37 protein-coding genes and 1 tRNA gene are annotated in these 43,779 nt (G+C 58.3%); 11 read left to right on the forward strand and 27 right to left on the reverse strand.

The annotated features are described in order from the left end of the window. Positions 1–7: 7 nt before the first annotated feature. From AB8E48_RS06245 to AB8E48_RS06295, 11 genes are all read right to left on the reverse strand, one after another. The gene (locus AB8E48_RS06245) at positions 8–1,255 is read right to left on the reverse strand and encodes a glycosyltransferase (RefSeq protein WP_368886125.1); all 1,248 of its coding nucleotides are present in this window, start codon (positions 1,253–1,255) and stop codon (positions 8–10) included. 12 nt (positions 1,256–1,267) lie between these two features. Next, entirely contained in the window at positions 1,268–2,215 is a 948-nt protein-coding gene (locus AB8E48_RS06250) for a glycosyltransferase family 2 protein (protein WP_368886126.1), read from the reverse strand. Positions 2,216–2,280: 65 nt separating this feature from the next. Beyond that, positions 2,281–3,330 (reverse strand): glycosyltransferase family 4 protein, encoded by a 1,050-nt coding sequence (locus AB8E48_RS06255; protein WP_368886127.1) that lies wholly within the window; start codon positions 3,328–3,330, stop codon positions 2,281–2,283. 182 nt (positions 3,331–3,512) lie between these two features. Then, positions 3,513–4,844 carry a hypothetical protein gene (locus AB8E48_RS06260; RefSeq protein WP_368886128.1) on the reverse strand — a complete coding sequence of 444 codons (1,332 nt, stop codon included), beginning with the start codon at positions 4,842–4,844 and terminating at the stop codon, positions 3,513–3,515. Beyond that, positions 4,841–5,965, reverse strand: coding sequence for a glycosyltransferase (locus tag AB8E48_RS06265; protein ID WP_368886129.1), 1,125 nt, complete (start codon positions 5,963–5,965; stop codon positions 4,841–4,843). Before AB8E48_RS06265 ends, AB8E48_RS06260 begins: the two co-directional genes overlap by 4 nt. A 17-nt stretch (positions 5,966–5,982) precedes the next feature. Beyond that, positions 5,983–8,226, reverse strand: a complete 2,244-nt coding sequence (locus AB8E48_RS06270) for an N-acetylneuraminate synthase family protein (RefSeq protein ID WP_070600621.1) — start codon at positions 8,224–8,226, stop codon at positions 5,983–5,985. Positions 8,227–8,316: 90 nt separating this feature from the next. Further along, a complete protein-coding gene (locus tag AB8E48_RS06275; RefSeq protein WP_070600619.1) occupies positions 8,317–9,045 on the reverse strand; it encodes an acylneuraminate cytidylyltransferase family protein in 729 nt (242 codons plus the stop codon). Further along, positions 9,045–10,145: an RNA-binding protein gene (locus AB8E48_RS06280; protein ID WP_368886130.1), complete on the reverse strand. Its 1,101-nt coding sequence runs from the start codon at positions 10,143–10,145 to the stop codon at positions 9,045–9,047. The genes AB8E48_RS06275 and AB8E48_RS06280 overlap by 1 nt, the downstream gene beginning before the upstream one ends. After that, entirely contained in the window at positions 10,136–11,134 is a 999-nt protein-coding gene (locus tag AB8E48_RS06285) for a CgeB family protein (RefSeq protein WP_314658085.1), read from the reverse strand. The genes AB8E48_RS06280 and AB8E48_RS06285 overlap by 10 nt, the downstream gene beginning before the upstream one ends. Positions 11,135–11,392: 258 nt before the next feature. Continuing rightward, positions 11,393–12,313 carry a glycosyltransferase family 2 protein gene (locus tag AB8E48_RS06290; RefSeq protein WP_368886131.1) on the reverse strand — a complete coding sequence of 307 codons (921 nt, stop codon included), beginning with the start codon at positions 12,311–12,313 and terminating at the stop codon, positions 11,393–11,395. 103 nt (positions 12,314–12,416) lie between these two features. Next, on the reverse strand, positions 12,417–14,234 hold the full coding sequence (locus tag AB8E48_RS06295; protein WP_368886132.1) for an ABC transporter ATP-binding protein: 1,818 nt from the start codon (positions 14,232–14,234) through the stop codon (positions 12,417–12,419). Positions 14,235–14,543: 309 nt separating this feature from the next. Between AB8E48_RS06295 and AB8E48_RS06300 the strand changes: the two genes are divergently transcribed. Beyond that, positions 14,544–15,674, forward strand: coding sequence for an arsenate reductase/protein-tyrosine-phosphatase family protein (locus AB8E48_RS06300; protein WP_368886133.1), 1,131 nt, complete (start codon positions 14,544–14,546; stop codon positions 15,672–15,674). A gap of 161 nt (positions 15,675–15,835) precedes the next feature. Here AB8E48_RS06300 and AB8E48_RS06305 read toward each other — a convergent pair whose 3' ends face one another. From AB8E48_RS06305 to AB8E48_RS06315, 3 genes are all read right to left on the reverse strand, one after another. Continuing rightward, a complete protein-coding gene (locus tag AB8E48_RS06305; RefSeq protein ID WP_368886134.1) occupies positions 15,836–16,816 on the reverse strand; it encodes a ribose-phosphate diphosphokinase in 981 nt (326 codons plus the stop codon). A 20-nt stretch (positions 16,817–16,836) separates the two neighbouring features. After that, positions 16,837–18,291 carry a bifunctional UDP-N-acetylglucosamine diphosphorylase/glucosamine-1-phosphate N-acetyltransferase GlmU gene (gene glmU, locus AB8E48_RS06310; protein WP_368886135.1) on the reverse strand — a complete coding sequence of 485 codons (1,455 nt, stop codon included), beginning with the start codon at positions 18,289–18,291 and terminating at the stop codon, positions 16,837–16,839. Between the two features lie 88 nt (positions 18,292–18,379). Next, a tRNA-Gln gene (locus AB8E48_RS06315) sits at positions 18,380–18,450 on the reverse strand. A 231-nt stretch (positions 18,451–18,681) separates the two neighbouring features. Between AB8E48_RS06315 and AB8E48_RS06320 the strand changes: the two genes are divergently transcribed. The 3 genes from AB8E48_RS06320 (at position 18,682) to AB8E48_RS06330 (ending at position 22,098) form a co-directional block, all read left to right on the forward strand. Continuing rightward, positions 18,682–20,526, forward strand: a complete 1,845-nt coding sequence (locus AB8E48_RS06320; RefSeq protein WP_368886136.1) for an ABC-F family ATP-binding cassette domain-containing protein — start codon at positions 18,682–18,684, stop codon at positions 20,524–20,526. A gap of 152 nt (positions 20,527–20,678) precedes the next feature. Further along, a complete protein-coding gene (locus AB8E48_RS06325; protein WP_368886137.1) occupies positions 20,679–21,161 on the forward strand; it encodes an acyltransferase in 483 nt (160 codons plus the stop codon). Position 21,162: 1 nt separating this feature from the next. After that, the gene (locus tag AB8E48_RS06330; RefSeq protein WP_368886138.1) at positions 21,163–22,098 is read left to right on the forward strand and encodes a glycosyltransferase family 2 protein; all 936 of its coding nucleotides are present in this window, start codon (positions 21,163–21,165) and stop codon (positions 22,096–22,098) included. A gap of 118 nt (positions 22,099–22,216) precedes the next feature. On the opposite strand, the gene AB8E48_RS06335 is transcribed toward AB8E48_RS06330, so the two are convergent. The 8 genes from AB8E48_RS06335 to rsmI form a co-directional block, all read right to left on the reverse strand. Continuing rightward, positions 22,217–23,371 (reverse strand): glycosyltransferase, encoded by a 1,155-nt coding sequence (locus AB8E48_RS06335; protein WP_368886139.1) that lies wholly within the window; start codon positions 23,369–23,371, stop codon positions 22,217–22,219. A 123-nt stretch (positions 23,372–23,494) separates the two neighbouring features. Beyond that, complete coding sequence (locus AB8E48_RS06340; protein WP_368886140.1) at positions 23,495–24,496, reverse strand: GHMP family kinase ATP-binding protein; 1,002 nt, start codon at positions 24,494–24,496, stop codon at positions 23,495–23,497. A gap of 69 nt (positions 24,497–24,565) precedes the next feature. Next, positions 24,566–25,438, reverse strand: coding sequence for a 16S rRNA (adenine(1518)-N(6)/adenine(1519)-N(6))-dimethyltransferase RsmA (gene rsmA / locus AB8E48_RS06345; RefSeq protein ID WP_368886141.1), 873 nt, complete (start codon positions 25,436–25,438; stop codon positions 24,566–24,568). A 45-nt stretch (positions 25,439–25,483) separates the two neighbouring features. Continuing rightward, positions 25,484–26,305: a glycosyltransferase family 25 protein gene (locus AB8E48_RS06350; RefSeq protein ID WP_368886142.1), complete on the reverse strand. Its 822-nt coding sequence runs from the start codon at positions 26,303–26,305 to the stop codon at positions 25,484–25,486. 388 nt (positions 26,306–26,693) lie between these two features. Then, positions 26,694–27,515: a glycosyltransferase family 25 protein gene (locus tag AB8E48_RS06355; protein WP_368886143.1), complete on the reverse strand. Its 822-nt coding sequence runs from the start codon at positions 27,513–27,515 to the stop codon at positions 26,694–26,696. A gap of 334 nt (positions 27,516–27,849) precedes the next feature. After that, positions 27,850–28,191, reverse strand: a complete 342-nt coding sequence (locus AB8E48_RS06360) for a glycosyltransferase family 25 protein (protein WP_368886144.1) — start codon at positions 28,189–28,191, stop codon at positions 27,850–27,852. Continuing rightward, complete coding sequence (locus tag AB8E48_RS06365; RefSeq protein WP_368886145.1) at positions 28,124–29,197, reverse strand: TatD family hydrolase; 1,074 nt, start codon at positions 29,195–29,197, stop codon at positions 28,124–28,126. The genes AB8E48_RS06360 and AB8E48_RS06365 overlap by 68 nt, the downstream gene beginning before the upstream one ends. Before the next feature lie 53 nt (positions 29,198–29,250). Continuing rightward, complete coding sequence (gene rsmI / locus AB8E48_RS06370) at positions 29,251–30,189, reverse strand: 16S rRNA (cytidine(1402)-2'-O)-methyltransferase (RefSeq protein ID WP_368886146.1); 939 nt, start codon at positions 30,187–30,189, stop codon at positions 29,251–29,253. A gap of 183 nt (positions 30,190–30,372) precedes the next feature. Here rsmI and AB8E48_RS06375 point away from each other — a divergent pair, with 183 nt between their 5' ends. Next, positions 30,373–32,019, forward strand: coding sequence for a dolichyl-phosphate-mannose--protein mannosyltransferase (locus AB8E48_RS06375; protein ID WP_368886147.1), 1,647 nt, complete (start codon positions 30,373–30,375; stop codon positions 32,017–32,019). Between the two features lie 135 nt (positions 32,020–32,154). On the opposite strand, the gene AB8E48_RS06380 is transcribed toward AB8E48_RS06375, so the two are convergent. The 3 genes from AB8E48_RS06380 to AB8E48_RS06390 all read right to left on the reverse strand — a co-directional run bounded on the left by AB8E48_RS06380 (position 32,155) and on the right by AB8E48_RS06390 (position 34,300). Further along, positions 32,155–33,489, reverse strand: a complete 1,335-nt coding sequence (locus tag AB8E48_RS06380; RefSeq protein WP_368886148.1) for a TIGR01906 family membrane protein — start codon at positions 33,487–33,489, stop codon at positions 32,155–32,157. 146 nt (positions 33,490–33,635) lie between these two features. After that, positions 33,636–33,863 (reverse strand): DUF3499 family protein, encoded by a 228-nt coding sequence (locus AB8E48_RS06385; RefSeq protein ID WP_368886149.1) that lies wholly within the window; start codon positions 33,861–33,863, stop codon positions 33,636–33,638. A 20-nt stretch (positions 33,864–33,883) separates the two neighbouring features. Beyond that, positions 33,884–34,300, reverse strand: a complete 417-nt coding sequence (locus AB8E48_RS06390) for a WhiB family transcriptional regulator (RefSeq protein WP_314657930.1) — start codon at positions 34,298–34,300, stop codon at positions 33,884–33,886. A 650-nt stretch (positions 34,301–34,950) separates the two neighbouring features. Here AB8E48_RS06390 and AB8E48_RS06395 point away from each other — a divergent pair. Further along, positions 34,951–35,751 (forward strand): TIGR03089 family protein, encoded by an 801-nt coding sequence (locus AB8E48_RS06395; RefSeq protein WP_368886150.1) that lies wholly within the window; start codon positions 34,951–34,953, stop codon positions 35,749–35,751. A 124-nt stretch (positions 35,752–35,875) separates the two neighbouring features. On the opposite strand, the gene AB8E48_RS06400 is transcribed toward AB8E48_RS06395, so the two are convergent. Then, a complete protein-coding gene (locus tag AB8E48_RS06400; protein ID WP_368886151.1) occupies positions 35,876–36,493 on the reverse strand; it encodes a GtrA family protein in 618 nt (205 codons plus the stop codon). A 368-nt stretch (positions 36,494–36,861) separates the two neighbouring features. Here AB8E48_RS06400 and AB8E48_RS06405 point away from each other — a divergent pair, with 368 nt between their 5' ends. From AB8E48_RS06405 to AB8E48_RS06415, 3 genes are all read left to right on the forward strand, one after another. After that, positions 36,862–38,052, forward strand: coding sequence for a 5-(carboxyamino)imidazole ribonucleotide synthase (locus tag AB8E48_RS06405; RefSeq protein ID WP_368886152.1), 1,191 nt, complete (start codon positions 36,862–36,864; stop codon positions 38,050–38,052). 99 nt (positions 38,053–38,151) lie between these two features. Next, positions 38,152–38,790, forward strand: a complete 639-nt coding sequence (gene purE / locus AB8E48_RS06410) for a 5-(carboxyamino)imidazole ribonucleotide mutase (protein ID WP_368886153.1) — start codon at positions 38,152–38,154, stop codon at positions 38,788–38,790. Positions 38,791–38,809: 19 nt separating this feature from the next. Continuing rightward, positions 38,810–39,811 carry a lipid II:glycine glycyltransferase FemX gene (locus AB8E48_RS06415; protein ID WP_368886154.1) on the forward strand — a complete coding sequence of 334 codons (1,002 nt, stop codon included), beginning with the start codon at positions 38,810–38,812 and terminating at the stop codon, positions 39,809–39,811. Between the two features lie 138 nt (positions 39,812–39,949). Here AB8E48_RS06415 and glpX read toward each other — a convergent pair whose 3' ends face one another. Beyond that, a complete protein-coding gene (gene glpX, locus AB8E48_RS06420; protein WP_049355000.1) occupies positions 39,950–40,957 on the reverse strand; it encodes a class II fructose-bisphosphatase in 1,008 nt (335 codons plus the stop codon). A 419-nt stretch (positions 40,958–41,376) separates the two neighbouring features. Between glpX and AB8E48_RS06425 the strand changes: the two genes are divergently transcribed. Both AB8E48_RS06425 and AB8E48_RS06430 read left to right on the forward strand, forming a co-directional pair. After that, positions 41,377–42,096: a carbonic anhydrase gene (locus AB8E48_RS06425; RefSeq protein ID WP_296545526.1), complete on the forward strand. Its 720-nt coding sequence runs from the start codon at positions 41,377–41,379 to the stop codon at positions 42,094–42,096. Between the two features lie 224 nt (positions 42,097–42,320). Beyond that, positions 42,321–43,727, forward strand: a complete 1,407-nt coding sequence (locus AB8E48_RS06430; RefSeq protein ID WP_368886155.1) for a class II fumarate hydratase — start codon at positions 42,321–42,323, stop codon at positions 43,725–43,727. Positions 43,728–43,779 lie beyond the last annotated feature (52 nt).

The following is a 43,779-nucleotide window of genomic DNA, read 5'->3' on the forward strand; positions in this document are numbered from 1 at the left end:
GCTCTTTTTAGTCTTCGGGCAGAGCCTGCACGTACATCTTCAGACGGCTAATGAAACGAGCCTCCGAGAAACCGTCAACGTGCTCACGGATATAGTCAGCGTCCCAGTCATCCGGGTTGAAAGCCTTGAGCGCTTCCACCAGCTGCTCCACGGTCGGCTGGTTGATGAACATACCGGTCTTGCCTTCCTGAATGGTATCCAGGAAGCCGCCCGCACGGTACGCAATCACAGCCTTACCGCTAGCGCCTGCCTCCAGCGGGGTGATACCGAAGTCCTCATAAGAGATAGCCAGAAGCGCCAGACAGTGACGGTACGCGTAACGCAGCTGGGCATCCGAAATACCAGAAACGATACGAACAGTGGGGCCCGCAAGCGCTTCAAGGCGTTCCTTCTCCGGGCCACGACCAACCACCAGAAGCTTCTTACCCAACTCGTTGCATGCCTCAACAGCCTTATCAACGTTCTTGTAGGGTAGCAGGCGCGAAACAATCAGGAAGTAGTCCTCCGACTCAGTGAACTCTTCCAGACCCGGAATAGGTTCAACCGGTGCGGTGGTGTCTACCGAGTGCGGCGGGAAGAAAATCGGAACATCCTTCTTACCGTACACCGTCTCAATGCGCTTCTTAATCACGCTCGCGTTCGCCACGTAGACCGCCGAACGGTGAGCCGCCCAGTGATCCCACAGCATCAGTGCAGGACGCAGAGTCTTCAGCAGCAACGGCACGGGACCTGTGCTCTTCTCGCCCAGATACTGGTCGCTCAGGTACAGCCAACGCGCCGGCGAATGGCAGTAAATGAACTTGCGACCGGCGAAGTTGAAGCCGTGCGCCCAACCGGTCGTCGACACCACAGCACGCTCAGCCGGCACCTTCAAGAAAGAAGAAGCAAACGGCAGAATCGGCAAAGCCATACGGTGGTTACGACGCAGGTAGCCAATCTTGTTCAAAGGACTCGTGATAATCTTCGCGTCCTTGAACTCCGGGAAGGTGCCCTCCGGATCGTACAGAGTCGTGTAAATCGGTGCATCCGGGAACGCACGGTGCATTGCCAGCACAACACGCTCCGCACCGCCGCGCTGAGTCAGGTAGTCGTGGGCAATTGCAATCTCTTCAGTAGCCTCAGGCTTCACCAGCGGCACGTAACGACGCGCCAGGCGGCCAAGCTTCTTGAGGCTCTTCGGGATATCCGCAAGCACCGCGTCAGGGTTCTTCGGCCCGGTGAACGGAGCGGAGGTCAAGAGCTGAGTGAGTGACATTTTCTTTTCCTCCTAGAAAACTTTCTGAGCTCGCTCAGGATAGTGAATACCAGCGTAGGATGCGGCCTCAACCTGCAACGCCACAAGCTTCTCAGCAGCCTTAGCGGGCAGCTTGAGCAGAATCTTATCGCTCGCGTCACCTAGAGCCTTAATGGTCTTCTCGGTGGTGAAACGAGCGAGGGTCTTGACCAAGAACCCCCACGGACCCGTCGGGTTCGGGGCAGGGTGTGCTTCCTCGCCGTGCTTACGGACGAAGATGGTGCGGGCAGAGCCCGAGTGCAGGGCGCGCAGAGCACGCACTGCAGTGGTAGTAGCCTCGGCGTAGTGCTTGACCTCGACCTCATCAGAGATGATGATGCGGCCACCAGCGTCATGAACCATTTTGCCCATGTCTACGTCTTCCCAGCCGTAGAGGCGGTACGCGGGGTCGTAGCCGCCAGTACGGTCAAAGTACTCAGCAGAGATAGAAGAGTTGCCGTTCCAGTACAGCCAACGGCCTTCTTCAGCTACGCTGAGGGCACCTTCTTTGAATCGGGCATCGCGGAAGTTACCGTACACACGAGAGTAGGGAGTGTCCGGGTACACGTTCTTCAAGGTACCAATCACACCGTCGTAATCACGGTGCAGGCGGATCCGCGCTTCAACGTAGTCGGCAGCAGGCTCAAGATCGTCATCGCAACGGATAAGAACATCCGCATCAGCCGCACGGTGGCCAGCGTTCAACGCAGCCACGCGGCCGCGGTTCTCCTCGAAAACGATCTTGGTCAGGTTCAGCTTGCCTTCTGCAATGTAGCGGTCAAGCACAGCTTCACTGTTATCAATATCGCCGTCGAGGACCACGATAACCTGGAAGTCCTTCTCGGTCTGGGCGGCAAGGGCATCCAGCGGGTAGTGCAGAATATCTGCACCACCGCGAGAAGGGATGATAACCGCGGCCTTGTAACGGTGGGTAGTCGTCATAATTTTCCTTCAGGGTTTGAGTGAGAGGATATCCGTTGGGAATGGCTTATACGTTTAGAAGCACCTTAGCGGATAAAACGCTCCAGAATCTCACCAACACGGACCTTACCTGCTTCAGGCGAGTAGTTTTCCTGCCAACGCCAGAACAGCTCGGAGGTTCGCTCCGCCAGCTCTTCAGTCTCCTCACGGATTTCCTGACCCAGCTTCTCAATCGCCTGAGCAAGTGCCTGCGGCTGGTTCACCGGGACGATATAGGGGTAGGAGCCGTTGCCACCCACAACCTCCATCAGAGGTGCAGCATCGCTGATAACGACAGGGATGCGCGCGCTCATCGCTTCAGCAACCACAAGTCCAAAGGACTCTTCAGCACCAGCCGAGGGGACAACCAACATATCAATGTTAGAGAACAATCGGTCCGGAGTGGTCCAGCCCAAACGGGTGCTGAACGGTGCGACACGAGCCAGAGCAGTCTCAACCTCAACACGGCCCTCTTCAGAAGCAAAGACAGGCTCGCCACCAATGATGAAATCGTAGATGATCTCATCCTTGTTGAGAATGCTCAACGCCTCGCACAGAGCAGGAATACCCTTAGCAGGAGTCAGACGACCCAAGAAACCAACGCGCAGACGGCGGTCGCCAACATGATGGTCCAGCTCAGTGGAGACACCATTAACCCAGTTAGCAAAAACCTCGCTACCAGGGCAGGCCCGTGCAACGTAGCGGCTGGGAACCAAAGTAACCGATGCGTTACGGCGAGCGAACGGTACCAGCTTGGCGTTAATACCAGTAGCGTACTGATGCAGGTGTACGATGCGGTTCTTGCGGCCGCCAGTCGCAGCTGCAGGAACGAGACCATTGCACCAAAGCAGGACATCCTTATTCTGGGCATGCCATGCGCGCAAAGCAAGCATGTACTGTGCGCGATTCTTAGCAGGCAACATAATTCGAGGGAAGCCCTCATCCGCAGCAGCTTCCATGAGTTGCTTCGGCTCGGAGGGACCCACAATGGTGACCTTGTAACCTAGGTTACGGGCTGCGCGGGCAATGTTCAGAAGCATAACCTCGCCGCCACCAATATCACCGTTATTGGTAGCAATATACAGTTCTTTCTTCATTGTTCTACTCCTAGAGCAATTCACAAGGGGAATGTTGTTTTGTCCTTCTAGAGAACAATCCAGACTCCCCCGGATACGCCAGAACAAGGCGCTCCAATAAGCGGTTCAGCAGATAGTTACACGACGCTCACGATGCAGGGAAAATAGGCACCCAGATCAGATACGATCCGTGTGTACTTCCTCTACCCCTCACGTGCACCCTGCGCTATTAGCGGCTGGTCTTCAGATTCCTTTGCATCACGAATCTCAATGCGCTCGTCAAAGCCCTCGATACTCGCCTCGTCATGGCCGGTGCCCAGACGCTGTTCACGCTCGAGCAACAACACACGCAAAGCCAGTCCGCAGGCAACAGCCCACGGCCAGGTGTAGAACACCTCACCCAGACGCGATGCACAAATCATGATGGCTACGCCTGCACCCTGCACAACATAAAACTTTGCGGGCAGGGTCTTCTGACCGCTAAATACGTTCACGATAAAGAGAACAGTAATAGTGACAACCAGAATCATCCAGGGCCAGCCGCCCTCAACCAGGGCAGACCAGTATGAGTTATGGAAGAACCAAGTTTTTGAACCGGTATGCGCCAGATAAACATACGCTTCGCCCAAGCCCTGCCCGAAGAAGCCAGCAGCCTGAACCTTAATCTCAGATGCCTGGTCAATCAGTGAACGAAGCGCATCGGTACCGGTACGATCTGCGAAGGCACCAGAGTGCGCGTAGTCGCTGGTCAAAATATCAATCAGCCAGTACAGGGCCAAACCCAAGGCAATGCGGCCGAAAGTCTTCATACGGTGAGCAATAACGATCCAAATCAGACCCGCTGCATACGCCGCGATAGAGGTACGAGAACCCGTAGCCCACAATAGCCCAGAGAAGACCACTATGGCGAGGATGACTTCAATCTTGTTGCGGGCAAAACTCAGAATCAACAAGCCGAAGAGGCAGTACACCAGACCCGAGAAGTTCTTATCGTTCAGCCAACCAGTCAGGTAGCCGTAGTAACCGGTCACCGGAGCAAAACCAGCAAAATAAGCTACCGCGTTGAAAAGAATAGCTGCCGAATAGCCCAGAATAATGGAACGAATATGCAGTCGGCCTGCGGCAATAGTCCAAATCAGCACTGTTGCAGCCACAAGACGAAGCAAACGTCGAGTCCAGTCCGACGCATCCTCCGAGTGGACACCATTCATCGAGACAATTGCGAGGTACCCCATCGCAATAAACATGATGGCACGCAGACCCGAAAAGTGGCTCACGTCAAAAGTCGGTTTACGGGTCAAGCCGTATAGTGCCAAGACAATAACAACCACCTGGTTAAAGGGCAGACCGATACCAGCAATAGGTGTAGCGAACAGAAGCATGAATGCCATGATGAACTCAGGCATTCGAATCTGGCTACTCTGATGGCGGACATACTCGCTACCGCGAGACACAGTTTCAGAGAAACGCGAAACCTCAGGCTTCTCAGTAGGTTCATTCAAGTGCGCGTAAACCTGCGAAGTCTGGCTCATCATCGGCCTCCTCGAAGTACACGTGCGTAAATATCAACTGTCTGAGCAGCCATCTGCTCGTTCGAAATCCAGGTGAAAGGCTCCGAATCGTCCTTCTGCAGCTGCTGACGCATCGCCTGCAGAACGTCCTGGGTCAGAGTTGCGCTCTGACGGTCCACCAGCTCGTCGGCGCCCAGAATCTCCGGGTTACCACCCACCGCGGTAGCCACAGTCTTCAGGCCCGCAGCCTTAGCGTCCAGCAGAGTGTAAGAGCAGTTCTCCCACACCGACAGCTGAACGATCATATCGCTACGGCCCATCGCCTCAATCGGGTTAACGAAACCGCTGAAAGTCACCGAATCACCCAGGTTCAGACGCAGCGCCTGAGCCTTCAGTTCATCCCCCAGATCGCCCGAACCGGCGATTTCAAGATGAGCCTGCGGGTAATCAGCACGAAGCCGCGCAAAAGCATCCAGCAGAACGTCAATGCCCTTCTCAGGAGACAGACGAGACAGCGAGAGAATACGCGGACCACCCTCAGCGGGTACACGCTGCTGCTCAACAGCCGCGTGCACCTCGGGGATATCCACGCCGTTGTACACCAGCTCCACGCCGCGAGCGCCCCACTTGGCACGCATCTGATCAGCGGTAGAACGAGAAACAGCAATCGCCTGGTCGGTACCCCACAGGCGCACACGGTGCACGGTCTCCATGAGCTTAGAACGCCAGGAGCTGCCGTGATACACCGAGTCGTTACCGGCAATACCGTGCTCAGTGGTCAGAAGCTTCGGTACGCAGGTACCGCGCTTGATAACGCTACGGATGCGCAGAGCATTCACCACAGCGGTTGCGACGACGTCCGCATATGCGAGGTGGCTGTGCACAATCTCCGGGCGAAGCTGCTCAATAGCCTTCTTCAAAGAAGCAAAGGAAGTCTTAAAACCGTAATCGGGGCCGAACTCGGCCTTGATGACGGTGACTCCCAGTTCCTCGAGGCGCTCGGTCAGCTTGCCCTCGGGTGCGAGAACCACCAGGTTAAAGCCGGGGAGCCCGGCACGTGCCATATCGACAACGTGCCGAGCTACTCCACCAAAATCGGGAACCGGAACGACCCACAGGGCCGTGGGAACTCCGTTTGAATTCATGAGTGAGTGTCTACTTTCTACAGCCACTTCTCGAGGCGGTCCAGCGCGGTGAAGAAGCCTTCACCGTTGTTGATGTGGCCCTGCCAGATTTCGGGAATGAAGGATGCCTTCGGTGCCAGCTCACGCAGCTGCTTGCCCAGGGATGCCCAGTCGACATCGCCTTCGCCAACCTGAACGCCCTCACCGTCAACGCCAGTGCCGTCCACCAGGTGCAGGTGAATGGACAGCGGTGCCAGCTGCTCAACAGCCTCCGACAGCGGAATGTTCAGGAAGTTGCAAGCAAGCATGGTGTGAGAGATGTCCAGGCAGAGCGCGGTGTCGAATGCACGCGAGAACTCTGCGGTGTCCTTCGGATCCAGGAACAGGTTGTGGTACTGCTGACCACCCATCAGCCAGGGGTACGGGGGCAGAGTCTGAGCCGCCAGGCGGACGCCGGATGCATCCAGACGCTTCAGAGCCTCACCGATACGCTCGTACTTCTCAGCACGTGCAGCAGCGGGGATGTGCTTGTCCTTGGTGAAGCCACCCATGGTCACAACCATGACCGGGTCCTCATCTACGGTGAAGTAGCGGGTCAGGTCACGGGTGATGTCGATGGTGCGCTGAACCTCAGCGATGGAGCGCTCCCACACCTCGGGGTCCTTGGAGGCGAGGTCCACCAGGAAGTCACCTGCGAACAGGTCGGGCAGGTGGGTGGTGAAGCCCATGTCCAGCTTGGAGTCAAAGACGTCGTCGATGTTGATCTCGAGGTCCTTGTAGGAGAAGTGGAACTCCAGGAAGTCCGGCTTAGCCTCTTCAATCAGCGGCTTGTAGTCGTGGTAACGAACCGGCAGACCCCAGGGGCGGTCGAACTTGAAGTCGCGGCGGGTCACCAGGTCATCCTTCAGGTCACCCTCGAAGAAGAACGAGCCTTCTTCAACGTCGCGCTGCATGGTGCGGCCCAGCAGCTGCGGCAGGTAGTTCGGCTGCAGACCGCGGCCGGGGGACTTCACAGCAACGTCAGCCTCGGTCACGACCTCGCCCTTAGCAATGTGGCGGGTAGCAACCAGGGACTTTGCCAGGTTCACGCGGTTCATCAGCTCACCGGTGGACACCTCGCGAGGAGCAGCAGAACCAATAGCTGCCTCAACCTCACGAATCTGCTGGACCATCGCCTTGAATTCTTCAGGTAGCAGGGAGACGGTGTGGTCGTTACCCTCGAGGGTCTTGTCGGTGGTGAAGTGCTTCTCAATGATCTTCGCGCCGCGAGCAACAGCAGCAATCGGCACGTGGTAGCCACGCTCGTGACCGGAGTAACCGACCAGGCACTGACCAATCTCAGCCAGGCGGTCCATGTATGCCAGGTTGACGTCCTTGAAGGGTGCCGGGTATGCGGACTGGCACTGCAGCAGAGCGTAGGATGCGCCAGCGTTACGCAGCAGGGCAACCGACTCGCGGATTTCCTCTTCGCGGCTCATACCGGTGGAAACCAGCATGGGCAGACCGCGGGAAGCAACGTCGCGCAACAGCTCGTGGTTGGTCAGGTCAGCAGAAGCAATCTTCATGCCCTGGATGCCGTAGTCAACCAGTGCCTGAACGGAGGGTGCGTCCCAGGGGGTGCACATGATGTCCATGTCGTGCTGCTTGACGTGGTCGAAGACCTCGTACATCTGGTCAACGGTCAGGGAGAAGCGGGACAGCAGATCCAGGGTGTACTGAACGCCCAGGTCCTCACCTGCGGTTGCTGCGCCGCGCTGGCGGTACAGAGCGTCCATGTCACGCAGCTGGAACTTCACAGCGTCCGCACCGGACTCAACAGCCAGGTCCACCAGTTCCTTAGCGAAGTCAACGCTACCCTGGTGGTTGTTACCGATCTCAGCAATGATGAAGGAGGGGGAATCCTCGCTGATGGTGTGCTTACCGATGCGCAGGACGTCCTGCTCGTCCATTGCCAGTGCCACGAGGTGACCGCGCTCGTCGGTCAGCGGAACGTGGTTGATGCCCTTCGCGAAGTATGCGCGCAGGGTCTCGGGGTCAGCGTCAGCCGGTGCGGTCTGCGGGTTGGTGTTCGCAGCGTCCAGAGCGCTGGTCTCCAGGGATGCGGTCGGGTTAGCAATCAGCCAACGACGGAAGTCGCCGTCAGAGAGCGAACCGCGCAGAATACCGGACTCGTTCACCAGGAAGATGATGCGCTGGCCGTTAGCAGAAATCTTCTGCAGGGCGTTGAGAATCGGGTCTTCAGCGAAGACCACGTAGGGGGCAATATTGCGTTCAATAATCACGATTTTGACCTTTTCGTTTGAGTGTTTAGTTGAATGCCTGAGTGCCGGTCAAGCCGGGAGCGGCAGACGAGGTACTACCGCTGGTGAAGGCTACTTGCCTTCGGCCAGGATCTGAGTGAGCTGGTGCTCTGCCACGGAGAAGTCAATCGGTGCGTCAATGTCGACGCCCTCGACCTCGTCCAGCATGAACAAGTCAATGGTACCGCCGGGGTAACCCGCAAGGCGGTTATGGTGGTCCATGTACACGTGAGTCTTGGTGATGTACATCGAACCGTTCTCGCGATAGCGGAAGGTTTCCTTGGTCAGCTCCTGGCGGCGCGGGCGATGCATAATCTCGAATGCCGCGGTGGGCTCACCGTCTGCGTGCCAGGTCCAGATGAACGGACCAATCGGAATCACACCGACCATGGAGTCCTTACCGTTCTCAGCGAACTGGCGGACCGCACGAGCCAGGGTGCCGGGCAGACGCACGGGGCTGGTTGCCTGTAGCAGCATGACAGCCTCGGGCTCCCAACCGTTCTCGGTGTAGAACTCGATGGCGTGCTCAATGACCGGCTCGGTTGCGGTGGTATCTTCAGCCAGGTGTGCCGGGCGAATGAACGGCACCTCGGCACCGTACTCGCGGGCGATATCAGCCAGCTCAGCATCGTCGGTGGAGACGACAACACGCAGCTCGTGCTCGCCGGCGACTTCTTCCTTAGCAGCCAGTGCCTGCTCGATAGTCCATGCAACCAGCGGCTTACCCGCGATAGGACGCAGGTTCTTACGCGGAATGCCCTTCGAGCCACCGCGCACGGGAATGACGCAGAGAATACGCATTATGCCTCCAAAGTTTCAATCATGAGCTCGGCGATGCGACGCGCGGGCTCCTTATCTGGCTGAATCGGTGCGGGGGTTGGTTCCTGACCCCACTGGTTCATGCCGTAGCGGTCCCAGAATTCCACCAGCCATGCCGGCGGTGCCGGGTGGTACACCCACGCCGGGATACCGCGGATTGCCGCCTCTAGAACACCGGTAGAGAAAATCGACACGACCGGGTTCGGTACCTCGTTCAACGGAGTGCCGGAGCGGTCAATACGGATGCCTTCCTTCTCCCACAATTTATGGGTCAGTACTGACAGCTTATCCTTCTCGCTCGGGTGCGGACGGTAAACGCCGCCGAACTTCTTCAAGAAGGAATGCGAAGCGTAGGCGAAGGATGCGCGCGGAAGCTCCGCACCGTGCATCTGGCCCAGGAAGATGGGCTCCAGGTCGTTCTGCTTCTGTGCCTCGGTGCCAGCGGCCTTCTGGGCTGCCAGGTAGAGCAGCTGCGAACCCACCGCGTGCGTGGTCACGTCTCGGCGACCCGATGCCCAGAATTCTGCGTCAGCTTCGCTGAACGCCAGCAGGGTGCAGCCGACCGGCAACGGCGGAGCCTGCGGCACCAGCAGGCCGTGCTGAACAACCCAGTACTCAGCACCGATCGCGCGAGAGAACTCGTAGGCTGCCGCGCCACGAGCCAGGTAATGGCCGAGAGAAAGGACCACGCGTACACCGGGCAGGAGCTCCTGCAGCTCGTCGGCGGTTATCTCACGTTCGGTCCAGGCATCGCGGCCGTAACGCTCGGTGGCGTACTGACCGTTGAGGTACTCCGAGGCGTCCTCGGGGACCCACAGGGCCACGCCCACGTTCTCGAGGTGCTTGAGAGGCTCCAGCAGGGAGTTGCGACTTGTCGGAGAGAATGAATCGAGCACAATGAGCACGCGCGGTACCGCGCCGCGGGTGTAGAGTACACCGCCGACAGGTGCCTCTTGTTCCGCCGCGCCCCCGCGCAGGCGGTTTACGAGCTGACGTGCCTCCGTCTTAGCCCAGCGCAGGGTGTTCTGCCGCTTCTGCCAGGCAGCCCAAGCATCAATATCGAGGGGATAGGTTAGGCCCATAGCTGCTCCAAAATCTTCACACGCTGATCGAAAGTGTGCTCAGCCAGAGTACGCTTCTGACCGGCTTCACGAATCTGACGAGCCCACTTAGGGTCACGGAAAATACGGGTACAAATCTCGATGAGCTCATCAATGCTCTCGTAGACCAGAACCTCTTCACCCGGAATGTAGTAGCGGTCCACGTCGGGGCGGTCAATCACCTGCAGAGCGCCCACGCCGGGAGCCTCAAAGGTACGCATGGTGAAGCCATCCTGGTTATTGTGGATGTTCAGCGTTGCCGGGGAGGACGCCATGATGCCGTATGCCTCGGAGCGGTCAATATCGCGGCCTGCGGGCACGCCGGAGTCCTTGAACTGCTTGGTGCGCAGAATGTCATAGGGGTGACGCGACCAAGCACGACCGTAAGCGCGCACCGGCAGGCCAGCTGCGACCAGCGCCTGCAGGGTCTCCTCACGGTTGGGGTACTTAGCACCCACAAAGTTGATGGAATCCTCACGCATGGGAACAACCGGGCAGTGGGTGTCGTAGGCGTTAGGCATGTCGAGCACCTCAAAGCCCTGCTCGCGCAGGTGCTGCGCATCCAGCGGGCTGTAGCTTGCCAGCGCGCCCAGGTGGTGCAGGTCCTCTTCGGTGTAGCTCATACGGCGCATTTCGTCGTACAGCCAGGTGCCGTAGCGAACGCCGGAGGTCTCCAGCAGGTCCCACCATTCGCGGGAGAGCATATCGCCCTTAATGACCAGCACAATATCGGGGCGGAACTCGTTGAAAGCGTCAATAGCCTTACGGGTTGCCTGCGCTGCGAAGCTTTCGGGGCGGTACTTCTCGGGCAGCTCGTGGGCAAGCTTGTTGAGGATGCGCTCGGGCAGAGTACCCGGGGCATCGTAGATGTGGGTGCGCACTTCGTATCCGTGCACTTCCAGGGATGCCTGAATTGCCTTCCAGTACCCGTGGAATGCGGGTGAGAGCAGTAGAAGTTTGGGCTGAGTCATATGAGGATTGAATCCTGTCGGCGTTTGCTATAAGAACCCGCAGGGCAGAACCGTGCGGTGCTATGTGTTGGAGTGAAGAAGAACGGAAAGTTTCACCTGCAACTTGAGGCAAAACATACCTATTGAAATTTTACAACGAAAGCAGGAGACGACACACTCGAGTGCACTGTGTCGCCTCCTACGTTCTATGTGAACCTTCATATGAAGAAGGCAACAAATCATGCGGAACCATCACGGTAAATTCCGGCGGTTTCACACCTAGTTCTCGCGGCGCTCTGCCTTGACAATACGCTCCAGCTCAGCGGCGAGGAAGCCGCGGGCGTCCACATCCTTATTGCGCAGTGCACGCACAGAGTTCACCAGGAAGTTCGCGTAGCTGGTCACACGCAGCAGGTTCGCCAGCTTCTTCTCCCAGCCCCACTTATCGGCATAAATGAAGCGGGCGGTAGTCAGCCACTGAATACGACGTTCCGAAGGCGAAGATCCACCGCCCTCGTGGGTTACAGTCACCGAAGGAATCAGGTAGCGGTCCACGCCAGCGTTCGAGAGGCGGTACTGGAAGTCCACCTCTTCGCTATTCATGTAGAATCGCTCGTCCATCCCGCCGAGGCGGTTGAAGGTTGCGCGGGGCACGACCATGCACGCGCCCATAACCCAGTCAACCTTCGCGTCGGAGGTGCCGGTGCATGCCTCAACGTCGTGGCCAACGCCACGGTGCCACCAGTTGGTCGGCTTGAAACGAGCCAGCGGGGTGAACCATTCCCACGCAATATGCGCTGCGGTGGGGAATTTACGTGCCACCCACTGCTGCTTGCCGTCGTGGCCAATGATTTGCGGGCTAGCCAGCACCTCGCCGTGGCGTTCCACGGCTGCGAGCATGCGCGAGACGAAGGTGTTATCCAGCTCCAGGTCGCTGTTGAGGATGAAAACCCATTCACCGGTCGCGGCAGCGACACCGGAGTTCACTGCCTTACCGAAACCACCGTTGACGGGGCGGCGAACCACGGTCACGCCCTCAACCTCGGGGAACGGGGTGGGAGAAACGTCATCAGAGACAACGATCTCGATATCGGCGGGGTCAATACCCTGCTGAGCACGCAGCGTGTCAATAATGGCGAGAACCGGCTCCGGCTCGCCATAGAAAGGAATAACCGCAGAAACACGGGGAGTATGAGTCACAATATGTCCTTTGAGTGAGGCGCCTGAAAATCACAAGCGATAGAAGGCTAAATATGGGGGCGACCGTACCTATATCTCTATACGATCACCCCCATAGTTTCAATTAGTCGGGCAGCTGGCCCAGGCGAACGAGGTTCGCAAATTCTTCGTTTGCCGCCTGAACTTCCTTGAAAGTTCCCTTATTGGCGATGCGGCCCTGGGAGAGGTACACCAGCTGATCAACGTTACGCACCGTGGAAAGACGGTGAGCCACGATAATCACGGTAATCTCCTTGGAGATCCGGTTAATGGTCTGAGTAATCTTGTGCTCAGTCTCATTGTCCAGTGCACTGGTTGCCTCGTCCATAATCAGCAGGCTCGGATTGCGGTACATCGCACGCGCAATACCCACACGCTGGCGCTGACCACCCGAGAGGCGGTTACCGTTCTCACCAATCGGGGTGTTGATGCCATCTTCCAAGGTCTCGACAACGGGCATCAGCTCCGCCAGTTCGAGGCAGTAAATTACGCGGTCATCATCAATGTGCTTTTCGGGGATACCGAAAGCAACTGCCTCACGCAGAGTGCCGTTACCCAGGTAGGGGTCCTGAGGGACGTAACCAATCTTCTGGTACCAGGAATGCAGGTCAGCGTGGATGTCCTTACCCTGGCTAGAAATCGTACCGCTCGTCGGGGTCAGCAGACCAAGAATCAAGTCAACCAGAGTAGTCTTACCCGAGCCGGAACCACCAACGAAAGCAACCGAGGTACCAGCCGGCACATCCAGCTGAATGTCCTTGAGAACGTCCTTATCGCCGTCCGGGTAACGGTAGGCCAGGTTATCAACCAGAACATCCACGGGCTCGATAGCCGTGTTGATGATGGTTGCAGGGTCAATGTCACCCTTGAACTCAACCATCTGCAGACGCTGCTCTTCGGGGCTCATCGAGCGGATAACCTTAGCAACCTCTTCACTAGCGAACTCGTTCGCACGGATACCGCCCAGGGAAGCAATCATACGGGTCGCATTCGGAAGGATGCGGATACATGCGGTTGCGAAAAGCATCAGGGAGGGAAGACCATCAGCACCCTGAGTCGAAGTCACCAAAGCCAGCAGACCAGCGATACCCACGATGAAAATAATTTCAAGCGAATACTTGGGGAAGTCGTTCAGGAACGAGAGGTTAACATCGCTTTTAACGCTTCGTACTGCGGGCTCGCGGTACTGCTCGATAGCAGCCTTGTGTGCATTCGTAATACGAATTTCGCGGAAACCCCTGATGTCGTCCAGCAGGAAGCGCAAAGAGTCTCGACCCGCACGTGCCGTTATCTCACCATACTTCGCGTTACCGCGGCGCAAGAAGAACTGCATGATAGCGATGGTGATGCCGAAGTATGCGAAAGCAACCAGCGCAGGAATCGGCATGACGCACAGAATCATGATGAGCAGCACGATGATAGACAGGAAATCGCCCACAAAGTTAATAATCGATCCCACAAAACCGCGGTACGCAAACACCACGTAGGTGCTAATCAGGTACGCGGTTTCTTCAGGCTGAGACTTCTTGTGGTTGAAGTAGCTATCCTTCATGTAATGGTTGAGGATAGTCGTCGACGTCGCCAGCTGCTGGTAGCCGGTGAACTTCAGGCTCCAGCGCTTAAAGAGGAGCGCAACGATACCCTTAATCACAAAGGCGAGCACCAGGACAATACCCAAGTAGAGCACCAAATCAGAACGCTGAGGGTTGCCGAAGATATCAGAAAGTACAGCCAGGTAGCCGGTAATTTCAGCACCCATCGCAATATTCACGATGGGAAGAATGGCCGCAACACCGACCATTTCCATCAAAGATAGGAGGAACAGGCCGATCAGGTTAAAGATAAGTAGCGTAAAGCTTCGTCCCGGGAATAGCAGGCGAAGCTTAGTATAAATACTCTTCATTGGTCCTCGTTGGTGAGTGTACTCGCTGGCCCCTGAGTGAGAAGAAGACCAGCATTTCACGCCAATTCTAGCACGCACCCTCTAAACATTTTCAGCATCAAGCATGTACTTTTGGTCATCTTTAGTCGCTAGAAGAACCTCTAAATCGTAGATAAAACACAAGACATTTAGGGGTATTTGCCACACGCAGGAAAAGGAGCCGTTGAAGGTGCAAGTAACTCGGTATGATAGATACTATTCATTCAACCAACCCGACACTTCCGGCTTCCCTGTTCACTGTTGGGTACGTCAATTAGAAAAGGCTTTTTGATGGGCATCTTCAACATTAAGTCCCTCAAGGACAAGTACGCGTGGGGGTCCTCCGAGGACAAAACCAACTCCGCAGAAACCGCCGAGGCGCAGCCGGCAACCGTTGCCTCCCCCTCCGCGAATATTGCTGACGGAGTCCGCTCCCTCATTAAGAGCAACCCCGAGCTGGCGGGCAAGAACCGCCGCGGGGTAGCCAGCCGTACCATCACCCCCGATGGTTCGCTCCGCGAAGCCCTTAAAGACTACGAAACCCCCTCCCCCGCCGAAGTGGCTGCGCAGGAAGTCACGCCTGAAGAAGAGCTCAGCGCCGACGGTACCGCAACCGTCTCCGCGCAGCCTCTCACCCACACCAACATCAAGGCTGCCCCCGGCGACATCCTCGACGCGGACAGCAATCCCACCGGCCCCAGCATCATCCGCGTGGGTCAGCACAACGCACCCATGGTCGATGCCGAAGAGCTCGCCAACCCCGAAGAAGCCAACAACCAGAGCGCAGCAAAGGCTCAGCCTTCCCCCGCTACTAACTCCCGAGGCGAGCGCACCCCGCTGTTCAAGCTCTCCCCCAAAACCCTCAACCGTACCGGCAGCACGAGCGGCGACGGCCCCTTCGAAGCCGTCTTCGTCTGCACCGGCAATATTGCCCGCAGCGCATCCGGCGAGGTCATCTCCAAGCACCTTGCCGCCGAGTACGGTCTGGAAGACAAGTGGATCTTCTCCAGCGCAGGCACCGGCGCCCTCGTCGGTCACGGCGTCTACGAACACGTAGCTAACGAGCTCATCAAGCGAGGCTATAACCCGGAGGGCTTCGCGTCCCGCCAGCTCAACGAACAGATCATTGAGAATGCCACTATCATCCTGGTAGCGGAGAAGGTACACGCTGACTGGATTGTGCGCGAGTGGCCCCAACACCACTCCAAGATTAAGCTGCTCAAGCAGGCCGCACGTATCCGCGAGGAAGCACGCCGCGCCGAACCGCTGTCCTACCTCTACTCCTACGGCGCCCGCCCACTCGATACCGACAGGCTGGAAGACCCCTACCGCCGCGGCCCCGCAGCTGCTAAGGTCGCAGTGGACGAGGTGGAGCAGTCCCTGCGCGTCATTCTGCCCTGGCTCGCACAGGCGCATCGCTAAGCGCACACCGCTAAACATACGAGGCTAAATACAGCGCTAACCCGGCTGAAACAGATATCTGTTCCAGCCGGGTTAGCTTTAGCCTCTACAACTTAGCCTCAAGAGCAGAAAGTCCCCCGCCGACAGTAGTCAGCGGGAGACTTTCGTTAGGCTTTAGAAGCTTAGTGATCGAAAATCTCGGTCACAGAACCCTCGTCGAAGACCTCGCGGATAGCGCGAGCAATCAACGGAGCAATGGAGAGAATAGTCAGGTTATCGAACTGCTTCTCTTCCGGCACGGGCAGGGTGTTGGTCACGACGACCTCGACAGCACCGCACTGAGACAGACGCTCAGCAGCCGGGTCAGACAGAACCGGGTGAGTTGCCGCGATGATAACTTCCTTCGCGCCCTTGTCCATGAGGACCTTCACAGCGCCAGCAATGGTGCCGCCGGTGTCAATCATGTCGTCAATCAGCACGCAGGTACGACCCTCAATGTCACCCACAACAGTCTTAGAAACAGCCTGGTTGGGGACGTTGATGTCGCGGGTCTTGTGCACGAACGCCAGGGGCGCGCCATCCAGCAGATGAGCCCAGTGCTCAGCCACACGGACACGACCGGTATCCGGAGAAACCACGGTCACGTTCGACAGGTCCTCAACGCGCTCACGGATGTGCTTAGCCAGCACCGGAATTGCGAAGAGATGATCCAGCGGACCGTCGAAGAAACCCTGAATCTGCGAAGTGTGCAGGTCCACGCACATCAGGCGGTCAGCACCTGCAGTCTTGTACAGGTCCGAAATCAGACGTGCCGAGATAGGCTCACGGCCCTTGTGCTTCTTGTCCTGACGAGCATAGGGGTAGAAAGGAGACACCACGGTAATAGAGCGAGCGGATGCGCGCTTGAGCGCATCAATCATGATGAGCTGCTCCATGAGCCACTCGTTAATCGGTGCCGGGTGCGACTGAATCACGAAAGCGTCCGCACCGCGCACCGACTCCTCAAAGCGAACGTAGGTCTCGCCGTTGGCGAAGGTGTATGCGGAGGTGGGCAGCAGGTCGTGGTCAAGTGCCTGTGCAATCTCCTCGGCAAGCTTGGGGTGTGCTCGACCGGAGACCACTACAAGCTTGCGCTCACCGGGGTTGGTAATCTCGCTACTCATGGTGTTGTTCTTTCCTCGAATTAGGATTCTGCCGGTTCCTGCGCGCCAGCAGCCTTAGCGGCCTCGGCGGGTTCGGTACCAGCACGGTTCTTCAGGACCCAGCCATCGATGGTGCGCTGGGAAGTCTCAGAGTAGGCGAGGGCGCCCGCAGGAACATCCTTACGGATCAGCGCGCCCGCGCCGGAGTACGCACCGTCACCGACGGTAACAGGTGCAACGTAAATGCCTGCGGAGCCCATGCGAGCATGAGCACCAATCACGGAACGGTTCTTCACCAGACCGTTGTAGTTCGCAAAGATAGAGCCTGCACCAATGTTCGCGCCCTCACCGATGGTGGCGTCACCAACGTAGGACAGGTGCGGGATCTTTGCGCCATCGCCAATCTGCGAGTTCTTAGCCTCGCAGAAGGTGCCGAGCTTAGCGTCCTTGCCCAGGGTGGTACCGGGGCGCAGGTATGCGAAGGGACCAACAGTTGCGCCTTCGCCGATGACAGCACCGAAGCCGTGAGCGCGGATGACGGTAGCGTCAGCCTCAACGGTCATATCGGTCAGGGTGGTGTCCGGGCCAATGGTGGCGCCGGTAGCGACGGTGGTGGAGCCGTGCAGCTGAGTGCCCGGCAGCAGGGTCACGTCGTTCTCAATGGTGACGGTAACGTCAATCCAGGTGTTCTGCGGATCAACAATGGTCACACCGTTACGCATGTGCGCCTCAAGGATGCGGTTGTTGAGCATACGACCCAGCTGAGCCAGCTGCACGCGATCGTTAGCACCCTCAACTTCCCAGCGGTCCTCAATAGCCAGAGCGGAGGTGCGGTGACCCTTCGAACGAGCAATGGACAGAACGTCAGTAATGTACTTCTCGCCCTGTGCGTTGTTGGTGGTCACCTCAAGCAGTGCCTCACGCAGGACAGCAGCATCAAAAGCGTAAATACCGGAGTTAATCTCGGTGATTTCGAGCTCTTCGGGGGAAGCGTCCTTCGCCTCAACAATGGCGGTGACTTCGCCAGCCTGGTTACGGACAATACGGCCGTACGCGCCGGGCTCATCCACGTGGGTGGTCAGCACGGTGACAGCGTTCTTATCTTCCTCGTGGAAAGCAATCAGTTCACGCAGGGTCTCGGGGCGCAGCAGGGGAACGTCGCCGTAGGTCACCAGAACGGTACCGGAAACGGTTTCCTGAGCATCCAGAGCGTTCAGACCGACCTCAACAGCGCGACCGGTACCGGGAATTTCATCCTGGTCAACAATGGTTACTTCAGAATCAAAAGCCAAAACGTGCTCAGCAACCTTATCGCGCTGGTGGCGCACCACAACAGCAAGGCGCTCAGGGTTCAGGTCGCGTGCAGCAGCAACAGCGTGCTCAACCATGGAACGACCACCAATGCCGTGCATAACCTTGGGGGTAGCGGACTTCATGCGCGTACCAGCGCCTGCGGCGAGAACAATTACCGCAGAGGGTGCCAGTTCAGTGTTCACTGGGAAGACTCCTTAGACGAGGTTGTAAGAGCGAGGAGCGAGCGCGGACCGCTAACTCTCTAATCAACGGTGCCGTTGAGTGCTTACGCTCCGCCACTAGGACTCGAACCTAGACAAACGGCTCCAAAGGCCGCTGTGCTGCCATTACACCATGGCGGATTATCCATACATCACCGGTAAGTCCTTTAAAAGTTCCCACCGTCATCAGCCGCCTTTTGGGCACAGAACAGCGCAATGCAGGAAATGCTTTCCTCAGTTTATCAAATATCTGTCCTCAACCTCGCCGCGCACCCAGGCAAAACCCCGCGGCATTTCTCAACACTGATGTAGCCCCTCATCAAAGCTTGGAGCGCTACTTGAACCGAAGACTCACCCTGTACCCTAGAAGGCGTGGCACATCTACTTGGCGGCGAATCGCTGCACCTCGAATTCCCTACCCGAACCATCTTTGAAGGCATCACGGTCGGTCTGAACGAAGGCGACCGCATCGGCATTGTCGGCCGCAACGGCGACGGCAAATCCACCCTCATGAAGATTCTGGCCGGCCGGCTCGAACCGGACTCCGGCCGTGTCACCGTGCGCGGCGGCACCCGCATCGGCTACCTGGATCAGTCCGATGTCCTCGACGACGACCACACCGTCGGCTACGCGATCGTGGGCGACACCCCCGAATATGAGTGGGCGTCGCAGGCGCGCATCCGCGACGTCATCTCGGGCCTGGTCTCCGACCTACCCTGGGATGCACCGGTCTCGTCCCTCTCCGGCGGTCAGCGCCGCCGCGTGGCCCTGGCCTCCCTGCTCGCGCAGGAGTGGGACGTGCTGATGCTCGACGAGCCCACCAACCACCTGGACGTCGAGGCCATCACCTGGCTCGCCGGCCACCTGAAGTCCCGCTGGTCGAAGAACGCCGGCGGTCTCATGGTCGTCACCCACGACCGCTGGTTCCTCGACGAAATCTGCACCGACACCTGGGAGGTTCACGACCGCATTGTCGAGCCCTTCGAGGGCGGCTACGCTGCGTACATCCTGCAGCGCGTTGAGCGTGACCGCCAGGCAGCCGCGGCTGAGGCTAAGCGCCAGAACCTGATGCGCAAGGAGCTCGCGTGGCTGCGTCGCGGCGCCCCCGCGCGTACCTCCAAGCCGAAGTTCCGCATCGACGCGGCCAACGCCCTCATTGCGGACGTTCCGCCCGTGCGCGACACCGTGGAGCTGAAGAAGATGGCGGTCTCCCGCCTCGGCAAGGACGTGGTGGACCTCGAGAACGTCTCGGTCACCTACGACGACCCCTCCCTGCCCGGCGGCAAGCGCCCCGTGCTGAAGAAGGTCACCTGGCGCATTGCTCCCGGCGAGCGCACCGGCATCCTGGGTGTGAACGGCGCGGGTAAATCGACTTTGCTTTCGCTGGTGACCGGCGACCTGAAGCCGACCGAGGGCCACGTCAAGCACGGCAAGACCGTGAAGATTGCGACCCTCACCCAGCAGCTGGACGAGCTGAAGGAGGTCGAGAACGACCGCGTCTCGGATGTGATTGGCCGTAAGAAGCGTAGCTACATTGCTGACGGCAAGGAGCTATCCCCCTCGCAGATGCTGGAGCGTCTGGGCTTTACCAGTGCGCAGCTGTCTACCCCGGTCAAAGACCTTTCGGGCGGTCAGAAGCGCCGCCTGCAGCTCATGCTGATTCTGCTGGATGAACCGAACGTACTGATTCTCGACGAGCCGTCCAACGACCTGGATACCGATATGCTCGCCGCGATGGAGGATCTGCTGGACACCTGGCCGGGAACCCTGCTGGTGGTCAGCCACGACCGCTACCTCATGGAGCGCGTGACCGACCAGCAGTACGCCGTGATTAACGGTTCGTTCCGTCACCTGCCCGGCGGCGTGGACGAGTACCTGGCCCTCTCGGCGGCCGGTGCTGGCGGCTCGGCCGCGGGCTCCGCGCAGGCCCGTTCCACCGCCCCGACGCAGAAAGCTTCAGCGCAGGAGGCAGAGGCAGCTGCTAAGCCGAAGGTTTCTGGTGCCGAGCAGCGTGCGGCGCAGAAGGAGTCCGGTGCGATTGAGCGCCGTCTTGCGAAGCTCGCTACGGAGCAGGAGAAACTCTCCGAACAGATGAGCGCCCACGATGCCTCCGACTACGCTGGATTGGCGGCACTCGGTGAGCAACAGCAGGCACTTCAGGATGAGATTGACGAGCTAGAAATGCGCTGGCTCGAACTCTCCGAGCTGCTGGGGTAACGCCAACTTCACGTGCCATATGTAACAGCGGATTTCTACTCCGCACACGCGGGATGCTGCTTCCTTTTGAGGCGGCGTCCCGCTACCATTAGATAGTAACCTTTAACACTTTTAGGGAGCATTTTTCCCTGTACACCCTGATGAAGGTATTCATGCTCAACACTCTCAAACAGCTCAAGCACCAGCATTTTCTGAAGCAGAAAACCAAGCGCCGCGCGGCACGCATCGAAAAACTCCGCGCCGCTGGCGTCTCCATTGGTGATGGCACTTACGTATGTCCTAGTGCCGAGATTCTTCCCGGCGCCCAAATTGGCTCCGGTTGCTGGATTAACCGTGATATTTTTATCGACTGCGCAGTCCAGATGGGCGACCGCGTCTACCTGGGCCCGCGCGTCACCCTATGCACCGCAAGCCACGAGATGGGCCCCTCACGCCAGCGTGCAGGAAAAAATGTTGAGGCTCCCATCGTGATTGGTGATGGTTCCTGGCTCGGCCAGAACGTGTCCGTCATTGCTGGCGTCACCATCGGCGCCGGATGCATGATTGCCGCAGGTGCTGTGGTGGTCTCCGACTGCGAGCCGAATGGCCTGTACGCCGGTGTCCCCGCCCGCCGCGTCAGGGAACTCGGTGAATAACATGAGCGAAAAGTACGCGTACGAAGCCTCCGTCGTGATTCCTGTCTACAACGGCGCCGCATTCATTGAAAAGCAGCTACAAGCCCTGGCTGAACAGCAAACTAGCCGCTCTTTCGAGGTGCTGGTCAGCGACAACGGTAGCACTGATAATACCCGCGCACTGGTAGAGAGGTTCAACGCCCCCTACCCGTTGCGTTGGGTAGATTCCAGCAACATTAAGGGCCCCGCTAATGCCCGTAACGTCGGCGCGCGTGAGGCACGCGGTAAGATCCTCGTCTACTGCGACTCAGACGACTACGTAGAAACCGGGTGGCTGGACGGTCATCTGGCGGTCCAGGATGAGCACGGTCCGGCACTTGTTTCGGGCGCCAACCTGCACAACGACAACCCCGTCGAGGTGCTCAAGGCCTACGGTGTTCCGCTCGACTCGGACGAGAAGGTCCTGGCGAATCCCTCCCTGGTAGAGACCGAAGACCAGGTACCTCCCTTCGCGGGTTTCCTGCCCTCAATTACCGGTTGCAATTTCTCCGTCCCGCGCGATGTATACATACGTAACGGCGGCATGGATTGTAGCTACGTCGCGGGGTCCGAAGAGACTGATTTCTCCTGGCGCGTGAGCCTAAGCGGCGTGCCCTTCTACAAGACCTACGCCTCGCTGGTACGCTACCGTCTTCGCTCCACCCCAAAGCAGATTTTCCGTCAGCAACGTAACTACCAGCACTACCGCATGCTCCTGTGGATGCGTTTCAAGGATCAGGGTATGAACGGCCCCAGCATCAAGTACTCGGTCATAGCCCTGGCGAAGTCCCTGCCGCTTCTGCTTTCCCCCGCTACTCGCCTGGTGGGTGCACGAGAAGCCGGTGCGAACCTGGGTGCGCTTGAAGGTATGTTCCAGTATCGTTTCCGTGCGGTTCCGGAGCGTCAGCTCATGGGATAATAACGTATCTTTCGATGCACCTCTAATGGTTAGCCTGCAGAGGATATAGAAGAATGCCGGTTCTAGATTAAATCTAGAACCGGCATTCTTCTATATAAGCATTCCTCGGCGCTTACAGCTAACGGTGGATAGAGCCAAAAACCTTCTCCCAACACTGAACAATATATTCGGGAGAGAAAATAGAGGACTTCTCAACGCACAAAGCAGATTTTTTAGCCCTCAATTCATCATCACCTATAGCCAGGCGTAGCTGCTTCGTCAGCGCCTCAACGCTACGTTCTTCAGCGAGATAGCCGAATTCAGGCAAATAGTCCAACAATAGATAGCTGGAGGGGTAAGAAACCAAAGGCGTACCAACGCGCATGCCCTCTTGCAAAGACATGGGGCCACCCTCAAAATCAGAGGCACAAATGGTCAATGATGCTTCAGCATAGGCTTCAAGCACCTGCTCGGAGCTCAGGGGTCCACCCACCACGATACGCTCGGCGAGGGCAGGTTCAAGGGTCTCGAGAAGTTCATGCATCTGACGTTCAGTCTCGTCATCTCCATCTCCACTGCCGTTGAGCTTCAGAATCCATTCCGGGAACTCCGGTGCGCACGCAACGAAGCTCTCCAGAATGCGCGTCAGGCCCTTCTCAGCACCATACCGGCCAACATACTGAATAATTGGCTTCTTCTGCTGAGCTATACCCATAACCTTCTTCTGGATTTCAGAGGTGATAAAAGCATTAGGGTTAGAGACCACATCAACCGGACGTTTCAGCCACTGAGCAAAGAGCTCCGCATCTCCTTCAGAAAGCGAGATGAAGGAGTCATAGTAGCGCCCGATATCTTGGAGGGTCTTTTCACGAGTTGTGCGGTAAAAGCTATCGAAAGCGTTGTGGAATTCATAGAGATACCCAATCCCCCGCTTCTGATCCTTTCGTGCATAGTCCATCAGATACTCAGCAATATTGGTCATAGAGGTCAAAATAACGGTATCTTTGCCCAATGATTTCAGGTAACGGCGGGTACGCGCTGCGTTATAGCAATCCCACAGAAGGGTAAACACCTTCTTAGCCGCCAGCACAGCGCCCAGGGGCCCGGGGTTGTTGTACACCAGCTTGTTATGGGTAGTCTTCGAGACAAGTGAACCAGAACGGATAACAAAATTAGGAGTTACTGCATCAGAGTTATCTCCTACGTTGTCGTAGAGAGCCAGATAGCTAACGTTGTATCCGGCTTCTTCAAAAGCCCTACCCAGAAATCCTGTTAACGGTCGTAATACCGCCAAGAAGGCTAAAACGGTCCTGGGCGATAACAATATTTTTAACCTTCATCGTATTCTCCCTTTCAGCCAGAGAACGGTAGAAGTCAGTGAGTGATAAATCGTTATCTAGTGTGACAGATAGAAAAGCTATGTACTAGTTACTTTGCTAGCTACGGCGTGGTGACCTTCAGCGCGAAGAGAGGTAGCAAGAGTCTCCGCACGGGCCTGCGAAGAAGTCAGCAGAAGTACCGTCGGACCGGAGCCAGAGACCAGCGAAGCATACACGCCCTCGCTGTCATGCAGGTTCAGGGTCTGTTCTAGCTGCGGGGCGCACGAAAGCGCAGGAGCCTGCAGGTCGTTACGCAGCAGGGGTGCTAGGGAGGCGAGCGCCGCCTCCGAACCGTCATACGAGTTCAGGGCGTTCAGAAGCTCTACGGGTTCCACCAGCTCGCCGGAGGCGGGGTACAGCCCCGAGGCGCGCCCCGCGTCCAGCTGCTTGAACACGCTGGGGGTGGAGAGACCAAACTGTGCGGCAACAATCACCAGGTGCAGGGGTTCCTGAGGCGCTGCGACGTTCTGCAGCTCGGTACCGGTCCCCTGCCCCAGGGCAAGGGCCTGACCGAGCGCAGCACGCACACTAAAGGGAATATCGGCGCCCAGCTGCGCGGCAAGACGTTCGTAATCCGTTTGGGTCAGGAGCGTGCCTGTGCGGCCGGTTGCGTGCAGGTAGCGGTCCGTAGCAATGAGGGCGGCAGCCGCATCCGCAGAGCCGCCCGCCATACCGCCTGCCACGGGCACAGCCTTTGCAATATGCAGGTGTAGCGCCGGGGCAGAATCAATACCGTGCTCAGCAAGAATCAGCTCGGCGGCACGGTACACGAGGTTCCGCTCATCCATCGGCACATCGGCGGGGTCGAACTGCCCCGCCTGCATCTGCTGATCCACCAGGGAGCCGGGCACAATATCCATGCTCAGGCTCAGCCCGGGGGCAACCCCTTCAGAGACCGTGATGGTCTCCGTCAAAGAGACCGCCGCAAAAAGCGTAGTCAGCGGGTGGTAGCCGTCCGGGCGGACGTCCCCCACAGCTAGGTACAGATTGACCTTACCGGGAGCATCAACCGAAATGGCGGTCTGGGAGGCGGTACTCATCAGCGCATACACCTTTCGCGCGGGAACTCGCGTGAGAACGTCAGAGAAAAATTCAGAGCGGGAAGAAAACTACTCCGCAGCGGGCTCAGCCGGGACGGTCAGCGAAGCCTCCGCAATGCGAATGAAGCCATGAATATCCAGCTTCTCACCGCGTTCCGTCGGAGCGATACCTGCCGCCACCAGAATCTGCTCCGCACGCGCACCCGAGCCCGCCCAGGAGCTCAACGCGGCGCGCAGAGTCTTACGACGCTGAGCGAATGCCGCATCAATAATCGTGAACACCAGGTCGCGGTCCACGGTAGAGAGCGGCTCCTCGCGCATGCGGAAGCCCACCAGACCCGAGTTAATCTTCGGCGCAGGCCAGAACACGTTCTTGCCGATCACGCCCGCCTTATACACCTCGGCATACCAATTAGCCTTCACCGAGGGCACACCGTAAATCTTCGAACCGGGGGTCGCCGAAAGACGGTCGGCAACCTCATCCTGAACCATCACCAGGGCGTGACGAATGCTCGGGAACTGCGCAAACAGGTGCAGGAGCACCGGAACCGCCACGTTATAGGGCAGGTTCGCCACCAGAGCATCCGGGGTGCGGGGCAGTTCCGTCACCTTCAGAGCATCCATCAGCACCACGTCAATATCGCTCGCCTTCTCGGGGCGGAACTTCTCAATCGTGTGCGGAAGCTGCTGAGCCAGCGGCGGGTCAATCTCAACCGCCACCATATCCTTCGCAGCATCCAGGATGCCAAGGGTCAACGAGCCCAGGCCCGGGCCGACCTCCAGCACCGTCTCCTCCGGTGAAATCTCTGCCGCGTTGACGATACGACGAATCGTATTGGGGTCAATCACAAAGTTCTGCCCAAGAGTCTTCGTCGGGCGAATACCGAGCATCTCGGCAAGCTCACGAATCTCAGCGGGGCCGAGCAGGGGCAGATCGTTCACAGCGTTCCTTCACATAGGTGGATGGTGGGGAGGTTACAGTTTAGGTTACCGCGAGAAACGCTGCTTTACCTCATCAAGAGTGGCTTCCAGAGCGTTCTTAGCGTTCGTTATACGCTTCTTCGGAGCCAAAGCAATACGCACTCGGTCCAGCGGACCGGTACCGTGATTGAGACGGTTCACCTTGTCCAGATGACGCTTACCCGATTCCAGGATGACGCTACTGCCCTCCCAGCCGCACAGGCCAGGCTGCACAAAACGCACATCCACACCCCACTGCTGGTACAGCCTATAATCATCAGCCACAGTACCCGGAGCCTTATCCTCAAACTGCTTGAGCAGCAGCTCGGCACCCGAACGAGAAATCAGGTACAGACCCGTACAAATCAGCGGCCAGGTACCGTACGGCTTACCCATACGGTACTTACCGTGCACAAAAGGAGACAGCAGAGACAGACGGATGTACTCCACCTGCGGGTTCAGCTTGCCGGCATCATTCGCGAAAGAATCGCAGAGGTTCACCAGCTGCACCTGCGGGTACTTCGTGATGATTGCATTCACCACCGCCTCCGCGTCAGGAGAAATAAGGATGTCGTCTTCGGCAATCAGCGCCCAATCGGCATCGCTCGCAATAAAGTCACGCCACATATTCACATGGCTGAGCATACACCCCTTCTCAGCGGGGCTAGGGTCACGATGCCAACGGCTACGGAAAAACTCAACGTCAAACTCTTCATCAGTGACGTGGTTATCACGGTTGTCCACCGCGGAGTAACGGACAAACCCCTGTGCGGGAGCGCCCACAGAATAGAACGAGTCAAAACGGTTAGCACCGTCCAGGCCCAGAACATACTTCAGAATCTTTGCCATATTTTTCCCTTCAATAGCTCATCCAGAAAACCTAAGCAATAGAAGATTGCAATTGGTTAATGATGAGTTTTCAGAACATCAGACCACCTGCACAACCAAAGGATTCGTCAATCTTAAAAATCGGTGCGTTAATGGCATGAAGTCTGAATATTGAGCGTGTGATAAATACGCACACTACTGTGCAATGTAGAAAGAATTCTATCATTCACCGGGTGCCAATCTCAGGTGTCCGCAGGTTAAAACGCGGCACGACACGCGTCGTACCGGTGCACAGCAAAAACAATCCCCTCCCTACCGCATAGACACGATAGGGAGGGGATAAAAGACAGGCAGAAGGCCCACGTATTCACATTTTTATGTGATGAAAGCAGCCCAATCCGTCTCTGGGTTATCGTCCCAGACGCTGCTTCACATCATCGATAGTGGCTTCCAGAATATTCTTCGCGTTCGCAATACGCTTCTTCAGCGCCAGGGTAATGCGCAACCGATCGAGAAAGCCGGTGCCATGCTGCGTGCTCTTGAGACTTTCCAAGTGACGAACGCCAGAAGTTTGGATGAGGCTAGTACCTTCCCAACCGCACAGGCCGGGTTGCACCAAATATACGTCCACCCCCCATTCTCGGTAGAGAGAATAATCATCAGCAACAACGCCAGGAACCGTCTCGCCAAAACATTCTACGAGTCGTTCAGCCCCAGAACGCGAAAGAAGATACAAGGCAGCACCATACAGGGGCTTTGAGCTATAGAAACTACCCATACGGTACTTGCCGTACACAAAAGGAGAAAGCAACGAAAGACGGGGATAATCAACCTGCGGGTTCAGCTTGCCAGCTTCGGTAGCGTAGCCATCGCAGAGGTTAACCATCTGCACGTGAGGATACTTTTCGATAATCCTCTCCACTACAGGCTGCAGGTCAGGGGAAATGAGGATATCGTCCTCAGCAATCAGAGCCCAGTCAGCATCCGAAGCGAGGAAGTCCTTCCACATGTGGTAGTGGCTCAACATACAGCCCTTCTCGGCGGGCTTCGGCTCGTTACCGTAACGGGTCAAGAACATCTTGCTATCGTATTCCGCGTCAGTGACGTGATCATCGCGGTTATCCACCGCAGAATAACGCTGAAAATCTTGAGCGGGTGCGCCCACCGAAAAGAAAGAATCAAACCGGTTAGCGTCGTCCATTCCCAGAACGTATTTCAGGATTTTTGCCATGAGTTTCCCTTTACTGTGGCACACCCATACAGTCCTTATCTGAAACGACAGAAGCCATGCATGAGTACCGAGTATTGACTTGGCACCGACAAGCACAAAGCGCGCCAAAAATATGCACGCGATAATAAATTGCTTAGTCAGTGAGCGATGAATTGTATGTATAAAGATACACTATCACTCAAAGGAAGATAGCACCTGGCAATTGGCGTGCAGCCCCCCTGTTATGTCTCGCACGTTACGCGCTACCTCGCGCACTAGGGCTGAAAACGGCAACAAAAAAGCCCCTCCCTGCCATACATATATGACAAAGAGGAGCTTTCTTAAAGAGGCTTACTTACTTCCCCACGCCCAGGCGCGGGTTCATGGTGCCTGCCTTGAACGAGTAGGCATCGCACAGGTTCACCAGCTGAACCTGCGGGTACTTGGTGATGATTGCGTCCACTACCGCCTCGGCATCCGGAGAAGTAAGGATGTCATCCTCAGCAATCAGAGCCCACTCAGGATCCGATGCGACGAAGTCCTCCCACATCTTCACGTGGCTAAGCATGCAGCCACGCTCAGCCGGAGTGGGCGCCCCAGAGTAGCTATCAGCTACAGGCTGTACGCGCCTACCACTGGCCGTACACGCGCTCCGAATTCTCACGAATACGACGGCAGAGCGCCTCCAGATCCTCACCGCGGTGAGCCGCCATAAAACGCACCGTGTAGTTCGTCATGTAGGACGCATTCGGGCGGCCGCGGAAGGGATGCGGGGTCAAGAACGGCGCATCCGTCTCGGCCAGAATCAGCTCGGGGCGAGCCATCGCCAACGACTCCTGAATACCCTTCGAGTTCTTGAAAGTCACGGTACCGGCAAAGCTCATGTACCAGCCGCGCTCATTGCAGATTGCGGCAAGCTCCGGGCCGCCCGAGTAGCAGTGGAACACGGTACGTTTCGGCGCGCCTTCTTCATCCAGGATGCGCACAACGTCCTCGTGCGCGTCGCGGTCGTGAATCTGCAGCGCCAGGTTATGCTTCTTCGCAATGCGGATATGCTCGCGGAAGCTGTGGTGCTGCGTCTCCTTGCCTTCCTCACCGGTGCGGAAATAGTCCAGGCCGGTCTCACCGATAGCACGCACACGGTCGGCGGTGGCAAGCTCATCGAGGGTGGCGAGCGCTGCCTCCAGCTGACCGGCTGCAGCCAGTTCGGGGGCGGTGTTGGGGTGAATCGCAATGGCGGCGAGGACGCGCTCATCAGCCTGCGCTGCGGCGACCGCGTACAGGGAGGAGGGGATATCGCATCCGACCTGCACGATGGCACCGATACCGAGCTTCTCACCGGCGTCGAGCGCGTCTCGGGCGCTGATTTCTACTTCACCGTCGAGCAGGTCCATGTGGGTGTGGTTATCCACGATAGGGTACGGCAACGGCTCGGGGGCGGGCGGGAAGACCAGGTTGCGGCTGCGGCCGTTCTCGCCGGTGGTGGAGCGGCGGCGGGTTCCTTCTCCGCCTTCGGCGTCGCTGATGCCGGTGTAGAGTTCCGCCTGATAGGGGGCGGGTACTTCACCGGGCACCGGCTCCCAGCCGTTAGGCAGGGCGGTTACCTGGAGCGCCGTGGGGGTGGGCAGGGTGTAGTTCGCCAGGGCGGCGAGGGAGTTCAGGTACTCCTGGGTGATTTCAGGACCGGGGTGGCTCTGACACATTGATAAATCCTCGGGATAAAAACTTGGGGGTAATACTGTGGGGTAAGTCTGGGCTATTCGGAGCGGGCGGCCAGTGCCGCCTCGTACAGGTCACGCTTGGAGGTGCCGGTCTCGGCGGCGACCGCGGCGCAGGCGCTCTTGAGGCGCTCGCCGCCAGCCACTCGGTCGAGGACCAGTTGCACGACGTCCTGCGCTTCGGGGGTTTCAGGGGCTTGTGCACCCTCAACTATAATGACGATTTCGCCTCGGACGCGTTCAGACTCAGCCCATTCGGCAAGCTCTGCCAGGGTACCGCGTCGAACCTCTTCGTGGAGCTTGGTTAGCTCACGGCTGACGGTTCCGCGGCGGTCGGCGCCGAAGGTCTGCACGAAGTCCGCGAGGGTTGCGGCGGTGCGGTGCGGGGATTCGTAGAAGATCATGGTGCGCTCTTCCCCCGCCAGCGATGCGAGGCGGCGGGTGCGCTCGGAGCCCTTGCGGGCGAGGAAGCCTTCGAAGGTGAATCGTCCGGTGGGTAGGCCCGAGAGCGCGAGCGCGGTCAGCGCGGCGGAGGGGCCGGGCACCACGGTGACGGGCAGATCGGCTTCCGCGACGGCTGCGGCGGCAACGTAGCCGGGGTCGGAGATGGTGGGCATGCCCGCATCCGAGAGCAGGAGCACGCGCTGGCCGTCCTGTACCGCCTGAACGATGGTTTCGCTACGTTCTTCTTCGTTGTGGTCGTGGTTGACGATGATGCGACCGCGGGTACGCACACCAAGCCCGGAGGCGAGGGTTCGCAGCTTGCGGGTGTCTTCAACGGCGATGAGGTCTGCGGTGGCAAGTTCAGTACGCAGACGGTCGGAGGCGTCAGCGAGGTTGCCGATGGGGGTGCCGCCGAGGATGAGCACGCCGCCTTCTTCAGAGGTGACAGCAGCGTCAGCGGTGTCAATCTCGGGTGCCTCGACCGTTTCTGCGGGGTCGACGATTTCTTCGGTGTATTCTGCGGGTGCGGTCATGGCAGGCCTCGTGTCTGTGTCTGGTCTTCGTGTACCCACTAAGTGTAACGCCCGCGCTCTGAGCGGCGCCGGGCAGGGTGGCCGGTACATGTGGCTGTGCGGGTGGGGTTCCGGGTGCGTCATATAAGCCGTTCACGGGCTGAAATGGTGCATCGTGCGTTCTGACCCTTTAGGATTGATGGGGTGAAGATACCTAAGCTACTTTCTCCCGCATCTGCCGCTCCGGCTGGTTCGGCTGGTTCTGCCCGTTCTTCGTCTGAACGTGGTCGTTACAGCCTCGATTCGCTGCTGGATGCGCTCGCTGTTGCCTATATTCGTGCCCCGCGTTGGGGTTGGCTGGCACCTGCACTGATTGTGCTGGTTGCCGGTATTCTGCGTTTTTATAATTTGGCGCATCCGAATGCCATTGTTTTTGATGAGACCTACTACGCCAAGGATGCCTACTCGTATGTGCATTACGGCTATGAGTTGAGCTGGTCGAAAGACGCTAATGCGTCTTTCGCGGCGGGTCATCCGTCGGGTCTGTTGACGGATTCGCCGGAGTATGTGGTGCATCCGCCGTTAGGTAAGTGGATGATTGCCGCGGGCATGGCAATTTTTGGTGATAATAATCCCTTTGGTTGGCGTGTTTCTGCTGCGGTGATTGGCACTCTGTCGGTGGCGTTGATTGCGTATGCTGGCTGGCTGCTGTTCCGTTCGATGACGGTGGCGACTATTGCGGCGCTGTTGGCTGCTGTGGATGGTCTGATGCTGGTGGAGTCTCGCCTGGCTCTGCTGGATATCTTCCAGATGTTCTGGATTCTGGCGACTTTTGTGTGCCTGGTGCTTGACCGTGTTCAGGCGCGGCGCGTGTTGGCGCGCCATATTGCGGAGGCGGCACGTCAGAATAGCGGTGTGCTTCCGCCGATGCCGTGGGGCCCGAGCATGGGTCTGCGCCTGTGGCGTTTTGCTGCCGGTGTGTGTGCCGGTGCCGCTGTGGGCGTGAAGTGGAATTCGTTGTTCTTTGTAGCGGCGTTGGGTCTGCTGACGGTGTTCTGGGATATTAATGCTCGCCGTATTGTGGGTCTGAACAAGTGGGGTTTGACGGCGCTGGTGCGTGACGGCATCCCCGCGTTCTTCCAGATGATTGGTGTGGGTCTGCTGGTGTATCTGAGCACTTGGGCGGGCTGGTTCCAGTCGTCGAATGCGTATTTCCGCCGTTGGGCTGTTGAGAACCCCGGCAAGGGCGTTATGTGGCTCCCTGAGGATCTGCGTTCCCTGTGGGAGTACCATGTCTCGGCGTTCAAGTTCCATTCGGGTTTGAGTAGCCCGCACACGTATGCTTCGCAGGCGTGGCAGTGGCTGGTTTTGGGTCGCCCGACCTCGTACTACTATGAGTCGCCGAAGCTGGGTTCTTCGGGTTGTACCGTGAAGTCCTGCTCCGAGGCTATTTTGAATATCGGTAACCCGGCGATTTGGTGGGCGTTTATTCCGGCGATTATTGTGGCGCTTCTGGTTCTGCTGCTGAAGCGGGATTGGCGTTTTGGTGCGCTGCTGGTTGTGTTCGGTGCGGGCTATTTCCCGTGGTTTATGTACCCGACCCGCACGATGTTCTACTTCTACGCACTGTCCTTTGAGCCGTTCCTGATCCTGCTGTTGGCGGGTACTTTAGGTCTGGTGCTGTCGGGTGCTCGCGGTTCGGTGTTGCGTGCTCGTTTGGGCGTGACACTGGTGGCGATTTACCTGGTGGGCGTGTTGGTGTTGAGCGCGTACTTTATGCCGCTGTGGACTGCTCAGGTGATTCCGTATGAGCAGTGGTATTCGCATATGTGGTTTAAGTCCTGGATTTAGGCTCGGATGATGCAAGCCGGGTGATACGTGCTTGGGTATAGCTAAGGGGGCTGGGTTCTACCGTATGGGTAGAGCCCAGCCCCCTTTGCTGTGCCCTCTGCACTCTAACGTGGGAAACGAGAAGGCTTATGGAATTTAGTTCTCGCCGACTCGTGCGGAGGCGAGCTTGACGCGCAGTTCCTGGCGTTCCTGGCGGCGGCGTTCTGCCTTGAGCTTGCGGTACTTGGTGGGCCAGGTGGTCACGAGCAGGAGGGTAATCTGCGCTGCCACGAGGACCGCTACGGCGATTGCCGCATCGATCCAGAACTGCGGCGGGTAGAGGCGAATTAGGGAGCTTCGCACGGAGAATTCCCAGTTGCCCTGCGGGAAGAACACCTGGTGGAAGGTAGTGAACAGCCATTCCCAGCCGAAGACGCCCACCACGCCGAGCACCACGATGAGTCCCAGGGTAATCCAGGTGCCAGCGAAGAGGCTACGGCGAATGGTTCCGGGGGCGCGCTCACGCAGAGAGATGCTGCTGAAGAGCGTCACCAGGAAGAGCGCGGCTACGGCAACAGTGGCGATGAGCAGCACCCACTTCACGTCGTGCATGTGGTTCACTTCTGCTTCGGTGAAGGCGAGGGTGTTGTCGGCACCGGTGGTGACGCGGGCGAGGTATTCTCGCGGCGCGAAGTTGTTGATGTAGTCCACGCCGTAGGAGCCCAGGCGCATCCTTTCGATGAGGTAGTAGCCGTAGCTGTCTTCGGGGAATCCGGGTCGGTGGTATTCGAGCCAGAGGAACGGCGCGGAAGCGACGGCACGAATCGCGATTATGAGTACGGTCAGCGGTACGGTCAGCGCGATGAGGGTTGCGCGAAGCTTGAGGAGGCGCGGGGTGTCTTCCACGGCGTCTTCACGGGCTGCGGCGCGTTCAGCTGCCTCGGGCGAGGAAGCCAGAGAGGACAGGGGTGCGTTGGGGTCTGCAACTGCCTGGGTGTGGCCGGTGCGGGTGGTTTCGGTGCGGTATTTACGTCCGGCGGTGGAGGTGCTTGCCGCCTCCGCGGTGGCGACAGTGTCTGATGCAGCGGCCTTTTCAGCTTCTGCAGTGGCTGAGGCTTCTGCTTCGGCGGCCTTCTGCATGGTTTCGCGGTTGAGGTCGCTGAGGGTCGGGTTTTTGGGGGTGCTCTTCGAATCACGGACGAGGGGCACGAAACCGGTGGAGACGTTGGTGCGGGTGCGCACGCGGGTGCCGACGCCCTGCTCACGGAGTTTACTGCGTGCGGGGACGACGGGTACGGAGCCGGTGGGCAGGTCGGGTTCTTCGGCAACGGTGGGTACGTCTGCGGCGATGCGTCCGAAGGCGCCGGTGTGAGGTGCCGGTTCGCTGATTGCGGCGTCGGCTCGGCGGGCCTGGAGAAGTTCGTCGGCGCTGGTACGGCGGATGGCCGGGCGCAGTGCGCCCCACATTCCTCGGTGTGTTTCTTTGCTCATTGATCTCGTGTTCTTTTCGAGTGATTGGTGTTTGAGTGAGTTGCGGGTGTCTGTACTATCTGCCAGTTTCTCATATGCGAAGAACCTTCCATGTGAATTCACGGAAGGTTCTTTGCATTCAGGTGTTTAAATCTTGGATTCGAATTTTACGCTTCGGCGGTGTCCGAACTCTGGATGGGTACCTTGTAGACCACTCGCCAGCCCTGCGGTGCCGTCAGGCGTGCGGCGTGGTCGTCGCAGAGGTCGTAGGCGTGGGGTTCGCGAAATTCAGAGAGAGCGCCGATGATTGCCGTGGAGTCTGCGTAGGAGTACTGGAGAGTAACAGTCGCCTCTCGCTGGCAGGTCTGGCGGGAGCACAGTCGTGCGGTCTGCATGTGGATGGTACCTTCCTGGCTTAGCTCGCCTGCTTGCGGAGTCGGCGACGTTCACGTTCTGACAGGCCGCCCCAGATTCCGAAGCGCTCGTCATTGTCCATTGCATATTGTAGACATTCTTCACGCACGGGGCATACACCGCATACCCTTTTGGCGTCTCGGGTGGAGCCACCCTTCTCGGGGAAGAAGGCTTCGGGGTCGGTTTGGGCGCAGAGTGCTTCAGCTTGCCAGGCGAGTTCTCCGTCTTCGCCTTCGGTTCCGTAGAGTCCTGCCGCTGCGGTCCATACGTCGGTGCAGGGCGGCATGTTTCGTTCTGCGTCTGCGAGAAAGGCGTCGGCAGCTTTTTCGAGGGATTGAGTGGGATTCATGCTACGGTGCTGAGCGCCTGATGCGCGCGCGGCCGCGATGGAGCGGTCCGATGCAATATAGGAGCCCATGGGTTTTCCTTCCGTGTTCTCATTGTGAGCTTAATGAGTCTGCGGATCCGTTGTGAACGGAATCTTAGTGTGTATGGTGTGGCATAGTTTGCTCTGGCCTCTACGGTCCCCCAAAGCAAACGCGCTTATATATCTATTAGACGTGCGACACGCCGATTCGTCAAACTAGACTTAAACATTGTTTAGATGTATGTGTTAGGGACGTCATATTTAATGTGAATTTGACCTTTATATATTTTCCTGCACGCCACTTGCACCTATTCACAACTCAAGACTGCCTCAAATTTTCCCTTCTCCAGGCCACTTTCCACTGTCTGCAAATTCCGCATCCTGGCTGCAAATATAGGGGGCGCACGACGTTCACCTTGCCCTGCCCCCTCGACCACAGAGAAAGAATCTAATAATTAGATAAGAAAAACTTATCTTTTCCACTATACGGTTTCTGAATATTTTTCCGAGGCATTGCGAAGCATTTACATTTCCAATTCATATTTATGTCATATCCCCAAATGACGCATTAGGACTGTCAAATATTTCGAGCCATTAGGTTTTTAAGGTGCCCTTAGAAGTTTTTACTTTACCCCTGTATCGTTTACCGCCACGCACCTTCTCCCCAACCGTCCTTCAGCCCGTACGGTAGAGTGAAACCCATGGTTACTCTCTCCCCCACCGGCCCCTCCGTGCCCACAACTCTGAACCGCTTCTTCGAGAAGCTCAGCAGCCAGCAAACCCCCGCGCTCATCTGGTACTCGGCAAATGGCGAGCGCATTGAGCTCTCCGGCAGGGTCCTCATGAATTGGGTTGATAAGAGCGCAAACCTGCTGGTTGAAGAATGCGAACTGGAGCCCGGTGAGGGCTTTGACCTTCAGGCTCCCCTGCACTGGCGCACTATTGTTCTGGGTTTGGCGGCGCTGCGTGTGGGTGCCCTGCTGAACCAGGATGAGCCGCTGGTTGCTGCGGTCTGCGCCGAGCAGGAGGCTGGCTACACGAACGACCCCGCGTACCTTCTGGCGGTTGATCGTGCCCCGCTGGCGCTTTCTTACACCGGTGACCTGCAGGCGCTGTCCTCCCATGCCGATGAGGTGCTCGATTATTGCGCGCTGGTGCGTAGCTTTGGCGACCAGTACTCCGGTATGCTTCCGGATGACTCGGCAGAGGTGCTTGAGGGCTTCACCTATGCGGAAGCTTACGAGCAGGCGCTCGCGCAGGCGCAGATTTATCGCACGGCGGGCTATACGCTACCTTCGGGGCAGCGTGCGCTCGCGCTGGAGTTGAGCCCCGATTACGCTTTTGATGCGTCGGAGGCGACCATGAGCGCCCTGTTGGAGGTTCTGGCGATTTTGCTCTCCGGTCATGCGGTGTTTGTGGCTGACCCGAGCGTGGACTGGCAGGATGAGCAGCTGGCATCCCTGATGGATTCCGAGCGTGCAGTGGAGATTCCCCGCAGCTAGTTTCCCGCGCCTAGTGAGTCTTCCAAAGTTTCTAGATTTTTAAAAAACTTATCCCCCGATACAGCGTGTATCGGGGGATAAGTTTTTGGAACAAGTCTTAGCTGATGGTCGGTGTTAGGCGGGTCTAGGAGTTCTGCGAACCGGGCTTCGACTGCGCCTCGGATGCAGCCGCTTCAGAGGTTGCCTTACGTGCTGCGGGCTCTTCGCCGTCGAGAATAGCGGCTGCCTCGTCAAACATGCGGCCGAGCTCCTCGTGGTCGGTGCCTTCACCTTCGTCAACCTTCTGGCGGTGCGAACCGTACACCCAGAAGCGGTAGAGGAAGTAGCGAAGGATGGTGCCCAGGATGGTACCGATGATCGTACCGGAGATGAAGGACGCCTCGGGGGTGCGCAGGTTCAGCACGTAGGTACTGAATGCCACACAGCCGGCCTCAACGAGGATGCCGAGCAGGTTGACCAAGCCGAATTCGATAGCTTCGCGCTTCCAGTTCTCGGAGCGGGAGTCGCGGAAGGTCCACAGGCGGTTCATGAGCCAGGAGAAGATGGTTGCGACAACACTTGCAACGACCTTCGCCTTGGTGTGGGACTCCGACATGATGGTCATCATCAGCACCCACACCGTCACAGAGTTTACGATGAAGGCGGCGCCGCCCACGGTACCGAATTTGAGCACCTCAATACCGTAGCTGTCCCAGAGGGATTTCAAGCGTTCGGTGAGGGTCGGTTTCGTCTGTGCGCTCATACGGGGCCTATCTAGCGGAGTTTTATCGGGAAAAAGGGGCGATATGCGACGGTGGGCGTTGGTCACGCGATGCCCGGCGGTTGTTTCAGCCTCTTTTACAAGCTCTTATATGTTAATACAGTCCCGGTGGGTTGTTTGTACCTTTGAGAGTTTTTCCACGGACCTCCCAGCTATCGGGACGCCTCCGTTCACCTTGCCCCTGATGATGCCGAAGAGGCACACCTGAGGGCTTTACCGCGTATCCGCCGCGTTACATCAACCGCGCAAGGATCTATGCGCTGGATTGTTTCACCTCCCTGGCACTCATTCTGTGACCTTAATGTGGTCTTGCTCCCATAAGCACTCTGAAACCGGTACACTTAGGTGCTGTGACTTACCCTGTGACTGGACCCGTAATTGGCGTCATCGGCGGAGGCCAGCTGGCCCGCATGATGGCACCCGCAGCAACTAACCTTGGCCTCGACCTGCAGATTCTTGCGGAGGCGCCCACCGTCGGCGCCGTGGCAGCGGTACGTACCGCACCCGTCGGGGATTACAAAGATTTGGACACCCTCCGCGAATTTGCTCGCGGCAAGGATGTCATCACTTTCGATCATGAGCACGTGCCCACCGAATTTCTGCGCGCTCTCATGGCGGAGGGCGTAAATGTACAGCCCCGCCCCGAAGCCCTGCAGTACGCTCAGGACAAGCTCCTGATGCGCAAGGCTGTCGAGCGCCTGGGTCTGCCGAACCCACGTTGGGCTGAGGTTTCTACCCTGGACGAGCTGCTCGCCTTCGGTGATGAGATTGGCTGGCCCGTGGTGCTGAAGACCCCGCGCGGCGGCTACGACGGCAAGGGCGTTCTTGTTCTGGATTCTCCCGCCGAGGCTCGCGAGCGCAGCGCCGAGTGGTTCGAGCAGCTGCCTTCCCGCACTGATTTCTCCGCCCTGCTCGCTGAGGAGAAGGTGCCCTTCACCCGTGAGCTCTCCGCGCTGGTTGCTCGCCGTGAAAGCGGCGAGGTGCGCCCCTGGCCGGTCGTTGAGACCATCCAGGTGAACTCCATTTGCGATGAGGTCATTGCCCCCGCACAGAACTTGGACCCCGAGATTGCTGAGGCTGCAGCCTCCGCCGCCGTGACTATTGCTTCCGAGCTGGGCGTCACCGGTGTGATGGCTGCTGAGCTTTTTGAGGTTCCCGGCTCCCCCGCCGGCTTCTACATCAACGAACTGGCGATGCGCCCGCACAATACCGGCCACTGGACTCAGGACGGTTCGGTGACCAGCCAGTTCGAGCAGCACCTGCGTGCGGTGCTTGATCTGCCGCTGGGCGACACCTCCGTGCTGGAGGGCGTTGCAGTGATGAAGAACTACCTGGGCGGCGAGAACGAAGACATTTTCGGCGTCTACCCGCTGGCGCTTTCGGCAGAGCCGCGCGCCAAGATTCACTTCTACGGCAAGGAAACCCGTCCGGGCCGCAAGATTGGTCACGTGAACATTACGGGCACGGTGGCTGAGCTTGAAGATCTGCGCCATAGCGCCGCGAATGCCGCCTCCATTTTGCGTGACGGCCGCCCCCTGTAGCCCTATTTTTAGCCGGTGCGTGGGGTGAGAGCATCCTGCGTATCCGACGCACCCTATTGATGGTGGTTCGCCACCGCATCCTGAAAGGATATGAGGATTATGTCTCAGTCTCCCTATGATTCTTCCCAGCCTATCGTCGGTATTGTGATGGGTTCGGATTCGGACTGGTCGGTCATGGAGGCCGCAGCCGAGGTTCTGGAAGAGTTCGGCATCCCTTACGAGGCTGATGTCGTTTCTGCTCACCGCATGCCCGAGGACATGATTGAGTACGGCAAGAAGGCTCACAGCCGCGGTATTCGCGTGATTATTGCTGGCGCCGGCGGTGCCGCTCACCTGCCCGGTATGCTCGCTTCCGTCACCGCTCTGCCGGTGATTGGTGTTCCGGTGCGTCTGAAGAACCTCGAGGGCATGGACTCGCTGCTGTCGATTGTCCAGATGCCCGCCGGTGTTCCGGTAGCTACCGTCTCCATTAATGGTGCTCGCAATGCGGGTCTGCTGGCCCTGCGCATTCTGGGCTCGGGTACTGACGCATTCGCTCAGCAGGTCCACTCTGACCTGCGTGAGTTCTCTCAGAATCTGCGCCAGACCGCGATGGACAAGGGCGCGGCTCTGCGCACCCGCGTAGCCGAGGCGAAGGCTAAGGCAGCCGCTGAGCGTGAGGCGGAGGAGAGCACCTCCGCTGCTCGTCCCGCCCCCGCTCCCGAGGCTTCCTCGGAGCCCCAGGCTTACGTTCCCTAAGCTCGGATACACTAGAAGGATGAGCAATATTCTTCAGTCCGATATTTGGGCACGTTTTCAGGAATCTAATGGTCACACCGTGATCCGTAAGAGCGGTAACGGCTGGTCGTACCTTGCGACCGTTGAGGGCGGCGCTACCGGCCGCTACCTGTACAGCCCGTACGGACCGGTCGCCTCCAGCGCTGTGGCTTTCGACGAGGCTCTCGCGTCGTTGAAGGAAGAGGCTGCGAAGCATCGTTGCCTGTTTGTGCGCATCGAGCCTACCGAAGCGGCAATCTGGGGCGACCAGGATGCCGCGACGTTCCTGGCTCGTCGCGGCGCGGTGCTGGCTCCCCGCCAGGTGCAGCCTTCGCACACGCAGATTATTGACCTTTCGGGCACCGAGGACGAAATCCTCAAGGGAATGAGTTCCAGCTATCGTAATCGTCATCGTAATCTCCACAAGAAGGGTGTGACCGTCGAGGTCTCGACCGATCCTGCGGATATGTCGATTCTCTTTGGCTTCCTCGAGGAGACCGCAGACCGCAACGGCTTCAACCGTCAGCACGACGACTACCTGATGCAGGTTGCTCGCGTGCTGATGCCCGCCGGTGCGGCGTCGCTCTACATTGCGAAGCTGACCGACGAGAACGGTGAGAGCACCCCGATTGCGGCGGCGTTCGTGTACGATTCGGATGACACCCGCACCTACGCGCATGCGGCGGCTTCCTTCGAGCATCGCAAACTTGCTGCAGGTGTTGTGGTGGTTACAAACTTCATCCTGGACGCTAAGCGTAAGGGTCTGAAGTACGTTGACCTCTTCGGCATTGCGCCGGAGGATCAGCCGGACCACGAGTGGGCTGGTTTCACCAAGTTCAAGAAGTCCTTCGGCGGCGAGTCGGTGGAGTACCCGGGTACCTGGGATGTTCCGGTGTCCTCGCTGGGCTACCGCGCCTACACCCTGGCGTACAAGGCACGCCCGGCAGTTCGTGACGCAGTGGCAAAGGCGAAGGCAAAGGTTCAGTCCTTCCGCTCTCGCTAGAGAACTTTAGGCGCCCCGCTCTGGGTAGGTTCTGAGGGCTAAAAGCTAAATATACGAGCTATATGCACAGGGAGCCGCCCCCAACCGAGTGATTCGGTCGGGGGCGGCTCCTTTATGCTTGGGGGCTACCTCAAAGGCTTAGGCTTCGCCGGGGCTCTTCGTGTGCGAGAGAATCTCGCGCAGGCGGGAGAGGCGGTGCTCAGCCTCAACGGTACGCACGGTGCCCGAGGAGGAACGCATAACCAGCGACTGGGTGGTCACAACGTTCTTGCTGTAGCGCACGCCGCGCAGCAGCTTACCGTCGGTGATGCCGGTTGCGGCGAAGAAGCAGTTATCGCTGGTGACCAGGTCGTTGGTGGTCAGCACGCGGTCGAGGTCGTGGCCGGCTTCCAGTGCCTTTTCGCGCTCAGCCTCGTCGGTCGGTGCCAGACGACCCTGGATAACGCCGCCGGTTGCCTTGATAGCGCATGCTGCGACGACGCCTTCGGGGGTGCCGCCGGTGCCGAGCATGAGGTCCACTCCGGTGTTCTCGCGGCAAGCTGCGATAGCGCCTGCGACGTCACCGTCGAGAATGATGCGGGTACGGGCGCCTGCCTCGCGAATCTCCTGGATGAGCTTGGCGTGGCGGGGGCGGTCCAGCACGCATACGGTCAGCTCGCTGACCTTCTTGCCCTTAGCCTTAGCGACCAGGTGCAGGTTCTGCTTGACGGGCAGGCGCAGGTCCACGAACTCTGCGGCTTCGGGGCCGGTGACCAGCTTCTCCATGTAGAACACTGCGGAGGGGTCGAACATGGTGCCGCCGTCTGCCACAGCAATCACGGAAAGGGCGTTGTCCATGCCGAGTGCGGTCAGGCGGGTACCGTCGATGGGGTCCACTGCCACGTCGAGGGAGGGGCCGGAACCGTCGCCGACGTTCTCGCCGTTGTACAGCATGGGAGCCTTGTCCTTCTCGCCTTCACCGATGACGACGGTGCCGTTGAAGTTGACGGTGGAGAGGCGGTAGCGCATTGCGTCTACGGCTGCACCATCTGCGAGGTTCTTTTCGCCTGCGCCGACCCAGGGGCCTGCAGCAATTGCTGCTGCTTCAGTCGCGCGGACCAGTTCCATTGCGAGGTTGCGATCGCCGTGGTTGTTGTTCGTAGTCATAGACTCACCTTCGAGATTTCTGAATACACCGTCGGCTGGCTGGTTCTTTCCAGCACGAAGTCGCCGACGCAGTAGTGCTCCTTTCAGGATAGCGCGCGCAGGCTTCGTTTTTCTTGTTCTGAACGAGTTTGCGTGCGTGTTGACTTTAAGGTGAGCAGATGCGGCAAATTGGTGAGGGCTGTGTCTCTCTTCGCGTGGTATTTGTCGATTGGGTACTGAGATTGGGGTTGTGAAGGCGCGCCAAACTAGCGATTTTTCGCATTTTTAAGGCATATTTGAGGTAGGTTCTTATTCGTCAGGATTCCTTCTGACGAGGAACTCAGCTTCAGCGCGAGCGCCTGAAGCCCCACATACCCGTTCGCAGATTCGCTGGCTACGACAGCCCGCGTTATCTGTATTTGTCCGCTAAGGAGCATCATATGGCCGGCATCCAACCGACTCCCGCAGAAGCATGGAAGCGTCTGAAGGACGGTAACCGCCGTTTTGTTGAGGGTAGCAACGAGCACCCCAATCAGGACACGATTCGCCGTACCGACCTTGCATCGGGTCAGTTCCCGTTCGCCTCGATTTTCGGTTGCGGTGACTCTCGCCTGGCGGCGGAAATTATTTTTGACCTGGGCCTGGGCGACGCCTTTGTTGTGCGTACCGCCGGTCATGTGCTGGAGAACGCCGCGCTCGGCTCGCTGGAGTACGCGGTTGAGGAGTTTGAGACCCCTATCGTGATGGTTCTCGGTCACGACTCCTGTGGTGCTGTGACCGCAGCCAGCAAGTCCCTGGAGTCCGGCGAGATGCCGCACGGCTTCATCCGTAACCTGGTGCAGCACATCCTGCCTTCGGTGATGTCTCCGAAGCTGCCGGAGAACCCGGTCGTCAACGATATGGTGCGTGAGCACACCCGCCAGACCGCTATCCGCATTATTGAGCAGTCCCACATCATTTCGGATGCGGTGGTTGAGGGTAAGGTCGCCGTGATTGGTGTCTTCTACCACCTGAAGGAGGGTAAGGCGGAGCTGGTGTTCAGTTCGCAGGACCTGACCCTGCCGGAGGAGAAGAACAACGCGCAGAACCCGCCGACCCAGGCGCTTCCGGTGGTCGTGAAGACTCCCCCGCGCGTTGTGGTTGCCGAGAATCTGGACTAGATTTCCTCTTCTCCGCTCGTTACGAGCCTTAGCGCGAGAACCCACACGCTCGCACTTAACAACAGATTTTTCTATGGGATACCCCCGCCACGGTAGCGTGTTCGCACATCTGCCGGGGCGGGGTTTTTCTGCACCTTCTCACGCCGCAAAATTTATGAGCGTTTTTCCTCTTTTGACACCTTTTCGAGGCGACGTAAGCCACTTTGAACGCCTATCCTAGAGGTATGGCTGAAAACATTGAATACCGCATTGAACATGACACCATGGGCGAAGTTCGCGTTCCGGCTGATGCACTCTACCGTGCACAGACCCAGCGCGCAGTCGAGAACTTCCCGATTTCGGGTCAGACCCTCGAATCCGCCCATATTCGTGCGCTTGCCCTCGTGAAGAAGGCAGCCGCGACCGCCAATGAGGAACTCAAGGTGCTCGACGCTGAGCGCGCCCAGGCTATCCGCGACGCAGCGGATCTGGTAGCAACTGGTGACTACGACGCCCACTTCCCCATTGACGTCTTCCAGACCGGTTCCGGTACCTCCTCGAACATGAACGCGAACGAGGTTCTGGCAACCCTGGCAACCCGTTCCCTGGAGTCCAAGGGCATTGAGGTTCACCCCAACGACCACGTGAACGCTTCCCAGTCCTCCAACGACGTCTTCCCCACCTCCGTGCACGTTGCTGTGACCGAGGCTCTGGTGAAGGACCTGATTCCCGCTCTCGAGGTGCTCGCTGAGTCCTTGGAGCGCAAGTCCGTTGAGTTCAAGGACGTTGTGAAGTCGGGCCGTACCCACCTGATGGACGCAACCCCCATCACCCTGGGCCAGGAGTTCTCCGGCTATGCCGCAACCGTGCGTTACGGCATTGAGCGTGTGAACGCTTCCCTGCCCCGCGTGGCTGAGGTTCCCCTGGGCGGTACTGCTGTGGGTACCGGCATTAACACCCCGGCTGGTTTCTCCGCTCGCGTGATTGAACTGCTCGCTGAGGAGACTGGCCTGCCCCTGACCGAGGCTCGTAACCACTTCGAGGCTCAGGCTAACCGTGACGGCCTGATTGAGGTTTCCGGTCAGCTGCGCACCCTGGCGTACGGCCTGATGAAGATTAGCAACGACATCCGCTGGATGGGTTCGGGCCCGAACACCGGCCTGGGCGAGCTGCACATCCCCGACCTGCAGCCCGGCTCCTCGATTATGCCCGGTAAGGTCAACCCCGTGATTTGTGAGGCTACCATTCAGGTTGCCGCTCAGGTCATCGGTAACGACGCAACCATTGCTCTGTCTTCCACTAACGGCGCGTTTGAGCTGAACGTGGGTATTCCGGTGATGGCTGCTAACCTGCTGCAGTCGATCCGCCTGCTCGCTAATGTTTCCCGCGTTGCCGCTGAGAAGATGGTTGACGGTCTGACCGCTAACGTTGACCGTTGCCGCTTCCTGGCTGAGGCTTCGCCGTCGACCGTGACCCCGCTGAACAAGCTGATTGGTTACGAGGCTGCTGCAAAGATCGCTAAGTACTCGGTGGCTCACAAGGTGACTGTCCGTGAGGCAGTTGTGGCTCTGGGTTACGTGGAGCGCGGCGAAGTGACTGAGGAGCAGCTGGATGCGGCTCTGGACGTCACCAAGATGCTGGGCAACTTCTAATCTCACCCCCCTGAATCTCGCCTGAGGTTCGCGGCTTAACCATAGAGGGAGG

This window comes from Rothia mucilaginosa, from assembly GCF_964211445.1.
In the GTDB taxonomy this organism is placed as follows: domain Bacteria; phylum Actinomycetota; class Actinomycetes; order Actinomycetales; family Micrococcaceae; genus Rothia; species Rothia mucilaginosa_E.

What these genes read in the sequence shown, in the direction of transcription:
- AB8E48_RS06300 (WP_368886133.1), top strand. Translation starts at nt 14,544, where the DNA reads ATGGGCATCTTCAACATTAAGTCCCTCAAGGACAAGTACGCGTGGGGG.
- rsmI (WP_368886146.1), bottom strand. Translation starts at nt 30,189, where the DNA reads ATGACCGCACCCGCAGAATACACCGAAGAAATCGTCGACCCCGCAGAA.
- AB8E48_RS06275 (WP_070600619.1), bottom strand. Translation starts at nt 9,045, where the DNA reads ATGCGTATTCTCTGCGTCATTCCCGTGCGCGGTGGCTCGAAGGGCATT.
- purE (WP_368886153.1), top strand. Translation starts at nt 38,152, where the DNA reads ATGTCTCAGTCTCCCTATGATTCTTCCCAGCCTATCGTCGGTATTGTG.
- AB8E48_RS06260 (WP_368886128.1), bottom strand. Translation starts at nt 4,844, where the DNA reads ATGATGAGCCAGACTTCGCAGGTTTACGCGCACTTGAATGAACCTACT.
- AB8E48_RS06430 (WP_368886155.1), top strand. Translation starts at nt 42,321, where the DNA reads ATGGCTGAAAACATTGAATACCGCATTGAACATGACACCATGGGCGAA.
- AB8E48_RS06390 (WP_314657930.1), bottom strand. Translation starts at nt 34,300, where the DNA reads ATGGGCTCCTATATTGCATCGGACCGCTCCATCGCGGCCGCGCGCGCA.
- AB8E48_RS06350 (WP_368886142.1), bottom strand. Translation starts at nt 26,305, where the DNA reads ATGGCAAAGATTCTGAAGTATGTTCTGGGCCTGGACGGTGCTAACCGT.
- AB8E48_RS06265 (WP_368886129.1), bottom strand. Translation starts at nt 5,965, where the DNA reads ATGAATTCAAACGGAGTTCCCACGGCCCTGTGGGTCGTTCCGGTTCCC.
- AB8E48_RS06325 (WP_368886137.1), top strand. Translation starts at nt 20,679, where the DNA reads ATGCTCAACACTCTCAAACAGCTCAAGCACCAGCATTTTCTGAAGCAG.
- AB8E48_RS06380 (WP_368886148.1), bottom strand. Translation starts at nt 33,489, where the DNA reads ATGAGCAAAGAAACACACCGAGGAATGTGGGGCGCACTGCGCCCGGCC.
- glpX (WP_049355000.1), bottom strand. Translation starts at nt 40,957, where the DNA reads ATGACTACGAACAACAACCACGGCGATCGCAACCTCGCAATGGAACTG.
- AB8E48_RS06415 (WP_368886154.1), top strand. Translation starts at nt 38,810, where the DNA reads ATGAGCAATATTCTTCAGTCCGATATTTGGGCACGTTTTCAGGAATCT.
- AB8E48_RS06280 (WP_368886130.1), bottom strand. Translation starts at nt 10,145, where the DNA reads ATGGGCCTAACCTATCCCCTCGATATTGATGCTTGGGCTGCCTGGCAG.
- AB8E48_RS06425 (WP_296545526.1), top strand. Translation starts at nt 41,377, where the DNA reads ATGGCCGGCATCCAACCGACTCCCGCAGAAGCATGGAAGCGTCTGAAG.
- AB8E48_RS06245 (WP_368886125.1), bottom strand. Translation starts at nt 1,255, where the DNA reads ATGTCACTCACTCAGCTCTTGACCTCCGCTCCGTTCACCGGGCCGAAG.
- AB8E48_RS06365 (WP_368886145.1), bottom strand. Translation starts at nt 29,197, where the DNA reads ATGTGTCAGAGCCACCCCGGTCCTGAAATCACCCAGGAGTACCTGAAC.
- AB8E48_RS06250 (WP_368886126.1), bottom strand. Translation starts at nt 2,215, where the DNA reads ATGACGACTACCCACCGTTACAAGGCCGCGGTTATCATCCCTTCTCGC.
- AB8E48_RS06340 (WP_368886140.1), bottom strand. Translation starts at nt 24,496, where the DNA reads ATGAGTACCGCCTCCCAGACCGCCATTTCGGTTGATGCTCCCGGTAAG.
- AB8E48_RS06355 (WP_368886143.1), bottom strand. Translation starts at nt 27,515, where the DNA reads ATGGCAAAAATCCTGAAATACGTTCTGGGAATGGACGACGCTAACCGG.
- AB8E48_RS06295 (WP_368886132.1), bottom strand. Translation starts at nt 14,234, where the DNA reads ATGAAGAGTATTTATACTAAGCTTCGCCTGCTATTCCCGGGACGAAGC.
- AB8E48_RS06285 (WP_314658085.1), bottom strand. Translation starts at nt 11,134, where the DNA reads ATGACTCAGCCCAAACTTCTACTGCTCTCACCCGCATTCCACGGGTAC.
- AB8E48_RS06385 (WP_368886149.1), bottom strand. Translation starts at nt 33,863, where the DNA reads ATGCAGACCGCACGACTGTGCTCCCGCCAGACCTGCCAGCGAGAGGCG.
- AB8E48_RS06330 (WP_368886138.1), top strand. Translation starts at nt 21,163, where the DNA reads ATGAGCGAAAAGTACGCGTACGAAGCCTCCGTCGTGATTCCTGTCTAC.
- AB8E48_RS06255 (WP_368886127.1), bottom strand. Translation starts at nt 3,330, where the DNA reads ATGAAGAAAGAACTGTATATTGCTACCAATAACGGTGATATTGGTGGC.
- AB8E48_RS06400 (WP_368886151.1), bottom strand. Translation starts at nt 36,493, where the DNA reads ATGAGCGCACAGACGAAACCGACCCTCACCGAACGCTTGAAATCCCTC.
- AB8E48_RS06395 (WP_368886150.1), top strand. Translation starts at nt 34,951, where the DNA reads ATGGTTACTCTCTCCCCCACCGGCCCCTCCGTGCCCACAACTCTGAAC.
- AB8E48_RS06305 (WP_368886134.1), bottom strand. Translation starts at nt 16,816, where the DNA reads ATGAGTAGCGAGATTACCAACCCCGGTGAGCGCAAGCTTGTAGTGGTC.